Annotated in this window: 55 protein-coding genes and 2 pseudogenes; 35 read left to right on the forward strand and 22 right to left on the reverse strand. The window is 38.6% G+C overall.

All coding sequences use genetic code 11. The annotated features are described in order from the left end of the window. Positions 1 to 335 precede the first annotated feature (335 nt). On the reverse strand, positions 336 to 2267 hold the full coding sequence (locus tag HC179_RS10640; RefSeq protein WP_168864284.1) for a S8 family serine peptidase: 1932 nt from the start codon (positions 2265 to 2267) through the stop codon (positions 336 to 338). Between the two features lie 229 nt (positions 2268 to 2496). Then, a complete protein-coding gene (locus tag HC179_RS10645; protein ID WP_168864285.1) occupies positions 2497 to 3216 on the reverse strand; it encodes a DUF459 domain-containing protein in 720 nt (239 codons plus the stop codon). A 124-nt stretch (positions 3217 to 3340) separates the two neighbouring features. On the opposite strand from HC179_RS10645, the gene HC179_RS10650 reads away from it, so the two are divergent. After that, entirely contained in the window at positions 3341 to 3805 is a 465-nt protein-coding gene (locus HC179_RS10650; protein ID WP_168864286.1) for a DUF4306 domain-containing protein, read from the forward strand. Positions 3806 to 3846: 41 nt separating this feature from the next. Here HC179_RS10650 and HC179_RS10655 read toward each other — a convergent pair whose 3' ends face one another. Continuing rightward, on the reverse strand, positions 3847 to 5328 hold the full coding sequence (locus HC179_RS10655; protein ID WP_168864287.1) for an esterase/lipase family protein: 1482 nt from the start codon (positions 5326 to 5328) through the stop codon (positions 3847 to 3849). Positions 5329 to 5546: 218 nt separating this feature from the next. On the opposite strand from HC179_RS10655, the gene HC179_RS10660 reads away from it, so the two are divergent. From HC179_RS10660 to HC179_RS10670, 3 genes are read left to right on the forward strand one after another with little or no spacing between them, the layout of a single operon-like run. Further along, positions 5547 to 5837 (forward strand): hypothetical protein, encoded by a 291-nt coding sequence (locus HC179_RS10660; protein ID WP_168864288.1) that lies wholly within the window; start codon positions 5547 to 5549, stop codon positions 5835 to 5837. Between the two features lie 12 nt (positions 5838 to 5849). Then, positions 5850 to 6242 carry a DUF2085 domain-containing protein gene (locus tag HC179_RS10665; RefSeq protein WP_168864289.1) on the forward strand — a complete coding sequence of 131 codons (393 nt, stop codon included), beginning with the start codon at positions 5850 to 5852 and terminating at the stop codon, positions 6240 to 6242. A gap of 33 nt (positions 6243 to 6275) precedes the next feature. Continuing rightward, on the forward strand, positions 6276 to 6965 hold the full coding sequence (locus tag HC179_RS10670; protein WP_168864290.1) for a hypothetical protein: 690 nt from the start codon (positions 6276 to 6278) through the stop codon (positions 6963 to 6965). Between the two features lie 110 nt (positions 6966 to 7075). On the opposite strand, the gene HC179_RS10675 is transcribed toward HC179_RS10670, so the two are convergent. After that, complete coding sequence (locus tag HC179_RS10675; RefSeq protein WP_168864291.1) at positions 7076 to 7702, reverse strand: alpha/beta hydrolase; 627 nt, start codon at positions 7700 to 7702, stop codon at positions 7076 to 7078. A 180-nt stretch (positions 7703 to 7882) separates the two neighbouring features. Between HC179_RS10675 and HC179_RS10680 the strand changes: the two genes are divergently transcribed. The 3 genes from HC179_RS10680 to HC179_RS10690 all read left to right on the forward strand — a co-directional run bounded on the left by HC179_RS10680 (position 7883) and on the right by HC179_RS10690 (position 8990). Next, positions 7883 to 8062 (forward strand): hypothetical protein, encoded by a 180-nt coding sequence (locus HC179_RS10680; RefSeq protein WP_168864292.1) that lies wholly within the window; start codon positions 7883 to 7885, stop codon positions 8060 to 8062. A gap of 33 nt (positions 8063 to 8095) precedes the next feature. Continuing rightward, positions 8096 to 8551: a GNAT family N-acetyltransferase gene (locus tag HC179_RS10685; protein WP_168864293.1), complete on the forward strand. Its 456-nt coding sequence runs from the start codon at positions 8096 to 8098 to the stop codon at positions 8549 to 8551. A 118-nt stretch (positions 8552 to 8669) separates the two neighbouring features. Then, positions 8670 to 8990: a hypothetical protein gene (locus tag HC179_RS10690; RefSeq protein ID WP_168864294.1), complete on the forward strand. Its 321-nt coding sequence runs from the start codon at positions 8670 to 8672 to the stop codon at positions 8988 to 8990. Between the two features lie 291 nt (positions 8991 to 9281). Here the strand turns inward: HC179_RS10690 and HC179_RS10695 are convergent, their stop codons facing one another. Next, positions 9282 to 10616, reverse strand: a complete 1335-nt coding sequence (locus tag HC179_RS10695) for an alanine/glycine:cation symporter family protein (RefSeq protein WP_168864330.1) — start codon at positions 10614 to 10616, stop codon at positions 9282 to 9284. 57 nt (positions 10617 to 10673) lie between these two features. Beyond that, positions 10674 to 11303: a LysE family transporter gene (locus tag HC179_RS10700; RefSeq protein WP_168864295.1), complete on the reverse strand. Its 630-nt coding sequence runs from the start codon at positions 11301 to 11303 to the stop codon at positions 10674 to 10676. A gap of 128 nt (positions 11304 to 11431) precedes the next feature. Between HC179_RS10700 and HC179_RS10705 the strand changes: the two genes are divergently transcribed. Further along, positions 11432 to 12508, forward strand: coding sequence for a YqcI/YcgG family protein (locus HC179_RS10705; protein WP_205825292.1), 1077 nt, complete (start codon positions 11432 to 11434; stop codon positions 12506 to 12508). A 201-nt stretch (positions 12509 to 12709) separates the two neighbouring features. Further along, the gene (locus HC179_RS10710; protein WP_168864296.1) at positions 12710 to 13336 is read left to right on the forward strand and encodes a nitroreductase family protein; all 627 of its coding nucleotides are present in this window, start codon (positions 12710 to 12712) and stop codon (positions 13334 to 13336) included. A 62-nt stretch (positions 13337 to 13398) separates the two neighbouring features. Here the strand turns inward: HC179_RS10710 and HC179_RS10715 are convergent, their stop codons facing one another. The 3 genes from HC179_RS10715 to HC179_RS10725 form a co-directional block, all read right to left on the reverse strand. Then, a complete protein-coding gene (locus HC179_RS10715; protein ID WP_168864297.1) occupies positions 13399 to 14169 on the reverse strand; it encodes an alpha/beta hydrolase in 771 nt (256 codons plus the stop codon). Between the two features lie 131 nt (positions 14170 to 14300). After that, complete coding sequence (locus HC179_RS10720; protein WP_168864298.1) at positions 14301 to 14723, reverse strand: ferritin-like domain-containing protein; 423 nt, start codon at positions 14721 to 14723, stop codon at positions 14301 to 14303. Positions 14724 to 14835: 112 nt separating this feature from the next. Next, a complete protein-coding gene (locus HC179_RS10725; protein ID WP_481747968.1) occupies positions 14836 to 15801 on the reverse strand; it encodes an alpha/beta hydrolase in 966 nt (321 codons plus the stop codon). A gap of 103 nt (positions 15802 to 15904) precedes the next feature. Between HC179_RS10725 and HC179_RS10730 the strand changes: the two genes are divergently transcribed. Both HC179_RS10730 and HC179_RS10735 read left to right on the forward strand, forming a co-directional pair. Further along, complete coding sequence (locus tag HC179_RS10730) at positions 15905 to 16633, forward strand: nucleotidyltransferase domain-containing protein (RefSeq protein WP_168864299.1); 729 nt, start codon at positions 15905 to 15907, stop codon at positions 16631 to 16633. A 46-nt stretch (positions 16634 to 16679) separates the two neighbouring features. After that, positions 16680 to 17078 (forward strand): VOC family protein, encoded by a 399-nt coding sequence (locus tag HC179_RS10735; protein ID WP_168864300.1) that lies wholly within the window; start codon positions 16680 to 16682, stop codon positions 17076 to 17078. A 7-nt stretch (positions 17079 to 17085) separates the two neighbouring features. Here HC179_RS10735 and HC179_RS10740 read toward each other — a convergent pair whose 3' ends face one another. Continuing rightward, a complete protein-coding gene (locus tag HC179_RS10740) occupies positions 17086 to 17859 on the reverse strand; it encodes a class I SAM-dependent methyltransferase (RefSeq protein ID WP_168864301.1) in 774 nt (257 codons plus the stop codon). Further along, positions 17856 to 18392 (reverse strand): GNAT family N-acetyltransferase, encoded by a 537-nt coding sequence (locus tag HC179_RS10745; RefSeq protein ID WP_168864302.1) that lies wholly within the window; start codon positions 18390 to 18392, stop codon positions 17856 to 17858. The genes HC179_RS10740 and HC179_RS10745 overlap by 4 nt, the downstream gene beginning before the upstream one ends. A gap of 128 nt (positions 18393 to 18520) precedes the next feature. On the opposite strand from HC179_RS10745, the gene HC179_RS10750 reads away from it, so the two are divergent. Next, positions 18521 to 18892 (forward strand): VOC family protein, encoded by a 372-nt coding sequence (locus HC179_RS10750; protein ID WP_168864303.1) that lies wholly within the window; start codon positions 18521 to 18523, stop codon positions 18890 to 18892. A gap of 52 nt (positions 18893 to 18944) precedes the next feature. Here HC179_RS10750 and HC179_RS10755 read toward each other — a convergent pair whose 3' ends face one another. Together HC179_RS10755 and HC179_RS10760 are read right to left on the reverse strand one after the other, a co-directional pair. Then, positions 18945 to 19127, reverse strand: a complete 183-nt coding sequence (locus tag HC179_RS10755) for a hypothetical protein (RefSeq protein WP_168864304.1) — start codon at positions 19125 to 19127, stop codon at positions 18945 to 18947. A gap of 39 nt (positions 19128 to 19166) precedes the next feature. Further along, complete coding sequence (locus tag HC179_RS10760; RefSeq protein ID WP_168864305.1) at positions 19167 to 19502, reverse strand: hypothetical protein; 336 nt, start codon at positions 19500 to 19502, stop codon at positions 19167 to 19169. 154 nt (positions 19503 to 19656) lie between these two features. On the opposite strand from HC179_RS10760, the gene HC179_RS10765 reads away from it, so the two are divergent. Both HC179_RS10765 and HC179_RS10770 read left to right on the forward strand, forming a co-directional pair. Then, complete coding sequence (locus HC179_RS10765; protein ID WP_168864306.1) at positions 19657 to 20211, forward strand: DUF2157 domain-containing protein; 555 nt, start codon at positions 19657 to 19659, stop codon at positions 20209 to 20211. Positions 20212 to 20350: 139 nt separating this feature from the next. Beyond that, positions 20351 to 20866 carry a phosphotransferase family protein gene (locus tag HC179_RS10770; protein ID WP_240948510.1) on the forward strand — a complete coding sequence of 172 codons (516 nt, stop codon included), beginning with the start codon at positions 20351 to 20353 and terminating at the stop codon, positions 20864 to 20866. Positions 20867 to 20948: 82 nt separating this feature from the next. Here the strand turns inward: HC179_RS10770 and HC179_RS10775 are convergent, their stop codons facing one another. After that, a complete protein-coding gene (locus HC179_RS10775) occupies positions 20949 to 21164 on the reverse strand; it encodes a hypothetical protein (protein ID WP_168864307.1) in 216 nt (71 codons plus the stop codon). A 143-nt stretch (positions 21165 to 21307) separates the two neighbouring features. Between HC179_RS10775 and HC179_RS10780 the strand changes: the two genes are divergently transcribed. After that, positions 21308 to 21637 (forward strand): YnfA family protein, encoded by a 330-nt coding sequence (locus HC179_RS10780; RefSeq protein WP_481747969.1) that lies wholly within the window; start codon positions 21308 to 21310, stop codon positions 21635 to 21637. A gap of 409 nt (positions 21638 to 22046) precedes the next feature. On the opposite strand, the gene HC179_RS21200 is transcribed toward HC179_RS10780, so the two are convergent. Both HC179_RS21200 and HC179_RS10785 read right to left on the reverse strand, forming a co-directional pair. Further along, positions 22047 to 22181, reverse strand: coding sequence for a hypothetical protein (locus tag HC179_RS21200; protein WP_277350531.1), 135 nt, complete (start codon positions 22179 to 22181; stop codon positions 22047 to 22049). 55 nt (positions 22182 to 22236) lie between these two features. Next, positions 22237 to 23157: a hydroxymethylglutaryl-CoA lyase gene (locus HC179_RS10785; RefSeq protein WP_168864310.1), complete on the reverse strand. Its 921-nt coding sequence runs from the start codon at positions 23155 to 23157 to the stop codon at positions 22237 to 22239. 148 nt (positions 23158 to 23305) lie between these two features. Between HC179_RS10785 and HC179_RS10790 the strand changes: the two genes are divergently transcribed. From HC179_RS10790 to HC179_RS10840, 11 genes and pseudogenes are all read left to right on the forward strand, one after another. Beyond that, positions 23306 to 24490 (forward strand): acetyl-CoA C-acetyltransferase, encoded by a 1185-nt coding sequence (locus tag HC179_RS10790; protein ID WP_168864312.1) that lies wholly within the window; start codon positions 23306 to 23308, stop codon positions 24488 to 24490. 20 nt (positions 24491 to 24510) lie between these two features. After that, the gene (locus HC179_RS10795; protein ID WP_010194325.1) at positions 24511 to 25200 is read left to right on the forward strand and encodes a CoA transferase subunit A; all 690 of its coding nucleotides are present in this window, start codon (positions 24511 to 24513) and stop codon (positions 25198 to 25200) included. A gap of 18 nt (positions 25201 to 25218) precedes the next feature. Then, complete coding sequence (locus tag HC179_RS10800) at positions 25219 to 25881, forward strand: CoA transferase subunit B (RefSeq protein WP_168864313.1); 663 nt, start codon at positions 25219 to 25221, stop codon at positions 25879 to 25881. A 1122-nt stretch (positions 25882 to 27003) separates the two neighbouring features. Next, the gene (locus tag HC179_RS10805; protein WP_240948511.1) at positions 27004 to 27774 is read left to right on the forward strand and encodes an alpha/beta hydrolase; all 771 of its coding nucleotides are present in this window, start codon (positions 27004 to 27006) and stop codon (positions 27772 to 27774) included. Positions 27775 to 28402: 628 nt separating this feature from the next. Next, a complete protein-coding gene (locus tag HC179_RS10810) occupies positions 28403 to 28996 on the forward strand; it encodes a YdcF family protein (RefSeq protein WP_168864315.1) in 594 nt (197 codons plus the stop codon). Beyond that, a complete protein-coding gene (locus HC179_RS10815) occupies positions 28993 to 29688 on the forward strand; it encodes a Type 1 glutamine amidotransferase-like domain-containing protein (protein WP_168864316.1) in 696 nt (231 codons plus the stop codon). Before HC179_RS10810 ends, HC179_RS10815 begins: the two co-directional genes overlap by 4 nt. 15 nt (positions 29689 to 29703) lie before the next feature. Further along, positions 29704 to 30513, forward strand: a complete 810-nt coding sequence (locus HC179_RS10820) for a PP2C family serine/threonine-protein phosphatase (RefSeq protein WP_346775137.1) — start codon at positions 29704 to 29706, stop codon at positions 30511 to 30513. A 26-nt stretch (positions 30514 to 30539) separates the two neighbouring features. Then, positions 30540 to 31013: an NUDIX domain-containing protein gene (locus HC179_RS10825; RefSeq protein ID WP_168864317.1), complete on the forward strand. Its 474-nt coding sequence runs from the start codon at positions 30540 to 30542 to the stop codon at positions 31011 to 31013. Next, positions 31013 to 31738, forward strand: a pseudogene (locus tag HC179_RS10830) (alpha/beta fold hydrolase); the annotation flags it as partial. The gene HC179_RS10825 and the pseudogene HC179_RS10830, both read left to right, overlap by 1 nt. 54 nt (positions 31739 to 31792) lie before the next feature. Next, positions 31793 to 32113: pseudogene (locus HC179_RS21355) on the forward strand (YunG family protein); the annotation flags it as partial. A 77-nt stretch (positions 32114 to 32190) separates the two neighbouring features. After that, a complete protein-coding gene (locus tag HC179_RS10840; protein WP_346775138.1) occupies positions 32191 to 35433 on the forward strand; it encodes a hypothetical protein in 3243 nt (1080 codons plus the stop codon). Between the two features lie 122 nt (positions 35434 to 35555). Here the strand turns inward: HC179_RS10840 and HC179_RS10845 are convergent, their stop codons facing one another. Then, positions 35556 to 35864, reverse strand: coding sequence for a hypothetical protein (locus tag HC179_RS10845; RefSeq protein WP_168864318.1), 309 nt, complete (start codon positions 35862 to 35864; stop codon positions 35556 to 35558). A gap of 252 nt (positions 35865 to 36116) precedes the next feature. Next, positions 36117 to 36827 carry a vanadium-dependent haloperoxidase gene (locus HC179_RS10850; RefSeq protein WP_168864319.1) on the reverse strand — a complete coding sequence of 237 codons (711 nt, stop codon included), beginning with the start codon at positions 36825 to 36827 and terminating at the stop codon, positions 36117 to 36119. A 141-nt stretch (positions 36828 to 36968) separates the two neighbouring features. On the opposite strand from HC179_RS10850, the gene HC179_RS10855 reads away from it, so the two are divergent. After that, entirely contained in the window at positions 36969 to 38264 is a 1296-nt protein-coding gene (locus HC179_RS10855) for an MFS transporter (RefSeq protein WP_240948512.1), read from the forward strand. 31 nt (positions 38265 to 38295) lie between these two features. Here the strand turns inward: HC179_RS10855 and HC179_RS10860 are convergent, their stop codons facing one another. Continuing rightward, positions 38296 to 38598, reverse strand: coding sequence for a hypothetical protein (locus tag HC179_RS10860; RefSeq protein ID WP_168864321.1), 303 nt, complete (start codon positions 38596 to 38598; stop codon positions 38296 to 38298). A gap of 186 nt (positions 38599 to 38784) precedes the next feature. On the opposite strand from HC179_RS10860, the gene HC179_RS10865 reads away from it, so the two are divergent. The 7 genes from HC179_RS10865 (at position 38785) to HC179_RS10895 (ending at position 49128) form a co-directional block, all read left to right on the forward strand. Continuing rightward, positions 38785 to 39312 (forward strand): C40 family peptidase, encoded by a 528-nt coding sequence (locus HC179_RS10865; RefSeq protein ID WP_168864322.1) that lies wholly within the window; start codon positions 38785 to 38787, stop codon positions 39310 to 39312. Between the two features lie 149 nt (positions 39313 to 39461). Further along, entirely contained in the window at positions 39462 to 43688 is a 4227-nt protein-coding gene (locus HC179_RS10870; RefSeq protein WP_168864323.1) for a tetratricopeptide repeat protein, read from the forward strand. A gap of 97 nt (positions 43689 to 43785) precedes the next feature. Then, entirely contained in the window at positions 43786 to 44325 is a 540-nt protein-coding gene (locus tag HC179_RS10875) for a dihydrofolate reductase family protein (RefSeq protein ID WP_205825293.1), read from the forward strand. A 659-nt stretch (positions 44326 to 44984) separates the two neighbouring features. Then, a complete protein-coding gene (locus HC179_RS10880) occupies positions 44985 to 46127 on the forward strand; it encodes an SMP-30/gluconolactonase/LRE family protein (protein ID WP_168864324.1) in 1143 nt (380 codons plus the stop codon). A 15-nt stretch (positions 46128 to 46142) separates the two neighbouring features. Continuing rightward, complete coding sequence (locus HC179_RS10885; RefSeq protein WP_168864325.1) at positions 46143 to 46673, forward strand: NUDIX hydrolase; 531 nt, start codon at positions 46143 to 46145, stop codon at positions 46671 to 46673. Continuing rightward, positions 46670 to 47203, forward strand: coding sequence for a histidine phosphatase family protein (locus HC179_RS10890; RefSeq protein ID WP_168864326.1), 534 nt, complete (start codon positions 46670 to 46672; stop codon positions 47201 to 47203). The genes HC179_RS10885 and HC179_RS10890 overlap by 4 nt, the downstream gene beginning before the upstream one ends. 203 nt (positions 47204 to 47406) lie before the next feature. Further along, positions 47407 to 49128: a WG repeat-containing protein gene (locus tag HC179_RS10895; protein WP_168864327.1), complete on the forward strand. Its 1722-nt coding sequence runs from the start codon at positions 47407 to 47409 to the stop codon at positions 49126 to 49128. Positions 49129 to 49182: 54 nt separating this feature from the next. Here the strand turns inward: HC179_RS10895 and HC179_RS10900 are convergent, their stop codons facing one another. Then, complete coding sequence (locus tag HC179_RS10900; RefSeq protein WP_168864328.1) at positions 49183 to 50418, reverse strand: ATP-binding protein; 1236 nt, start codon at positions 50416 to 50418, stop codon at positions 49183 to 49185. A gap of 176 nt (positions 50419 to 50594) precedes the next feature. Beyond that, on the reverse strand, positions 50595 to 52052 hold the full coding sequence (gene katA / locus HC179_RS10905; protein WP_205825294.1) for a catalase KatA: 1458 nt from the start codon (positions 52050 to 52052) through the stop codon (positions 50595 to 50597). 200 nt (positions 52053 to 52252) lie between these two features. On the opposite strand from katA, the gene HC179_RS10910 reads away from it, so the two are divergent. After that, positions 52253 to 52507, forward strand: coding sequence for a YqkE family protein (locus HC179_RS10910; RefSeq protein ID WP_346775139.1), 255 nt, complete (start codon positions 52253 to 52255; stop codon positions 52505 to 52507). Positions 52508 to 52567: 60 nt separating this feature from the next. On the opposite strand, the gene HC179_RS10915 is transcribed toward HC179_RS10910, so the two are convergent. Beyond that, positions 52568 to 52882: a hypothetical protein gene (locus tag HC179_RS10915; RefSeq protein WP_168864329.1), complete on the reverse strand. Its 315-nt coding sequence runs from the start codon at positions 52880 to 52882 to the stop codon at positions 52568 to 52570. Between the last annotated feature and the right edge of the window lie 439 nt (positions 52883 to 53321).

A 53321-nucleotide genomic window follows, 5' to 3' on the forward strand; every position in this document is an offset into this window, starting at 1 on the left:
TGATTTTTAATTGATCCTTTAAGTAGAGGCGTGCAAGCGAAGTGGAACACGTAGCGCGGAAGAAAAAATACGCCAATCCAGTACAGATTAATGTCTATTTTATTGACAGAACTCCATCTTCGGTCAACTTCACAAAAACTTCGGACAATTACCATGATTTAAGCTTATACTTCAGCTAAAGCGGACACTTTCAGGGTACATAAGGACAAAACAACTAAATCCAAAGAGCAGCTATGCAATTAAGCCAATCCAACCTTCCCCTAAAATCAACGAAAAAACCACCGCAACCGAAAGTCCTCAAACTCCCGATCACGGTGGTCTACCCTAAATCAAAATTAGTTTACAATCGCCAATGAAAACGCCTGAGGTCCTTGAGGTACATTATATGCTTGAACCTCTACCGTATATGTCCCACTTTGTGGAGCATTGATAAACACGTTTTCGACGTTATTACGGCCGTCCCAATTATTATTGTAAGGAGCCGTAAAGTCGTTTCCTACATACTGAGTTCCGTTTGGAGCAGTGATTACCAAGTCAAGGTCATTCACAAGCGTTACAGATGCAGATGTGCTTGCAGGAGCATCAGACCAAACTAGAGAAATCTTAAGTGGCTTGCCTGCAGTTGCTGTGAAAGAATATGTTGCCTTCTGGCTAGTTGACAGAGAGCTTGTTTCGTTTACGAATGCAGTATTTAATGACTTATCCAATGTTACACGGCCCCAACCTTGGTTGCCGTTAGGGAAGCCAAGACCCACATCCGTTGCACCAGCGATCAAAGCAGCCTTTAATAGGGATGGCTTAGGTGTGATACCTCTGTTTTTGATAAAATGCTCACGTAATTGTGCCACGTTTCCAGCAACAATCGGTGTTGCCATGGAAGTTCCGCCCATGTACGCGTATTTGCTGTCATGATTTGCCCAGAAGGAAGAATCCGGTGCAAGAGAAGAACGTGCTGATAAGATAAATGTTCCAGGAGCCATTACGTCCGGCTTAATACGACCGTCACGAGTCGGTCCACGGGATGAGAACTGTGCAACATGGTTAATATTGTCCGCATAAGATCCAAAGCTAGGACGCAAGTTTTCAGTTGCTCCAACTGTGATGGCATTTTTCGCAGTACCAGGTGCACTGATAGTCCCGCTATTTGGTCCCTCATTTCCTGCCGCGAAAAGAACCGCCATATCATTTTTACGAACATAGTCATCGACATTTCTGGAATCTGTCGTATAAGCACCGTTTACCGCAGCACCCCATGAGTTCGTATGAATTCGAGCCCCGGCAGTGTACGCTTGACTGAATAAAGTGCTCAGGTTGGATGGAAGCCCGCCCAATCCACCGCTGCTATCCATGATGGATTGAAATACTAGATTTGCTTGTGGTGCCATTCCTTTATTGCTTGTTCCGTTTCCAAGAACAGATCCAGCAACGTGCGTCCCGTGACCGTTTGGATCGTCTGAATTATTTGTTCTCCCTAATGCATATAAAGCGGTAATTTTTCCGCGGAAAGCTTCGTGCATGGAGCTGTCGTTCCGACCAGTATCAAGGCCTGTATCGGCAACCGCGACTGTTTGTCCTTGTCCATATAATCCGTAGCTGCTCTGTGCTACATCCGCTTTGACGATGCCTCTAGCTACATCATTCATCACCTTATATTCCGGCTTAGGAGAGATGTAAAGAACATTATTGTTAGTGGCATATTCTACAACTTCATCTATGCCTTTGAAATTCATCTCTTTGTTATTATGCTTTGCGTCAAGTGCTACAGCTTTTACTAAAGCAGAAGCGCCTTTTGTAAATAAAAGTGGATCTACCTTATAAAGAGGCAAATACGGCTCTACTGATTCTAAGTGAGCAATGCCGTTTGTTGCCTTCGCAACATCACCTTTGTATTCCACGATGTAAGCATAGTCCGGTATGTAATCTACAATAGTTGCACCAGTAGATTCCAACTCTTTTCTCGTTTCTTCTAAAATAGGACCATCAAACTGCACAATGTAGAGGCTATTGTCTTTTGGCACGACCTCTAGCTTCTTTTGTAGACCTTTTGGGATTTTAACATTTTCTGTATCTGCTAGAAAAGAAGCTTCACCAATCTTTCCGTTTTTAGCAACTGCTTTCTGTTCTGTGATCTGGCTAACTCCTTTGAAATCTAGTTCAAAGTTGCTTGCTCCTCCAGTTGATGGACTGCTTAGCGCAACAGTTGATAGAATGGTTGCTGCTGATAAAACGGATAAAAACACTTTCTTAGATTGTTTCTTTTTCTTCATCCTCATGCTCATCTCCTCTCAATTGGTAACACAAGAATAATTTAGCATATTAAAGGAAGAATTTATATTGGGAAAATTCAGAATAAAAGACTGAAATAATAGCAGAAATAAGCATTTATTTTCCCAATGGAAAAGATTTGTAGATTTACTTTCATAAGTTGATAATCTAATAAGTGCTAAGTGGTATGAACACAAATTAAAAAACGCTCAAAACTGAGCGTTTTCACTGTTAAAAATCATATTCATCAATAATCTTCTTAGTAATTAGATCATAACCCTTTTCATTAGGATGCAAGGAATCACTGAAATATTTCTTTGACTTTTCCTTGAAAAGATCATTGGTCGAAATGAATTTTATGCGTTCATAGTCATTCACCAACCCTTGACTATTTGTGTTCCACTCATCAATGATACTTTCGTGCTTAGCAGAATCTGGATAGGAATTGTATAGCCCGAGAAATAATATCGGAACGTCTTGATTTTCTTGACGGATTGTCTTGAGGATTTCTTGTATATTCTTCTCATATTCCATAGCGCCTTCTTTTATTTCTTCCTTATTGATTCCTTTTAAGTCGCCGCCATTGCTTTGAATGAGATCATTGGTGCCAATAAAGAGAATGATATAATCAGCGTTGCGAATATCCTTCTGAATGTTAGTAAGTTTCACTTGCTTTACAACACCGTCTGCCTCTTGACCAGGAATACCGTAGTTTTTTACTTTAACGTTTGCGTCTTTCTCTTCCTGGATGAGCTTCTCTAAATTATCCACATATCCTTCACCGGACTTGTCACCGACACCATACGTCAATGAGTCACCTAGAGTGAGCATAGTTTTTGGTGAATGATCAGGTTGATTAGTTTCTTCATTTTTTTGGTAGCCACTATAAAAACCCGCCCCAATAAGGGCAACCACAATTAAGGCGGCAGCATAGATGATTGTTTTCTTCATAGGTGAACCTCCTCAATGTTGTAGAAGTTCCCTGTAATAAAAATAATTAAACAGGCTGTTCAAAACTTTTTCATTATCAGATTCGTTTATTTTAATAGAAAATTGTTTTAAGGAGGGAGATTAAATGAGTTACAAAAGAACCATTCCATTCGGCTTGGCCATCATATTTTTCTGCATCGCCACTTTCGCTTCTTGGTATGAAGGGAGCGAGTTGGTAGATAATTCGTTCGAATGGAAACATACGGCAGTTATTACATCCTGGTTAAATGATGGGGAAGTAGAGAGGGGGAATATATCTCAACTAGATTACTACGTTTACTCTATTAAATTCAAACCGATTTTTCCAGTTATCATGATGCTAAGTTTTATTTATATGGTCTTTGAAATTAGTCGGAAATTTCTGCAGCCTGGAATAAAACTGAACATATTTATGAGTATTCTTGGCGTTATTTTACTAACTGGAGCAGGATTGATATCCGGGTCTCCAACTTCTGGAGCAAATGTTTTTATGATGTCACAAGTATTGGTCGGAACTTTACTTATTGCTCTAGCAGTCTTCCTTCAATTTAGAAAAGTACAAATAGACTAATGTAAAAAGTGCTCTCCCAACAAGGAAGAGCACTTTTTAAATCAATATCTATTACCGTTCTTATCTACATAAACCGATTTCACAATTGTTCGTTCAAATTGATTTCCGTCTTTTGTGGTACCTTTGACATCAAGTGTAATAGTGTAGACACCTTCCTCTTTAAAGTCCACGTCTACCTTCCCTTTATTGGCAACCTTCATCCCGAAGTCTGCTTTCGCCTTACCATCTTTATTAATTTTCACATCTACATTCATATTTTTTACTTTTTGCCCTTTATTTTTCAGTTCAAATGTGGCATCCTCCAAAACAACCTCTTCATTAAGGTCTGTGTGGAAGCCAACGGTCATTAAGTAGGCAGCTTTATCTTTCTTCGCTTTTACGGTCCACTGTCCTTGTTCAGGGGAGGGGATTTGGAACGTATGGTGGTGTCCGCCTTTAAAAATTTCCTGATCGATGGAATGGGCAAAATTCGTATATACCTTTCCGGACGGACTAATCACTTCAATATCTTTAGTTTGTTTGTCGCTCAGCCAATCTAGGTCAATTTTTTGTACATTTTCCTCCACTGTAAAAGTTTGTTTCACTTCTTTTTGGAACTGACCGCCACGATGAAGTGCACTTATGTTGATTGGCTCCTGTTCCATTGGTTCAACAGTTGCAGCTGCCTCGGCAAGTGCAAAGCCGGCTGTCTGAGTAGTTGTAAGGTAAGGACGGAAGTATTGGAATGTACCACCTTCACGGACTGTTGTATGGTTCCAATTGCTTACTTTGACTTGCGTGCTATAGGTTAAACGGGAGTTATTGACGGTAACCGCACCATCATTAGAACCATAGGAACTTAAGTATAATCCACCCCAATAAAGAGCAGATCCGAACCCGCCCCAACTAGTTCCTGCTAAGGTATAAATTTTATTACGGTTTCTATTTGCATGATTATCCATTTGAGGTCGGTAGCTGTTCATATAACCGGTTTGAAGCGAGTAGGTTGCATCATTTTTACTACCAAGAATACTTGCAAGCCAGCTTGCCCAGCCACTGTAAGCAAGGTCTGCCAGCTGCGATCCATAATGAGGGGTGGATAGCGTGATGAGATTAGAAACATAAGGATGCGCTCCATAGTGAACAAGGGCGTTTTGAGAATCGATCCCCCCTTTACTATGCGCAACTATCACTATCTTCTTTTGGTTGAAATGATTGGATATATCACGGATTCGATTATTGATGATGGCACCATTGTCCCACATGTTCTTATCGGGATGAACATCGATGAACGCTGTTTCATATCCGTTATTCAAGGCTGTTTGATACATATTATTGTTTTCCCACCAAGTCTTTGATGAGCTGTTAATTCCGTGAACAAATACAAGAACCGGTTTGTTCGGATCGACATTACTTGGTGTATCCCCAACATACCACTGACCTGGCACACCACCAGGATTGTCTTTCCCACCAATGGTGCCGGCATTCACCGATACTGGTACAACTAGCAAAGCTACTAACAATAACATCACCAACCTTCTCATTTCAACACTCCTTTTGAATAAATTAGGAGATATCTCCCCATCTATTCTATCTGAAAAGGGAACGCTTTCAGAATAGATTTTAACAAAATGAGCGGAAGGACTTGGAGTATAAACTAAATTAATAGGAAAAAAGATACATATTCGACAGAAAGAAGCAGGATTTTTAGAATAATGAAAGAATTGTATGGAGTGGAGTTCAACTAATAACATAAAGAGGGTTGCAGATGATTTTTATTTTATGGGCTTTATTAAGCATAACTACAATTGGTAGTATTTATGGCATTGTAGTTGCGAGTTCAAAAGCAGAGCTGGTTGCAAGTATCATTTTTCTTGTACTAAGTATAATCGGACTGTTTGCGAGCATTCATTACTATATGAAAAGAAGCGATAAGAAAAAGAGAAGCGACGGAGGGTGTGATTGTTACTATTGTGATATTCCACTTCCAAGGTCTTCAGGAAAATCAAGTGGATTGGATTGCACAGACTGTGACTGCAATCCATTTAATTAAGGGGAATGAAAGATGAATCAATATATTCATGCAGTTATCACTTTGCGTTTTTTTCCCTGTCATAAAAGAAAAGAACGTTCACTTGTCATAGGGGGCAGGCAATTCCCTATGTGCTACAGATGTATGACAATATTGCTAGGGTACCTTGCTGTGATTCCATTATTATTGCTAGCGACAGACGTCTCATTTTTTAAGATGGTTCTATTCGGTATTTTACTGAACATTCCCATGGTTGTGGATGGCTACTCACAGCTCCGGGGCTGGAGAGTTAGCAACAATTTCCTTCGATCAATAACGGGGTTAATCAGTGGCATTGGTATGTCATGCATCATTGTAGCAGGTTCTACTCAATTTCATCGAGCGATTAAAGGTTTTGCTAATCTTATAGATTCTTGGATGATTTAGTGTAGGAAGTTTTTTAGAAATGGGGAAATGAAGATGAAAACAGTAGGGCGAGCTTTAGTTTACTTACTAGGATGTTTAGTGGTTCTAATTTTAAGTTTTTTCCTATTCAGCTTAATAGGTTATTTTCAATACTTGGTTTTTGTACCTGATGATTATATGTTATGGGTATTTAAATACCCGGCCTCTAGATTTATCATTATTATTGTCCTCTATTTATTTCTTGTATTCTTTTATTTTTATTATAGGAAATTTAGGGAGAAAACTCCGGTCACTAGAAAGCGAAGAGTTTTGTGGATCAGCTTCATTGTAATTAATATTATTGGATTTTATATTATCTTTTCTTCGGTCACCGTAATAACAGATCAGAAAATCATTGACCATTCATTCCTGCATCCACAAGGGAAGGAGTATGACTTTCATGATGTGGTCAAAATAGATGCTGGTGTCCGTGGTGATAGGTATTACTTTCCCTTCACACACAATAAAGGGGATTTTTATTACAAGATTGAACTAACTGATGGAAAAATAATAGATTTAAATGACGAAGCTGGCGGTTATGAAAATGAAGATGAACATCCGACTTTTGTTCTGAATAAACTTGATGCCCGTTTAATAGACATGGGGATAACTAAAGAATCAAGCATGGAGAATTACCAATACACCACAGAAAGTTTGGATAGGATGTATACAGATAAAATAAAAAGCATATTGGAACGAAAATAAGGCATTGCGCTTAGCAATGCCTATGCATGTTTGGAATTCACTAATACTCTTTGATAGATTTCATTATCTTCGAATATCTAGCAAGGTACAAGAAACAGATCTGGGTACAGTTATTTTGAAAATTGAATAACTCTGTTTATTACCTCTTTAATCATATCGATGGAACCTAATACATCATCTTTATTCTCAAGACTATGATCCCCGTTTTCTATCAAAAGTGTTCTTAATGCTGGATTAGACTTTAGGTTTGCGTATCGCTCTTCCCTGTAGCAGAAATCATTATCCCCAATAATACAAAGGGCATTATTTTCATTCTGTAACATAGCTTGGTATACATCATCTTTATGAAGCAATGGAGTGAGCCATATTAAATGTGCATGTTTGTAATCTGGATATTCCATCAGTCTGGACAATGCTATAGTACCAATTGATTTTCCTATCATTACACATTGATCATAGTCTTTATGCTTCAGGGTTTCCTCTAAAGTAAGTAGAACATTAGCAGTAAATCCATCTGCATCAAAAGGGTTAAGTTCCTCTTCATTAAACCGATAATTGACCTGAAGGATATCATACCCTTTGTTGAAGTAGTGTCCTGCAGAATAATGCAACAATGGTCCTTGAGAAGTGTAACCTGCTCCTGGTAATATGATGGCCACTTTTGTAGAGGTTTCTTTTTGTTTCATAAAATTAGTAGGATATCCTTTGACTTCTGATTTATGATTTTCTACTATCATCGTTTCACCCCAGAAATAAGTTTGAGAGAATTATATCATGTACATTATTGAATTAGGTAAAAATTGTATCAAGTTCCTTTTTTTATAGTCTGTTTTTTGGAATTTAATGCTAAAATAAATCATTAGAATTAGTAAAAGGAGAAGGTGGAATGCGGTAACAATTATAAAGGAGGAGAGATAATGTTTAATGGAATTATTCTTGCGATATTAGTAGTTTTGTTTTCTGTTCTTTTCGGTACCATGGGGATAGAAATCATGCTTTACACTTTTCTTATAGCCTCTATGTGTTTTAACATTTATATAGTTGTACAACTAAAAAAAGTTAGAAATGAAGTGAAAAAATTCAACTCCATGAAATAAGTTTGGAAACAAAGAAAAGAGGAGAGAAACTAAATGAAAATTAAAATTGATGATGTTACACACCCAGCTGTCATTGCTTTTGTTGAGGAGCATATGAGAAATTTAAATCTGCTCTCTCCACCAGAAAGCAACCATTATTTGGACTTAGATGCTTTGAGAAAACAAGATGTTACTTTTTGGAGTGTGTGGGAAGGTGAAGAAGTTATTGGATGTGGAGCTTTGAAGGAATTGGATGCAGTGAGTGGTGAGGTTAAATCCATGCGTACGTCTTCGAGTCACTTGAGAAAGGGGATCGGAGGACAGATTCTTCAATCCATTATTGATAAGGCCAATGAACGTGGGTATCAGAATTTATATCTTGAAACAGGTTCAATGGATGCCTTTTATCCCGCACAAAAACTATATAAAAGTTTTGGTTTTGACTTTTGTGAGCCGTTTGCTGATTACGTAGAGGATCCTAATTGTGTTTTTATGAGAAGGAAATTATAAAATATAGAAAAAAAGGAAGGTTTTGTTAAGTGTATTAGCGAATTTATTATAGCAACAAAATTTAAGTAGTTAGGTGGAATTCGCTATTAGTATTGCAATGGTAGATGTTAAAGTCAAAATGAATGGTCATGATTTAAATGACAGGGAAGTTAAAATCCTTGAAGTTTTCTTACTTAATTTAGCTGCTCAATCAAATGCTAGTTCAACTAAGATGGGAATGGCATTGAATCCTCTCGAAAAATTGGAAAATGACGAGATTTTGCATTACCGTTTTGCTTGGCAAACTTCCATTTCTGAGGAATTGTATGGGGAATTCAAAGAAGGACTGGAGCGAAGATTCTCAGGGGCTTTTAAAATGTGTGATCTTCCAGTGGGTGAGTTGTTATTTAAGGAAAACGCATATATTGAGAGTAGAGTACGTAAAACAGAAACGGTTTAAGAATTTTGTCTGTTTTCTAGGTATGCTGCATCATTCTACCTAGAAAAACTGAAAAAGTCCGAGAGACGACAAAATCCCAACTAAAGCAAAAAGAAGATAGTTGGTTGGATGAAGAGTTCCCGTTTGGCCCTAAACATAAAGCAAACAATTATTTTCGTTGGTTCCATGTCTTTGAAGATGAATTTAATCATCGAGGGCAAATTAGATTAATCTTGAGTCATATGAAAAGGACTAAAGACTAAACCAGTAAAAGGTGCTCATTCCTTCCCGGTGGCACCTTTTAATCTAAAGCTACTTCACAAACTCCTCAAGATACTCATCCTTTGCCTTCTTAACCACTCCGCTCAAAAACACAATCCCAATTATATTCGGTACCACAATGAAGAACAGCAGCAAGTCCAACAGTTCCCAGACAAACTTCAATCCACCAACTGCCCCGACCACTATGGCGGCAAGGTAGACAAACCTCATAACATAACGCATTTTGCGACCAAATAATAATTCAGCCTGACTTTCCCCGTAAAATATAATCACCCCAACGGTAGCTAACACAAAGAAAACAAGAAATACAGAGATGGATAGGGAGCTAAGCCAATCTGGCAACGTGGTTTTCATTGCATAAGACACCATTGACGCAGCTTTTTTCACGCCTACTTCTTTCCACACATCTGTTATCAACACTGTAAGCCCGGTGAGCGTACAAATGACCAAGGTATCAATAATTACCGCAATCATCCCCCAGAATGATTGTCTTACTGGCTGGTCCGTATCAGCAGAAGCGTAGGCGATTGCAGATGTCCCCATACCGGCCTCGCTGGTGTAAAGTCCACGCGCTAGACCCCATCGCATGGTTTGAACGACAGTTGCTCCTGCAAACACACCAACAGCTGAGGTCGGAGTAAATGCATCCTGAACAATTAATGAAAAAACTCCTGGAAGCTTGCCGATATTCATGCATATAATGGTGAGCGTCAACCCGACATATGTAAGAACAAATATTGGCAGTAATCTTGAACTGATTTTTCCGATTCGATCAATGCCGCCAAAAACGATAAAAGCGGTGACAATAGCCAGAATAACCCCAACTATTAGTAATGAAAAATTATATTCATTTTCCAATTGTACACTCACACTATTGGACTGAACCATGACACTTGGTACCACCTCAAGCATCAATCCAAACGCATAAAACCAGCCAAGTTTGTCCCAACGCAATCCTTTGGAAAGATAGTAAAAAGGACCGCCAACCCATTTTCCGTCTTTATTTTTTTCACGGTATGTAATTCCTAATACAAGCTCTGCAAAAATGGTGGACATACCAATGAATGCTACAATCCACATCCAAAACAAAGCTCCTGGACCTCCAAAAGCGATGGCAACCGGAACGCCGACAATATTGGTTGCACCAGCTGTGGCGCTCAATGCAGAAGTAAAAGCGGCAAACGGACTAATTCCTCCCGCTGAACCCGCTGTTTTTTTTCCTATTTGACCTAATGTCATCTTTACAATGTGAGGAAAGTAACGAAAAGGGAGAAAGCCAAGTCTGACCGTTAAAAAGAGCCCAGCAATCACAAATAAAATAATCATTGGGAAACCCCAGATAAATTCAGTGAACGTTGATAGCATGTGCTTCAAGTTAATTCCCCCCTCTACACTATCTTTTTCAAAAGGGAGGAATCTATTCTACAATATGAGGTTTAGAAATTTTGATAAGAATGGGTAGGCGGAGGCAGTTAGAAAAATTCCAGCACCCAGATTAACGGTTTTAAGAATTTTTTCTTTGATGAACGCTCGAGCAAAATGGACGGTAAAGGCGATATTTAGATTCCAAAGGAATATTCCGAGTAACAAGGAGAGGCAACCTACCAAAGCAAAGAGCCAGCTCTTCTCAGAGAGGGATTGGATGGAAGAACCGAAAATTCCAAACCAGAATACAAAGTTAATGGGATTAAAAGCAGCAATGCTAAATCCGACAATGAACGAATTTCTCTGCGTGGGTTGTCCAAGTTCAAGAATTCTCCTTTTGGCAAATGATTCATGGATAGTGGTAATACCAAGGTATAGTAATAAGCCTCCTCCTATCCCATACATGCATAACTCTACCCATTCAATTTGGAGATAGGGAGCCAAGCCAATTAAGATGATCAATAAAAAAATGATATCAGCAGTCATACCACCTAACCCTACAAGCCATGATGCATAAAATCCAGATGAAATTCCTCTTTTAATCATCTCTAAATTTATTGGCCCAACTGGAGCGGCCAAGCTAATTCCAAGTACCATAAAGTGCAGGACTGTCCAAATAATATCCATGTGAATTACTCCTAACTACAAGACTTGTCCATAAATTTATATGTAAAAGAAAAGCTGTTTCATGCATAGATGGAGAGATTTGTTCGTATTTATAATTAGTACTTTGTTTAACTAAAGGGGGAGAATGGATGCAGCAATTAGATTTGGAGGCAATATATCCACTAAAGAATATTCCTCCATGGGGAAGGCACGTCTTCTCTGAATTTTCGAAGGATATGTTGTCGGAGACTCGTCCGTTTCCATGTGTATTCGGAGTAGAAGGGTTTAAACAAGGTTCACTCCGTTTTACGTTTATTGAAAGTCCAACTTGTCCCAATGCAATGGAGAACTTGGCTGGTGCATTGAAACTATATTTGGAAGAAGCGAGGGGACTTGGAAAAAACACCTCGTTTGTTGCTTTCTTTAAGCCAGAAGAGGAAAAAACGTTGGAACAGTATGAAAAACAATTTTGGGGCATTCTTCAGCGTCTCCATCAGTTGGATGAAAAGGAATGGCCGCAAAATATCCCTGCAGATCCAGATCATCATTTATGGGAATTTTCCTTTCATGATGAACCTATATTCGTTGTATGTAACACTCCTGTACATGAAAAACGGGCAAGTAGGAAAGCTGCAACGTTTATGATCACTTTCCAGCCAAGATGGGTGTTTGACGGTATAAGTGGAGAAACCCAAATTGGAAAGCTGTTTCAAAAAACGGTCAGGGATCGTTTGGAAGTGTATGATAGTGTGCCTGCTCACCCTTCCCTTAACTGGTACGGTAAAACGGAAACAAGAGAATGGAGGCAGTACTTCTTAATGGATGACAATAATATGGAAACCTCAAAATGTCCGTTTCACGCGTCTTTGGAGAAAGAGAAAAGAGATACTGAAAAAATTGCTTATTCTTTTTCCTCAGATTTTAAAGAATTTCGTGTAGAACGTGGGGTAGGTGGCAGCCTTGAAAAAGTAACGATGGAACTGTTACCAATCAAGGGAACAGGATATGTGGAAGTTCAGAAAGATGAGCCTTTCAAAGCACATCCTACTCATACCCATCCAACAAACGAGATTTTACATATACTGGATGGTAGTGTTTCAATAGAGGTTGGTGGGGACCTCGTTACTTGTCAAAAGGGAGATCGGATTTACTTACCAAAAGACACGGTACACGGTTCCTTAGCAGGAATTGATGGGTGCTTATATGTCATTGCGGTTTTGAAATAATGTTTTAACTCCATTCTCTATTATTGGAATGGAGTTTTTCTGTTGTACGGGGAAGAATATATATAAGTGGTCATTCCATAACTTTCAAATAGTAGCTGAAACTTCCATTTATCTCGAAAGTATATATTTTGACATTGAGATATTCGTGTGTTAAAAATAATTAGTAAATAAATTTCAACAAAAAGAAGGAGAGAGTTCTTCATGAATAACACAACTACTAAATCAGCCATACAAACGATGAAAGAACGTCATTCCGTACGCAAATATACTCAATATGATATGCCACAAAAGGATCTTCAAGATATATTAGAGGCAACCATTACGGCACCATCTTCATGGAACCTACAGCATTGGAAATTCCTTGTCATTCAATCGGAAGGTCAGAAAGAAAAACTATTACCAATTGCCTATAATCAACAGCAAGTAGTGGATAGCTCTGTCACTATTGCAGTTTTAGGTGATCTGGAAGCTAATCAAAATGCGGAGAAAGTATATGGAGAAGTGGTGAAGAAAGGTTTCATGACTCCAGAAGTAAAAGAAATCTTAACAAATCAAATTCATGGAGCATATACAAATGATCAGTTTGCGCGTGATGAAGCGGTTATGAACGGTGCTCTTGCTTCAATGCAATTGATGCTAGCTGCCAAAGAAAAAGGATATGATACCGTACCAATGGGCGGATTCGATAAAGTAGCATTCAGAAAAGAATTTAAAATCCCAGAGCGCTACGTCCCTGTCATGTTAATATCTGTTGGAAAAGCGGCTGCAGAAGCACACGGTACATTGCGATTCCCACTTGATGAAGTTGTAACATATGAAACTTTTTAAGTAGTATATATAAAAAGGACTCACTTTTATAAGCGGTGAGTCCTTTTAGCATAAAGCATCATTTACTTATATAAAAATTCAAACATGACTGGAAGCCTCTCGCGCCAAGCCGCTTCGTTATGAATCGCATCCTCTACAACATCAAAGCGCACGTTCTCGATTTTCTCAGCCAACAAATCATACACACTTTGACTGGAGTCGATGTAAATTTGATGATTGATAAATGAAGTATCTTCCTTTGTACCAACATCCAAATAAAATCGTTCAACTTTACTTAAATCACGTTCTTTTATGTATGCTTCCATTTCAGGTTGATTAATCCAATAGGCAGAAGACAGGGAAGCAATCTTCTTATAAATATGAGGGTATTTACATGCAGCGTAAGTGGAAATTAGACCACCCATTGAACTACCAGCCATCGCAGTCTCTTCCGGAAGTGTTCGATATTTTTCATCAATCAAAGGCTTTAATTCAAACGTTAGATAATCAATATATTCTTTACCTTTACCACCTGTAAGGTTCTCATCATTGAAAAGCCTCTGTCCAAGCTCTTTATTTTCCCATGGCGCATATTCGTTAAACCGCTCATACCCTTCATGATTGCAATCAATACCTACCACAATAATTTCAAGGTCGGACTGTTGTTCTAAATAGTCCTTTATTCCCCAGCTCACTCCAAAGCTTGCTTCACTATCAATGAACAAGTTTTGTCCATCGTGCATATACAAAACAGGATATCGCTTGTCCGATGTTTCATACCCATCAGGTAAGAGGACACTTACTCTTCGTTCAGATTGGAAAGGGGTGATATTAACATTAAAATATTCAAGCATGTTGTTACGCTCCTCCGTATTTATATTACTTTTATTATAGTAGTAAATAGAAAAGGAAGGTAGAAAAACTTAGAGAAAACTTACTTACATAAGAAAAGGACAGTGACATTCACACCGTCCTCGTTCCATACTTATTTTAAATGTTTCCTCAATAATTCAATATGCTGCTTATGCTCGTTCAATATAGATTGAACGATATTCCTGCTCTCCAAATCCAAATCACCCTTTACAAATTCGGCCATCATATCGGATCCGAATTCCTCGCCATGTATGGCACCTTCAATAATAGCACGAGAATCCTTCGGGTAGCCTTTTACCTGTTGAACTCTTTCCTGAAAAGCTCCGACAAGGCCAACATCATCGACCGCCTCGCCTCCCAAGTTCTGAATTCTTTCTGCTACAAAAATAGCATGCATCTTATGGTTCTGCTGAATTGTTTGCAAATCCTTCTTTATCGCTTCATCTTGTGTATTTTTAATATAATGTTCATACGCATGAATGCCCATAAATTCCCCTTCAAGAAAAGCATTCAATTCCTTAATTTGCTCATCCATTCCTTTCACTCCTTCCAAATTGTCGCTATCTTTATGATTCAATTAACAATAGGAAATTATTCTGTGGAACGAAAAAGGAACAACCATTGATATGATTGCTCCTTAGGAATTACTATTCGATTCCAAACCCGATTTCGTCCAAAAATTCATCAATCGCCTTTTCGTACTCCTCGCGATTTTCAGAGTAACTCATCGCATGCATCCCGTTTCTCGCAACATACAGTTGCTTTTTCCCTTTCTTCTTTTCGAAAAGTTGCTGGGTCATCATAATGGGAATAAAATCGTCTGGTTCACTGTGGATGAACAGGACTGGATTTTCGATGTTTTCTATAACATTGATTGGTGAGACATCACGGATGGAGTACTTATCTCTTATGCGTAAAAAAGTGTTGGCAATTGGCATAACAAGCTGTTTCGGAATCTTGAAATCCGCTTTTAATCGATAGGTCAATTGCTCCTCCAAATCAGAAAACGGACAGTCCGCTATATAAAAATCAGCACCATCCTCAATGGCTCCTGCATACATCAAAAGCGTGGCAGCACCCATTGATTCCCCGTGTATCCCGATGATTGCGTCACTTCCCGCTTGTTCGCGAACCCAGTCCACGACGGCTTTTAAATCGTGCTTTTCATAAAATCCATAGCTTGTTGTCTTACCACCGGATTTCCCATGTCTTCGGTGATCATATAAAACGACATTCCAGCCTCTTTCCAGAAAGATATTCATGTATTTAATGGAATTGAGGGTGTTCTGCGTCACACCATGACTGAAAATCATATATCGTGTAGACCCTGATACGTCAAACGTTTCCCCGTAAATATTGTAGCCAAGGGGGGAGGCGATAGTAAGTTCTCGTTTTGGCAATTTGGTATAAAGGTCTTCTTTATAGTGTCCGAGCAGTGTTTCCCGTTGTAAAATTTCTTCATTTGTTTTTTTACGAATGTACATTACTTTATTGGTAAAAAAAATGCCGACAAATAGAATATAGGAAAGTAAAATACCCATAACAATTAAAATGCGTTTTAGCTGTTTCACCGAAAAACCTCCAAAAAGGATATATATACCATAGTTTATCATTTGGATTAGCCTGAAGGGAAATGGGAGGAGTGAGAGTGGGAAAATTTTCTTAAAATTAATCATTTGTTTATGATATGCTTTTGAGAAAAGAGGTGTATAAGAGATGCAAGTAAATCAATTTCAACGATTATCTTCCTTTCAAGCTGCAGAGAAAATCATAGATAAATTTTTTCCTGATTGTGAAGGAGCCATACTCGCTGGCAGTGTGGTGCGTGGTCAGGAAAACCCAACATCAGATTTGGATATTGTGGTCTTTGATCAAAAGTTACCTGCTTCTTATAGAGAATCTTTTGTTGAGTTTGGATGGCCGATTGAATTATTCTGCCATAATCTAAAGTCCTATCAAGCCTTTTTTAAAAGTGATTGTGAAAGGGCAAGACCATGTTTGCCAAGAATGATTTCAGAGGGGGTCGTTCTCAAGGATAAGGGTATTTTAGATGGAATAAAAAAAGAAGCGGAAACACTTTTACATGCTGGTCCAGAAAAATGGGATATAGCAACAATTAAGTTGAAACAATATTTTCTTACCGATGTACTTGATGATTTTATTGGATCTTCGAATCGATCTGAGTCAATATTTATTGCTGGGACCCTTGCGGACCTCGCAGCGGAGTTTACCTTGAGAACCAATAAAAGGTGGATTGGTACCTCTAAATGGATTAGTCGTTCTCTTGCTGAATATGATGAGAACTTCGCAGAGGCATTTACGCAAGCATTCGATTTATTTTATAGTAAGAATGATAAAAGCAAGGCAATCCATATTGTGGAGAGTATATTGGAACCGTATGGTGGTAGGTTGTTTGAGGGTTTTTCACTAGGTAAGAATCAATAAGTGATATACTAGCACTAAAACTTTTTAGAAAGGGTGTGGAACCAAGATGAAAATATCGGACCTACATCATGTCAGCCTAGCGGTGAAAGACATTGTAGAGGCAAAACACTTTTATGGAACACTTCTTGGGTTTCCTGAGCTAAAACGACCAGATTTTGATTTTCCTGGAGCATGGTATGAGGTGGGTACCGCGCAACTTCATTTGATTGAAAATAAACAGGCAGAAACGTTGAGACACGAAAAAAATATCGACAGTAGAGATGGACATTTTGCCGTCAGGGTGGAGGATTATAAACAAACGGTGGAATTTCTTCAAAGTAAAGGCATTGAAATAGTGGAAAAACCTAAGAGCAAAAGTGGTTTTGCCCAAATCTTTTGTATGGATCCCTCGAATAATTTAATTGAATTCAACGTGGATCAGAAGGACTTAAATGGAAGGGAGTAGTCACTGTTTAACTACTCCCTTTCTTTTGGCAAACATAGACCATTTGTGGACTATTAGCGGTTAATGAACTTTTATTCCAGTCTCCGTATTCATGCAATACCTTAAATCCATGTTCATTTAAAAGCCGGCGCATCTCCAATGGGAACACATAACGTAATGAAATTTTATCTTTCTCTATCGAATCTAAATTTGTGTCCTTAAAAAACTTTCGTTCCGTCTCACAGTGAAGGATTTGTGTCAGAGGATTATAAGTTTCTTTGTGATACTCGCTCACCTGCATACCATTGGAATGCTTAAAGTGCTCTTCATACACATCCACCTTTGATAACTCATCCAGATTCGGATTTCTTGTATCAAAAATAAATATCCCTCCATCTTCTAGTTGTCGGTGGACGGATTGAAAGAGGGCATCTTGTACCTCATTGGTCAAGAAATGTTGAAAGGAGTTGCCACTCATGAACATTAACTTAGTAGATTGTTTAAGAGATAACTCTGTGCAGTCCTGTAAGAACCATTGAATGGTCAAATTCTTACCATTAGCTTTGGTTTTAGCACGTTCCAGCATCCCTTTATGAATATCCACACCAAACATTTCATATCCCTTTTCAGCCAGTGGAATAGTCAATCTTCCTGTACCACACGCCAATTCAATAATAGGACCACTCTCCGGTACCCATTCTAGAATTAGTGGCAAATCTACTAAATAGTCTTCATGTATTCGATCATACTCGATGGCGTCTGCATATTTCTCTAAGTTATCTCTGAAAATACTATTCATCATGCCACCTTTTTGTTTCTTAAAACTGTAATAAACCCATCTAAAATCTCATGACTTATAAAAAAGCCCTTTCGTTTATAAAACTCAAGTGCCTGCTCATTTCCATTGGATACAAAGATAAAATAATCTTCCACTTCATTGAAACTCTGTAGCCAATCCATCGACATGGAAAACAGTTTTGAACCAATTCCGTATCGGCGGTATTTGTCCTTTATGTAGAATTGAGACAAGCATCCAACATAAGTTTTCCTTACGGATTTCATGTCAAAAAAAGTGGCAAACTCAGACGAATAGACCTCTTTTGGAGAAATGTTTGAATAAACATAGCCAATCACTTCATCTTGATCTTTAACAACCACCACATAATTGTGTTGAGCTTTTTCTACAGACGGAATTAATCGCGTTTCATATGACATGTCGTCAAAACGCTCTGGTGTAATATGCGCCAATGATTTCTGGTATATCATTAACTCATTACAAATCTCTTTACAAGTTTCTAACCTATCAATTGGTAATATTTCATATGTAAAATTCACTATTATCACCCCTTTAACATTATAGTATAAAAAAGTGAAAATTCTCTACTTTCTCTATCTATGTTGTGGCTATAATAAGAGAGAGAAAACTTTATTCGGCTAGGGATACCTATCCAGAGGGAGGAAGCATGAAACTAGGAGCATTTTCAGTCAGCTTAACAGTTAAAGACATACATAAATCAAAAGAATTTTATGAGTGTCTAGGATTTGAAGTATTTGGTGGTGAGATCAGCCAAAACTGGTTGATTATGAAAAATGAAGATTGTATTATCGGCCTTTTCCAAGGGATGTTTGAGAAAAATATTTTGACATTCAATCCAGGCTGGAATCAAAATGCAGATAACATGGATGCATTTACGGATGTCAGAGACCTTCAAAAGAGTCTCAAGGAAAAAGGAATCAAAATTCTTACAGAGGCAGACGAATCCAGTGAAGGCCCAGCTAGTTTCACCATAGAAGATCCAGACGGCAATCCTATCCTAATTGATCAACATAGATAAAAAAAGTCGACTTGAATAGGGAAGATATCCCTCATCAAGTCGATTTTTTATTTTAACGATTAAAAATTTCATCCCAGCTATTTACCATGTTCCAAGAAAATTTAGGCAGCAATTCAAAAATATTTTGGTCGGTTAATACAGCCGCAACCATAATGGTTGTGAAAAATAAGCCTGTCATTAAAGTTAGTAATACGTATGTTTCCATAGACTTTTTGAGCTCGGTTTTCTGATTCAATGTCTTTCCTCTTTTCAGTGATTTAGTTTTAATTAGTATCTAAATCACTGAATCGGTTAGATAACTCCCCTGAAAAAAGTAAGGAGTAAGGAATAGGTGAGGATTTGCTAAGTTATTGCTACTTATTGAATGCTTGTATGGAAATTGATGAAATTCAATTAATTTGGAGGGTGATGATTGAAAAGTAGAGTCCTTCTTCTTTTTCTGCCAGCCATTAGTACCAGGAACCTGAACTGCCGGTTCAATCTGCATATCATTATGAGCTGTTATGGCATCACTGGATAATGGAAAAGAGTGTGCAACTTCTCCATACGCCAAATAAGGAAAGGAAAGAAATAAGATAGCTATAATTATGTAAAGGCGCTTTTCCATCATGATCTCATTCCTTGACGGGGTTTTTAAGAAACATTTTACTCCCATAAATTACAGAAGGCAATATCATAAAGACTGTAATGGGAAAAAATAAAATATGTAATTTTATGTTAAAGTTGTTATAGATTAATAGAAATTGAATAAAAGGGGAGTTTGGATGGTAGATGGTGTTCTTACATTAAAGTTTCTTGTTAGTTTGATTGTATTTGGAGTATTACTAATCGGAGCGGTTATGCTAGTACTTCGCAAAAGCAGGTTCGGACCACTCTTTGTTGCTTTGGTGGTGGTTGTAGGAGGATACTTCCTGTATGACCAGATAAGGTCGACTACTTCAGATGCTTCGGTACTTGCGGAATATCGTGAAGATAGTGAAATCAGGCATTTGAAAATTAGTAAAATTACATTTGACTCAGGCTTATATACATACAAAGAAAGCATATTACTCGAAGATGAGAAAACAATCCGAGATATTTTGGAAGATTTGTCGGGTCTTAATTTAAAAAGGGAAGTCAATAAGGAACAAGGTGGAGCGGAGTATGTGCTTGATTTGCTGGTATCGAACCCTAACGATAACATCATTGAAACAGGCACCATTCACATTACAGTTGGAACAGAGTATATAAACGATTACAAAATTGTCAGCGAGAAGGACCATCTAAAGACAATTAAAGAGCTGGAGGTAAGAGAGGACTTGGAATGGGAGAAGGAATAAATGAGTTTATTCCTTCTCTTGCGTTTTTTTGTTACGTGTAAAGGAGGTAGCAATTGCAGCAGATTAAAATATTATAGACCGATATTTAGTTATGGGGGATAATATTATGTCCATATGATAGAAAAGGGGATGTGTTTAATTGAATAAAGTTATGGAGCATGAAATTCCTTTCATGAGAGAAGCAAACAGGGTACAACAGCTTACCAAGGGGTTTTCCAACGATCAGAAATTCGTAATTGATGATAAGTACCTTATTCGTCTTTTTCCTTTAGACGATGTTAATCATAGAAAAAGAGAATTAGAAACAATTAATATGTTATCCTCACTCTCTGATTTTGTGCCAAAAGCCATTGAAATTGGTGTACAGGAAGCACTGGGGTTAGCTTATATGGTATTAACATATCTGCCAGGTAAGGATGGGGAAGAGGCGTTAGGTAGTTTGACAGAAAGAGAGCAGTATCATGTTGGGTTTCAAGCGGGGAAAGAGCTAAAAAAATTGCATGAGTATCCTGCTCCTGAAGGAACCGAACCGTGGAACATACATAAAAAAAGAAAAAGTGATAGATACATAGAAGAATTAAAGCTACTAGAAGATATAGACACCGTGGTTATTAGTAGACTTATACCCTTCGGTCAAATAGACGGGTTCTATTAGACAGTTTGCCATATATGGAGGTGCTTTTGTTAAATAGAATGGAAAAAGGGGTTCTTCAATGAAGAACCCCTCCTGAAAGATCCTATTTCTTCTTCTTTTTCGATAAGTCCACAAAACCTTTTTTTACTACTTTTTCTAAAGCAACATGAATATTAATATGTCGATCATCAACAGGATTTACACTGAGAACTTTCCCTTTGCGCCCCTTTATCTTCAATTCCTCATCCACGTTCGGCAACTCTTTCCGATACTGACTTAATACTACATTCTTATTTTCCATAAAGTAAACGAAATACATAGAAAACTCACCTGTTTCATTTTAGAATGGGTTATAGGAGCTTGCTCTTATAACACTTTTTACAAATTATGTTTGGATACATAGTTTTAGACCATATTTGGAGGTATGGTTGGTAGAATTGAAATGATTATTAGGGAGTGTATATATTGGTCCATGCGTTTGTACTGTTTATCATGGCTGGAATAGCGGAAATTGGTGGGGGCTATTTGATATGGCTGTGGCTTAGGGAAGGGAAATCTGCGTATTTGGGATTTGCTGGAGGTATCGCCTTGGCGTTATATGGTGTGTTGGCAACGTTTCAAAGCTTTCCTTCATTTGGCAGGGTTTATGCTGCTTATGGTGGTGTATTTATCATACTTTCGGTACTTTGGGGATGGGGAGTTGATAGAAAGACTCCGGATTTCTTCGATTGGATTGGAGCAGGTATCTGCTTGGTCGGGGTTTCGGTCATGTTATTTGCACCTAGAAGCTAATGGTGGGAATGAGGACAAAGTTAGGATGAATTAAGAGATGCCGGGGTTCATAGAAGTTCAATGAGGACAAAGTTAGTATGAATACTGAGTTGCCGGGGATCATAGGAGTTCAATGAGGACAATGTTAGTATGAATACTGAGTTGCCGGGGTTCATAGGAGTTCAATGAGGACAATGTTAGCCTAAATTAAGAGTTGCCGGTGTTCATAGGAGTTCAATGAGGACAATGTTAGCCTAAATTAGGAGATGCCGGGGTTCATAGAAGGTGAATGAGGACAATGTTAGCCTGAATACAGAGATGCCGGTATTCATAGGAAGCCAATGTAGACAAAGTTAGCATGAAACTCAAGGAACTGGCATTCAAATGCCAAAAAAGAAAGAAACTGCACCACTGCAGTTTCTATCAAAAACTATTGCTCCGAATTCTGACGCTTCGTCGGATGGCTTGCGCGTTCCACTTCTTCAGCAGAAACAACTTGCTTTACGCTCTGAGCGTTAGGCTGTCCCTTTTGACTGGGACCATTATGGTTATTATGCTTAGACATAGAGATCTCTCCCTTCCTTATTCTCCCTAATTAATGTGGGTAAGAAAGTAATGATTTATACACCAGGAGGGACAGCCGTTCCATTTGCTTGTACAAGTTTATAATATTGGCTTTCATATTGTTTATCCAGATGAGGCAGGAGGTTCTCCAATGCTCTAACAACCCGTTTCAAATTGATACCTGTTTCAATGCCCATTTGTTCGAGCATATAGACAACGTCCTCTGTTGCAACATTACCAGATGCACCAGGTGCAAACGGACAACCCCCAAGGCCGCCTGCTGATGTGTCAAATCTATCTACGCCAGCTTGAAGTGCAGCAAAAATATTAGCCAAAGCCATACCGCGGGTGTTATGAAAATGGGCGGTTAACATTACGTCAGCTAGTTCCTTTTTCAAAACTGAGAAAAGCTGAAAGGATTCCTTTGGATTCGCCATCCCAATAGTATCTGCAACACTTAATTCATCCACACCAAAAGTAACAAAGCGCTTACATAATGCAAGGACATCCTCCATTGCTACCTTCCCTTCATAAGGACAATAAAATGAAGTTGAAATACACGCACGTACAAAGTATCCTTGGTCTTTTAATTCTTTTACTAAAGGTTCCAATTCGACCAAGCTTTCCTCGGTAGTTTTATTAATATTCTTCTTATTAAATGTATCGCTCACTCCAACGAACACAGCAGCATTTTTACAAGAGGTGCTACGTAACCTTTCAATGCCCTTCTGATTTGGCACTAACACAAAATTACGAGAGTCCCTGTCATTGCAATTTTCAATGATAGTAGCTGCATCTGCCATTTGTGGTACCCATCTTGGTGAGACAAAAGAGGTAAGCTCCATCTCTGGAATACCAGCTTTCTTCAGTTCACTTATAAATTCAATTTTCGCATCCGTTGGTAAAAATGTTTTCAAATTTTGTAACCCATCACGTGGACCGACTTCGATAATGGTTGCTTTGGACGGCAATTTCATCGTTGTTTCCCCCTTCACGAATAATTTCTCCCATCCTTAATTTTAGGGAATGTAGAGGGGGAAAAGCAAGAATAATAGAAATTTTATAAAATAAAGAAGGATTTTCGACATGAATCTAGAAATTAATCAGTCGAGAGGAGAGGAAAATATGTCGAATAAAGAAGTAGTCATTGTAAGCGCTGTCAGAACAGCGATTGGAAGTTTTGGTGGGGCATTTAAAGATGTTTCCGCTCCACAGTTAGGGTCCGTTGTAATTAAAGAAGCGCTCGCAAAAGCCGGGCTTGCACCAGATAGTGTAGATGAGGTAATCATGGGAAATGTACTGCAGGCTGGGCTTGGTCAGAACCCTGCAAGACAAGCAGCAATGGCGGCTGGCCTTCCACAAGAAGTGTCCTCCATGACAATCAATAAAGTTTGTGGATCAGGACTGAAAGCAGTTCACCTTGCCACACAAGCAATCCTTGCTGGAGATGCAGACATTGTCGTTGCCGGTGGGATGGAAAATATGTCTCAGGCACCGTACTTGTTAAAAGGCGCACGTGACGGGTTTCGCATGGGAGACCAAAAGGTAGTGGACAGCATGGTAGCGGATGGGCTAACTTGTGTTTTCAATGACTACCATATGGGTGTCACTGCCGAAAATCTGTGTGATAAATACGAGTTAACTAGAGAAGAACAAGATGAATTTGCTGCAAACAGTCAACAAAAAGCAGTCCAGGCAATCGAAGACGGCAAGTTCAAAGACGAAATCGTCCCGGTGGAAGTGAAGAAGAAAAAAGAAATTCTGACGATAGATACAGACGAATATCCTAGAAAAGGAACCACAGCTGAAAAGCTTGGCGGGCTGCGACCTGCTTTTAAAAAGGATGGGTCCGTAACAGCTGGTAATGCATCAGGAATAAATGACGGAGCTGCGGCTGTAGTGGTAATGAGTAAGGAGAAGGCGGATGAGCTTGGTATCAAACCGCTAGTTAAGATCGTGGCAAATGCAAGCAGTGGGGTAGATCCTAGTATCATGGGAATCGGACCTGTTACAGCCGTGAAAAAAGCGATGGAAAAAGGCGGACAGTCCATGGAAGATATGGACCTGGTGGAAGCAAACGAAGCTTTCGCAGCACAGGCACTTGCGGTCGGCAGGGAATTGCAGTTCAATCCTGAAAAGCTGAATGTTAATGGCGGTGCAATCGCACTTGGTCACCCGATTGGTGCGAGTGGAACTAGAATCTTAGTAACACTTATCCATGAAATGAAACGCCGTGAAGCGAAAAAAGGACTTGCAACACTATGTATCGGCGGCGGACAAGGTGTCGCGACAATTATAGAAAACATATAAAGAGAGAGGTGCAACTTAAGATGAAACCAATTTATACATCCTTTACAGAAGCGGTAAAAGACATTCATGATGGGGCAACCATAATGGTCGGTGGTTTCGGTTTGTGCGGGATCCCGGAGAACTTAATTCTTGCACTTGTGGAAACAGGGGTAAAAGATTTAACGGTCATTTCCAATAACTGCGGTGTTGACGAATGGGGTCTTGGACTTCTATTGAAAAACAAACAAATCAAGAAAATGATTGGCTCGTATGTTGGCGAAAATAAAGAATTTGAACGTCAAGTATTGTCTGGCGAGCTAGAAGTAGAGTTAACACCACAAGGTACACTTGCGGAGAAAATTAGGGCAGGCGGAGCTGGAATACCTGCATTCTACACACCAGCGGGAGTTGGAACACCCATTGCAGAAGGCAAGGAAGTCCGTGAATTCAACGGAAAAGAATACTTGCTTGAAGAAGCATACAGTGCGGATTTCAGTTTGGTCAGAGCAACCAAGGCGGATAAAATGGGGAACCTCATTTACAACAAAACAGCTCGCAACTTTAATCCAATGATAGCTGCAGCAGGGAAAGTGACGATTGCTGAAGTGGAAGAGCTTGTAGAGATTGGTGACTTGGATCCAAACTTGATTCAGACACCAAGCATCTATGTTCAACGACTAATCGTAGGTCAGCAAGAAAAGAAAATTGAACGTGTTACCACAAGAGACTAGCAAGGAGGGGAACAAACGATGACAACTATAAATAACCGCGAAAAAATAGCAAAAAGAGCAGAAAAAGAGATCGAGAACGGCTACTATGTGAACCTTGGAATCGGAATGCCCACTCTTGTGGCGAATTACATATCCGATAACAAACAGGTAGTCCTACAATCAGAAAACGGCCTATTAGGCATTGGGCCATACCCGACAAAAGAGAATGTGGATGCAGACCTAATTAATGCCGGAAAAGAAACCGTAACGGCTATCCCTGGAGCAGCCTACTTTGACAGCGCTGAATCATTCGCGATGATTCGTGGCGGTCATGTAAATATCGCAATTTTAGGTGGCATGGAAGTTAGCGAAAACGGTGACCTTGCCAACTGGATGATCCCAGGAAAAATGATCAAAGGCATGGGTGGCGCGATGGACCTTGTGCATGGTGCCGAGCGTATCATTGTTATTATGGACCACGTAAATAAAGTTGGAGAAGCAAAAATCTTGAAGGAATGCACCCTGCCTTTGACGGGTAAAGGTGTGGTGGACAGAATCATCACAGACCGTGCTGTAATGGATGTTACAGAGCAGGGCTTAAAGCTTGTGGAAGTGGCAAGCGGCTTTACTGTGGAGGATATCCAGAACTCAACGGAACCAACGCTGATTGTGGATGAACATGTGAAACTTGAGGCTTTTTAAATTTATAACATAAACAGGAGGGAGCGCATATCCTCCTGTTTTTTTGATCTATCTCTTTACCTCCTGACGTAAAGGACAACTATGGCCAAAATTATTAGTCCGCCTATAAAGAATGGGCCTACACCCGAACTATAAACAACATAAACCCGGACGTGACGGACAACATTAACAACAATGAATAGCAATAGGAATATTGTTAAAAGGATGATTAATTGGTTATGTTGATTCTTGTACAATCCATTCAGCCCCTTGGTTGAAGCTTGGGAAAGATTAGGAAGGAATATCTCCTTATAAAACACTATGATAACTTGATCTTGTATTATTCAAAAAGTTATATTCAGGTCTTTTATCCTATAAAATGACTTAGATTTTTACATCCTAACTTATAATCATGCTAAGAGCGATGTTAGTACATTAAAAATAAATGTTTGTGAATTAAAGAGTGATATTGATACATTAAAAGTTGAGTTTAATCAATATAAAGATGAATGTCGTCTTGATGTGAAGATGATTGACCTACGATTTAACGCTACAAGCGAAAAAACTGATTCAATTAAATTTGATACTGATCTTCTTATTGAGAAAAACGCCAAATTAGATTTTAGGGCCAATAGGTTAGCGAAAAATACAGAAGTTTAAAGTTTCCTCAAGATAAGCTTATATCCAACCCCCTAATTCCTACGCCACTAGGATGTAAATCTCCTTAAGTACAAATACCCAAGAAAAAGCACTGAAAAATGTAACGGGTTCCGTTACCTATTGAAACTATAGAAAAACCTATAAATTGCCCATCAGTTTTTAAGAAGATTTGATAGGCAATTTTTGTTTATTCAAAAGTTTTCCAGTCAGATATAAGGGGGGCAGTTGAATCTGTAACAAATTGCAAAATATCAATAGGCAATTGTATGGCGGCAAATACACCTGCAATCTATAACGCAAATTCAAATACAAGCATTTGTTATGTGAATTGCATAACTAATTTAACAAAAGTTTAGTGGAATTTTATGCTAAAATTAAACAAAATTCAATGTAAGCGTTATTCCGTTAAAGGGAGTTTAATGGAGTAATGAAAATTTTGGTAGATATAAAATTTAGAAAATGATAGCGAAAGGCGGAATAGTCTTGTTAGATATTTTCCCCATATATATATCTTCATTCGAGCAAGAAAGACTAATTAGAGTATATCTACCTGAAAATTACAACAAGGAAAATAAGAGTTACCCCGTGTTGTATATGCACGATGGGCAAAATGTTTTTCAAGATAATGATGCAATTGGTGGCAAATCTTTAGAACTTGAAAGCTACTTGGATGAAAATGGATTGGAAGTTATCGTTGTCGGAATAGACCAAAATAGCGATGAGCGAATAAATGAATATTGTCCTTGGATAAATGGAGAATATAGCAAGAAAATATTAGGTCAGGCTAGTTCAGCTGGTGGAAAAGGTATACAGTATGTAGACTTTATAGTGAATGAGCTAAAGCCAATCATAGACAATAAATACCGTACGTTAAAAGATAGTACTGCAATGGCAGGAATTTCCTTGGGAGGACTTATTTCCACTTACGCTATGTGCCGTTATCCTCAAGTATTCAAAAGGATAGCTGTTTTGTCTTCAGCTTTTTACCGTAACCAGGAGGAAATTGTAAAGTTACTACAAGATACAGATTTGTCATTGATTGAAATGTTTTATTTAGACTGCGGAACGAAGGAAGCAGGTAAAGAAGATGTTATAAATAATGAATTTTTAGCATCAAACAAAGCTGTTTTTTCAATATTGAGAGAGAAAATACCCAATGCGAAAATTGAGATAATTAAGGATGCGGAACATAACTATTATTTCTTCAAGAGGAGAGTTCCTGAAATTGTTTCTTATTTACTGTCAGTAAAATAGATAAGAGCACTTTAAAGTATCCCTAGGATATTCAAACAAAACTATAAATAATTAAATTTAACATCTTTTTCAACTAAATAGGAACTTTTCTGTAAAAAAGAAGGTTTGAATTATGATGTATTTGAGTTATAAGAGAGGGTGGGTAAATGTATTGGAAATTAAGAATACCTCTGCTATTGAGGGTTATAGGTGTTATTTCTGGATTTGTTCAATAGTTCCCATACCCTTTTTCTTGTTAATATTTCCAACTTATTTAGCAGTGCTGTGTTTATCGGTCTAATTGGTATCATTTTTACTATTTTAGAAAAATCAAATGTGAATGACAAAAAATCTCACTTTATAATCGGTGTTGCAATAATTATCTTCGGTATTATTTTGACTTCCTAATGTCATAGTAGTTTATTGTACAATCTAGGAGCTATTGTTGAATAATCGTCTATCAAAATATACTATTACTAACTCAGTTCATTTTTGAGCTGGGTTATTTTTGTATGTTAGAACAAATTTAATTTTCTAAATACACATATATTAAAACTAAAGGTTTGGTATTTTATGTTAATATATACAGTGAGGATTTTCAATAAAAAGTGAGCTTAAAACTCTAAAATAGAACAAGGAGTTTATTCAGATGGTTAACCCGTTTGATTCAATTACTGAATTTATTTTTGTGGAAACTGCAGTTTCCCTAGCAGACGTAATATTGGTGCCAGGTGCCAATCATCCTCCATTAATGGAGAAGGCTGCTGACTTATATAAACAAGGATTGGCTCCTTATGTACTTCCATCTGGCGGATATAAAGCACACGTTGGAATGACTGAGTGGGAGTATTTACGAAACCTTGCCATGGAAAATGGAATACCTGAAGAGGCAATTTTAAAAGAAGACAAGGCACAACATACATTAGAAAATGCTCGTTTTTCGTTAGAAGTTCTTCATAGTAACAATATAGTTCCGAGAAAAGTGATTGTGGTTTGTAAAGCAGGTCATGCTCGACGTTCATTATTATGCTATCAAGCTGTATTCCCAAAAGATTGTGAGTTTCTCATTTCACCGTGTGTTGATAGATATGGAATAACAAAGGATAACTGGTTTTTAACAGAAGTAGGTATAAAACGTGTAATGGATGAAGTTAAGAAGATTGGTACATATTTCAGTGAAATCCTTCCTAGTTGGAACAATAACATACACCAATTAAAAGAGAAAGGAGGTAATAAAACATGAAACAGTTAATCGCCCTCGGTGGAGGAGGTTTTTCCATGGAACCGGAGAACCCATTGTTAGATCGCTATATTCTTCAACAATCAGGTAAACCTACACCTAAAATATGCTTTATTCCCACTGCGAGCGGTGACGCGGATAATTATATTGCTAGGTTTTATCAGTTCTTTGAGAGGCAAGAATGTGAACCATCCCATCTTTCTCTATTTAACCCGCCTACGAGAGATTTTGAAACTTTTTTATTAGAAAAAGATATCATATATGTCGGAGGTGGTAACACTCGAAACCTATTAATACTTTGGAGAGCATGGGGGCTAGACGTCATTCTGAAAAGGGCCTATGACAAAGGTGTCTTACTTGCCGGTATTAGTGCAGGGTCCATATGTTGGTTTCAAGAAGGTGTGACTGACTCCTTTGGTGATGTTTTGGAACCTATTCAGTGCTTAGGTTTCCTGGAAGGTAGCAATTGTCCTCATTATGATGGGGAAGTAAAAAGGAAACCATCTTATCAAGAATTGGTGGGAAGTAATAAAATTATCCCAGGTATTGCAACCGATGATGGTGTTGCCCTTCATTATGTGAATAATAAGCTGGAGCATATTGTTAGCTCAAGGCCAAGTGCAAAAGCATACAAAGTTTATTTCGAGAAAAAACTTATTGAAGAAGAGCTTCCAACAAAGTATTTAGGGAGTTAAGAGAGGAATGCACCGGTGGTAAATAAACTAAGTTGGGTAGGAAGCAAAAAACATTTTGTAGACGAAATCAGTGTAATGACAGTCGGAGAAAAGGTTGTTCTCGGTCGTTTTGGCGGGACTTCCACTGCAGGACAATTTAAAAATGAGGATGGTTGTTTAATCTGGTGTGATGATAAACAAGATTGGGAGTTTGTGATGTTGCTAGATGCCCATTTTACAGCAGAAAGTGCCGAGTTGGTCACTTCAACAATTGAGAAAAACGAATCAAGGTTTTTAGACATTTTTACATTATCTGTAGTTAGTTTGTTTGCAAGTTTGAATAGCTTGGTTTTGGATATTTTTCAAAGTAAAAGTTTTATCCAGGATTGTGAGAATGTTCAGGGGGAGACAGCCTGTTTACTTGTTTTCCGAAAAGACAACTATTTGTGGTGGTTCTCTATAGGAGACTGCTTATTGCTACTGCATCACCCTGAACTTGAGCGGTTAGGCGAATATCAACAGAATCATCGCAGCTTTTTTGAATGGGTCGGTAAAGAAAGTACATTCAACAAGAAAGTTCCTTGCTATAGCACGGGTGTGAAGGAAATGAGAACTGGCGATAACCACATATTCATGACGACTGATGGATTAGTGGAATGTCCGAATACTTCATATAACAATGCAAAAGATATCTACCTTATGTTTCAGAATGTCGATACTTGTGAGGTAGGAGTTAGGAATCTACTAGAAGATATTCAATCAAAAAATGTACGGGATAGTACAACGATTGTTTCCTGGGTGATACAAAAAAATGAAGAGGCAACCATTCCAAGTGATTTAAAGTAAACCTAAAAAAGGTAGGTACTACATACATGTCTTTTCATATGAGAGTAAGAGCTGGCGCATTAATCATACAGGACGACTCAATATTATTAATTGAATTCCATGATCAAAATGGGTTGCATTATAATTTACCCGCTGGAGGTACGGAGCCGGGCGAAACGGTAAAGGAAGCTGTAAAAAGAGAAGCAAAAGAGGAAGCGTCCATAGATGTGGAAGTGGGTTCTTTAGCATTTGTTTATGAATATGCCCCTCATATAAATAACGGCAAGTACGGTGAAACGCATTCCTTAGGGTTAATGTTTGAATGTAACATAAAAGAAGGCTGTATTCCAAGAATGCCGGCGAAACCAGATCCTAATCAGACAGGTGTGAAATGGATTCCTTTAACCGAATTGGATAAAGTGATTCTATATCCGAATATTAGGGAACACATTCTTAAATATGTAAAGAATAAACGCAATCTTGAAATCATAGAAGAGCATCATTTGGAGGATTACCTTTAATGAATGAAGAAGAATTCATCAGACCTGTAAACGGTTTTTATCTGGATTGTAAAATATACGGGGAATCAAGTGAATTTCCAACTGTAATCATGGATGCTGGATATGGAGACTATTCAAAAGCGTGGGAATCAATCTATCCTGAAATATCGAAATTAACTCAGGTCATTCTATATGATAGAGCTGGACTTGGAAAAAGTGAAAGAAGCTCTAATCCGAGGACCAGCCTTTTTATGGTAGAGGAATTAAGAGAGGTCTTAAAGAGTAAGAAGGTCTTGCCGCCCTATATTCTTGTGGGTTATTCATACGGTGGTGTAAACATGCGTTTATTCAATAATTTGTACCCACAAGAAGTGGCTGGTTTAGTGTTGATAGACTCTACTCCAGAAGAATACCCGGAAAGATTTCTCCCCACGATGACTGAAGAATTCAAAGAGGCCTATAAAAACCAGTTCACTCGTGAAGGGAACTTCCATGAGTTTATGGATAGTTTACAACAACTTCAGAAAAGTAATAGAGTTTCAAATACACCCACTATTGTTTTGTCGGCAGGGAAAAAAGATCATTATTCCAAAGAATCCCAAGCCTTATGGAACAGGATGCAAGAGGAGGTTCTAAAATTCACAACAAACGGTCAATTCATAATTGCTGAAAATAGTGCTCATTATATTCAGAACGATGAACCGCAGCTGGTAATAAACATAATTGTAAGATTTATCGAATCCTTAACAAACATTAATCATTCCAATAATAGGATAATGATTAATGAGAAAAATCTAATAGATGTCCTTTTTGAATCTTGGTCTATAACCACAAGTTCGAAATGGAGTCCTGAGAATCCTGCTAAAGGACAATGTGGAGTAACCTCATTAGTAGTTCAAGACTTTTTGGGAGGGGAAATTGTTAAGACTTTGATGCCTAATGGTTGGCATTTCTATAACAAGGTAAATGGTATTCGTTATGACTATACATCCTCTCAATTTGATAAAGGAGTTAATTACTCCGATACTCCTTCCAACAGATCAGAAGCATTTCAGAATACAAACCTGGATCAATATCATACGTTAAAGAAAAATGTGTTGTCGTACGAGATAAAAAGATAAAGTGTTTAGGAGATTATTAATATGACTATGTACGAAAAAGACAAAACCAATCCCCTTGCAGAAGTGGGTGAATGGTTATGATGGAAAAGAAAAGAATGTGGCTGTGGTCAATTTTGATAGTGTTTTTATTTATAGGCTTTTGTTCTCCAGTAATAGGATGGCTGCTTAAGCCTTCTACACCACTTGATGTTTTGATTGTCGATAAAACGGTTCCGGATGATTCATACAGGGAACATTTAGGACTGACGTGGTTACTCAACCAGCAAAAAATACAGAAAACGGACGGAAGTAATTATAAACTGCATTCAGATTACGTCGGGTATGACCCTGTAAGCGATGTGGCTAATAATGTTAGAGCATATCCTGAAAATAAGGTGCATGATGTAATCTATATAGCAGATGGATACGGTGTTTATCAAGAGGATATTACAACAGGTAATGCACAAGGGCAACGTTCCGAACTTATATACGGGGGCATGACATCGGAGGATGTGGACTATATAAGAGAAGCTGTATTTTCACATGGTACTACCTTAATTGGAGAGTTTAATACATTTGGAAGTCCTACGCCTCAAGAGGTAAAAGAGTCATTTTACCAACTGTATAATTTAGAGTGGACAGGCTGGATAGGGAGATTCTTTACAGAGCTTGAAGGGTCGGAAGTTCCCATCTGGGCAAAAAAGAATTATCTTGAGCAGTACGGGAAAGAGTGGGATTTTAGTGGTAAAGGGATGGTATTCGTTCACGATAGCGATAAGCTCTTAATCTTGACAGAGGAAGATATGGAAAAACAACATGTCATGTTTGAATTTACGCAAAATGGCAAAGAACACTTTAATCTTCAGGATAGAGCAGCCTATCACTATTGGTTTGATATTATCGTACCCAAAGAAGATAATGAGGTGCTTGCATCCTTCTCCCTTTCTTTGACAAACGAGGCAGAAGAAAAATTAATAGAAAATGGGATTCCTGTCAAATTTCCAGCCGTCATACATCATGTAAACCCTACTCATGAAAGCTACTATTTCTCAGGTGATTTCGCTGACCAGGCAGAACTCCCATCCCTTTATCAGGCAAAAGGATATACGGCGCTGAAGAAATGGCAGTCAAGGAATAAAGATGATCTGAAATCCTTTTATTGGAGAGTGTATCATCCCATGATGAGTGAAATTATGAAGCAGCAGAAAAATAAGAGCACTGTAAAAAAGGAATTAACTGCTAATCTTGTAGGTGAATCTTATATTCCAGGCAGAGCAGGCAGTGATTATTTACAAATACAAAAAGACGGGAAATGGGAAGATTTTCTGATAAAAGGGGTTAACATGGGAATAGCAAAACCAGGTACATGGCCTGGTGAAACAGCTATCTCAAAGCAAGAGTACTACCGTTGGTTTGAGCAGATTGGCGACATGAATGCTAATGCTATACGTATTTACACGATTCATCCGCCGCACTTTTATGAGGCTTTGGCTGAATACAATCGTATGGCAGAGAAACCCATCTATTTATTTCATGGCATTTGGATTAATGAAGAGGTTTTCCTTGAATCAAAAGATGCTTTTGCGGAGGAAAACGTCAAAGATTTTAAAGAAGAAATCCAACGAACCGTTGATTTAATTCATGGAGATGCAGTGCTTGAAGAGCGTCCAGGTCATGCTCATGGAAATTACACGGCAGACGTTTCACCCTATGTGCTCGGGTGGGTCCTCGGGGTAGAGTGGGATCCGCAAGTAGTACTGAATACGAATAGGAAACATTCAGGTATCTCTGAGTTTAATGGAAAATACCTTTTCACACAAGGCGCTCAGCCATTTGAAGTGTGGCTTGCAGAAATGATGGAGTATACGATTGACTACGAACAGGAGACCTATCAATGGCAGCGACCAATGAGTTTTACAAACTGGGTGACTACCGATTTGCTTGATCACCCTTCTGAACCTTCAGAAGAAGAGGATCTTGTAAGTGTCAATCCTAATTTGATTTTTTCCCAAGAAGAGTTTGAAGCAGGTATGTTCGCTTCCTACCACATCTATCCTTATTACCCGGACTTCCTTAATTTTGAAAAACGGTATGTGGAATATATTGATCATCGGGGAGAGAAAAACAATTACGCAGGGTATTTACAGCATATGAAAGAAGCACACAGCATGCCGCTATTAGTTGCTGAGTTTGGCATCCCATCTTCAAGAGGGAATACTCATAATAATATATACGGTTGGAACCAGGGTGGTCATACCGAAAAAGAACAAGGAGAGATTCTAGCGCATCTCTATGAAGATATTGTGGAAGAAAAAATGGCAGGTGGATTAATCTTTTCATGGCATGACGAATGGTTCAAACGGACTTGGAATACGATGGATTTTGATAACCCGGACCAGCGACCTTACTGGAAAAACGTCCAGACAAATGAGCAGATGTTCGGAATGTTGACATTTGAACCCGGCGAAACACAAAAGATAATAATTGACGGAGATGAAGACGACTGGAGAGCTTTAAATCAAAAATTAGTGTACAGCCCTTCTTCCATCATAAAAGAGATGCAAGTAACGCATGATGAAGGATTTGTGTATGTAAAGCTGAAGGCGGATAAATTTAAAGAACATGAGCTGTCATTATTGTTTAATGTAATGAATAACCAGGGTCAGTCAAAGGTGGTACCTGGGTCTGATTATATAACGGAAGGCATAGATTTCCTTCTTCAAGTTGAGAATGGAAAAAAAGCTAGAATGCTTGTAGATAGTTATTATGACAGTTTCTACTATATGTATGGCCATAAGCTAGGTATGGTAGAGAAGCAGCAGTATGCAGACCAAAAAGATAATGGCCTTTTCCATCCGATCAGGTTAACTTTAAACAAAGAATTAACGTATAAAGATGATAAAGGCGAGGAACAGGTTGTCCCGTTTGACAGCTATGAAACTGGTATATTACGTTCTGGTACTTCTAATCCCAACAAAGAAAACTTTGACTCTTTAACAGATTATTATTTAAATGAGGAGGAAGGCTTGTTAGAAGTTCGTATTCCATGGGCACTGCTCAATGTAAAGGATCCAAGTCAACGAGAAGTGATGGGGGATATGTGGACAGATGATGGATTGAATAGCAGTGCATGGGTTGATGGAATCCGAATAGGTGCAATTGCCGTGTCAAATTCTGATGGAAAAGTTGTAGACAGTTTTCCAAAAACAGTAAATGGAAAGAGCAGGAAGGAAGATTTCTTCTTATATGCATGGAATCCATGGGAAATACCAACTTATCATGAACGCTTGAAACAATCTTACTATAGAATTCAGAAACTTTTTTCTGAAATGGAAGAATAGGTTACACATATACCATGCAATAAATAGGAGTGGAGGAGGAAGTATGCCTCCACTTCTTTCATTTCTAGTTATCTATGAAACTAGATTACATAAATAGACAAAAAAAGTGAAACAACTAGTGATCACCTTTCAAGGTAGATAGCAACCATTGGGGCTGCGATGGCTAAAACAGAAAGAATAATGAAAAATACCTTTCGTCCTTTTGGAGTGGAAAAGTATAATTGAACGAGAAGAAAATAAGTGAAGCTTGAAACTAGTAAAAAAATTGCAAACTCGTACAGCTGTTTGTCTTTCATTACTGCCTTTTCAGTTTGATAGAATCCCAAGTTTGGATCTATAGTTAATGGGTTAGTAACGGCCATGATAATCATCCCTAAAAAGATTACTACGCCCAATAAATTCATTAAGCGCTTCATTGTGAGTTTTGCCATGAAGTTTGCTCCTTGTAGAGTGTGTTTTTAGAGGGAAAAGTGAAAAAAGACAATTTTGGCCTGAAACTACAACTCAAAGTGTCTTCATAAGGCGGATGTGGACATTATAGATTAGAATTTTAAGCTCAAAGTGTCTTCATTAGGACAATGAAGACACTTTTGCACTTAAGTTAAAGTTAAAAGTGTTTTCATAATAATTCTATACGATGAAAAGGACAAAAAAGTTTCATAAAAACGAAAATATCAACTACCTTACTGTTTCACATTCTGAACCTTCAACACTTCCACTACCATCCTACCGATTTGCTTCCCAAGCCGTAATCCTTCATCGTTATCTACTTTAAAGTGAACGCCTGCATACAAGCGAGACTGAGCGGAAGCATCTGTTGTAGCTTTAATCCGGGCTTGTTCCTGCGGGAAATAATAGGTCATTATTTCTTGAGCTGCTCCAGCTATGCTAGCGTGTGCAGACGGATAGGCTGGAAATCGTGGTGTATCAATAATTTTTCTGATGTTTCTCCCATATTGATTGGGACGGGCAACATCCCATAAATATTTTAAATACCAGCAAACTACAAAAACGTCATTCATGGTTGCATGGAAAAATCCTTGCATGCGGGCACAATTTGGGGAGCCCATCGGATACTGCTCAGCAAAATCATACAGCATGGTTGAAAATCTTTCTGCAATCTCACCGGTAGCCCAATATTTTGCGCTTTGAATTTGTTGAGGAGTTAGGGTACTCATGGTTTGTTCGACAATTTGTAGTTCATTGTTCCAGTCTATAGATAAAGGATCTTTTATTTGCCAAGTAATTTCTTTTCCGAAAGGGTCTAGGAATCTATTGGCCCCCTCTCGCCTGATGAAAAACATCGGCCAAAAGCCGGCGTTTGGATTTCCAACTGGGGGAGTTTGCTCTCCTTGATATGGATATTGAGACCATCGCCTGTATTCTGTGCGCATTGTTTCAACTCCTTAGAAAGTTCTTCTAAGAATTTCTTTATGATTGTTGGATGAAATATATGTTAAAAAACAATAAGTTCTTATGATGGAAGCATGCTAAAATAGGAAGAAATGTCTTAATTGAACAAAGGGGAGAGAAAATTGAAAGATTATAAATTAACTTCGGAAGAGATCGTCGCTTCCCCTGAAAAATTACAACCATTATATCGACGAACACTTTTTATTGTCGTTCTATCACAAGTGTTTGGAGGGGCAGGTCTGGCAGCAGGTATCACAGTTGGAGCCTTGTTGGCTCAAGATATGCTTGGTACCAATGCATATTCTGGTGTTCCTGTTGCTTTATTGACACTTGGCTCAGCTGGAGCGGCTTATTTGATTGGGCGTGTTTCACAGCGGTTTGGACGAAGGGTTGGCCTGGCAGGCGGCTTTTTAACCGGAGGAATTAGTGCTCTAGGTGTGGTGCTTTCAGCTGTTACCGACAATGTGTGGTTGCTGTTTTTCTCCCTACTATTCTATGGGGCAGGTACAGCATCTAATCTTCAAGCAAGATATGCCGGAACAGACCTGGCATCTGCCAAACAACGAGGGAAAGCAATTAGTATTGCACTTGTTTCGACTACATTTGGGGCAGTAGCGGGGCCTAATTTAGTTGGTGTAATGGGAGATTTTGCAGTTTCCATAGGTGTCCCGTCATTAGCGGGGCCATTTATTTTAGGAGCAGCAGCATTTATTTTAGCTGGATTGATATTACTTGTTTTCATGAAACCTGACCCTTTACTGGTTTCTAAAGCATTGGAAAATGAAAAACGTTTGGATGCGGAGAACCTCCCCTTAATTGGTCCCAAAAAGAATAACCGAGGAATCATCGTCGGTGGCTCAGTAATGGTGTTGACTCAGATGGTGATGGTGGCAATCATGACGATGACACCCATCCATATGGGGCATCATGGACACGGCTTAGATGCTATTGGTCTTGTAATCGGGATTCATATTGGTGCCATGTATCTGCCTTCATTAGTTACCGGGGTTCTGGTTGATAAGGTCGGACGTACCACTATGGCTTCAGCAGCTGGTGTAACATTGCTCCTAGCGGGAATCGTTGCGGCGACTGCACCAGGTGATAGTTTATACGTACTGATTTTGGCATTGGCACTACTTGGACTAGGTTGGAACTTCGGCTTGATAAGCGGCACGGCAACAATCGTGGATGCCACAACGCCTATAACACGCGCAAAGGTCCAAGGTTCCATGGATGTACTGGTTGCATTATCCGGGGCTACAGGTGGAATCATGTCAGGTATGATAGTAGCACAAACTAGTTATGCCATGCTTTCTATAGGTGGTGGTCTCTTATCTCTTTTATTATTACCTTTGATTATCTGGGCAAGTAGAGATAACGTAGCTCTCAAACAGGAGAAAAATAAAAAAACGGCGTAAGCAGCAATCGTCTGCAAACGCCGTTTTTTCATTATTTTCCTTTTGTCTTTGCTATTTCCTCAGACACAACAAAAGCTAAGTCATCATTCCCAAACATAGCTAATACCCCTAAAACCGTATCATTTGAAATATCCCCGGCCTCTTCTTTGGAAACTGTCAATTCCAAAGCTTGAGCAAGTGCGGGGTTATTTGCTTGATCAGGGTATGCTTTTGTATAAAGAGTAAATGGGTCTAATTCATGGTTAATACACCATTGTGCAAAAACCAGTATCATCATATTCTCTTCTTTTTGGTAGTTTTGTATGATTGCTTGTTCCAAATCTTTTTTATCCAATATTTTCAAACTCCTTTAATTCTAGTATTCTCATTATAATCTAACTCGTCATTTGAACCAACTCGTTCTTTTTAGAGAAATAATTTGAAAAATTAGTAAAAAAGTTATGCTCTTTGTTATATAATAAGTAGATACATATAGGGAGATTTTACCTGATTTTATAGTTAGTGGGGTGGAATGATGAAAATGGCAGTAGGTGATTTACTTTTCGTCAAAGGAAATTGCAATTTTAGTCCTTTTATCCGTTTTTTTCTAAAATCCGAATACACCCATGTAACCATAGCAGTGGATGAAGAGCAAATTTGTGAAGTTGATTTGTATCGTAAAATGGAGATCATGAAAAATCCGTACAAAGAATACGACTTATATAGATTAAAAGTGAATTTGACGGATGACCAACAAGAAGAGCTGCTTCATTTTCTTCATAAAAAGCTATCTACCTCTAAAGGGTATGATTGGTGGCGGCTTATTTCATTATTTGTGAAACGTTATTTTCGTTGGAATATCATTATTCATGAACAGGATCGTTATATCTGTTCCGAAATCATTGATAAGGCTTTTCAACATATTGGGATAGATCTTGTGGAGGATTTGGTGACAGGTGATGTAACGCCGATAGATATAATGAGGTCAAAACGGATTAAGTATATCACTTCCATATATAGAGTCAAAGATTCCTTGGCAGAAAAAGGAAGTGTAAATAAAAGCGGATGAGATTAGTGGGAAGGTTGCCTAAATTGGGCAACCCTTTTCTTTGCATAACAGTTCTTTTCACCTATAAAAAATAGATGGTAAAGAGTTGGGTATCGTCGTATATTTAATCTAGTTATGTGAAAATTTCGAATGGGATCTGAGGAGAACTTATGATGAAAACCAAGCAGTTGGCACAATTAATGGAAGAGACTAATTATCAAGCTGCACTCCAACTTTTTATAAGTACTTTTACTGAATATACGAAAAAGCCAAGATTATCAGCATTCCGCGAGGTTCTAGCGCTGACGGATGAGGATCTGCGGCCGATTTTACAGGTGATGGACCTTGCTCTGATGGATGATGTTTCTGGAACGCTGATAAGAGCAAATTATCGAAAAAAGAAAACAGTAACATCCACGATATGGTATTGTGAGGAACTTATTGATGTTGGAGAATTTATCAATGCAGAGGAATTGTTATTACCTTTATTACAAGAAGACCTAACCAAAAAAGAAGAAGAGAAAATTGTCTATAACCTTGCTATTGCCTGTATCCGTATGCACCGTTATCAAGCTGCATATGAATATTTGAAGAAATGTGAAGAATTGACTTCCAATTCTATGAAAACACGCTGGGGTTACTACTATCTCCAGAAAGGTGAGTGGGAGGAAGGTGTAAAGCATCTCCTTGAAGGGCTAAAGGATAAGAAAGACGGTGCGTATGCATATGGAATGTTAATCAGGCATTATATGCTTCAGGGCAATTGGGCGGAAGCGAAAGGGTATATCGACCTTGCAACGGAAAAATATCCGGATTTTCCAAGGCTGAAAATGGAAAAATTGCGGTATCTTTATAAAATGAAAGAGTGGTCCGAGCTGAGGGTGGCAGTTAAGGAGCTTCAGGATGCTACTCCTTTTCATAGCTATCAGACGGTTAACAGTTTGTGGGTGGCAGAGAGCTTGTACCATCAACATGATATTTCTGCTTTGCGAGATTTTCTTCAAAAGAATGATACGATAGCTACCCAATCCCATTTTAGACATCTACCAGAAACAGTGAAAAGTGAATCCAAACTAATCAAGTATTACAAACCGACCCTTCAAAAAAGCAACTACTGTGTCCCAGCAAGTCTTGAGATGGTGTTTAGCATGTATAATCAACACGTTTCACAAGAGGAAGTGGCTGAGTCCATCTTTACTGTTTCAGGTTCTAGTATCTCTAAAGCTATTACCTTCTTAGAGAAGAGGGGATTTGATTGTAGATACTTTTATAGCAATGTGGAGCTCATCAAACAGATGTTACACTCAGGCATATCAGTCATAATGAGCTTGGAGTATCCTACATCTTCCCATGTACAGGTCGTGGTTGGATATGATGATAATCTACAGTGCCTGATCATTCAGGATCCGAACTTGCCAGATGTTGTCTATGTGGAATATGAAAAGTTTCAGGAAGAATTCAGCAATAGCCACGCGTTGGCAATTGCAGTCGTTCCATCACAAATGGCAGCTTCTCTCCATTTTTTAGATGAAAAAGAACATGAAATTGCTGCTAGGACACAAGTGCTCGGAGAAAATTGTTATGAAGACTTTTCCGAAGAGGACAAATCCTTTATTCGTGAAAACATAACAAACATAATTGTTGCTGCAAGTTTTTTGAAATTTCTGTCAAAACAAAACGAGGAAGAATTGCTGTCACAAGCTGCAGAAGCTGTTGAACAGTCCAATTTTGAAAGAGAATATAAATATCTTATTATCGCGATGGCATATGTTCGCTTAAAAAAATGGGGGAAGGCAGAGGAATACCTTTCAAATGTAAAACCTCATTATTACCAATCTGCCTACTGGTATTTAAAAGGAAGAATCCATTACGAGAAAAACGAACATGAAGAGGCAACACAATGCTTCCGAAAAGGTATCACTTTCGAAGCGGATGACTTTGTTCTGTGGTCCTACCTGGCGCTTTCCACTTCCTTTCAAGGCTTGGATGAACAGGCTCTTACTTACTCGACGATTGCAATGGATATTAATGATTTGGATACATTCACCAGAATTAACCATGGAATGATTCTGTTTGATAATAAGTTTTATACAGAGGCTAGAGAACAATTCAGTTCTGTCTTGAAGGAAGTAAAGTCGCATGGTCATGCTTGGTTTGAAAGAGCAAGATGTGACAAGGAACTAGAACGTTACCGTCATGCAGAAAGGGGATTCAAGACAGCGATTTCTCTCGATCCGGAAATAGCCGTACCATATCGCGATCTTGCCCAGTTGTACGAATTTGTCTATATGCAACCGGAGAAAGTGGAACCTCTTTTACAAAATGGAATAAAAGAAACCGATGAAGCGATTCTTCTACTTCTTGAGCTTGGTGACTTCTATGAGCGCCAGAAAGAGTATGAGAATGCAAGAGTTCTATACTTACGAGCAACAGAGAAGTACCCGGAGGATCCTTCTGGATGGGTAAATCTTGGTCATTTATTAAAAGAAGAAGAGAAATTCAGTGACGCCTACGCATGGCTAAATGAAAATTATGACAGATTTCAAGATGACAGTGAGTACTTGGTGAATGCAGGAAAATATATGTGGGAAGCTGCACTGGCAATGGATGCGCCACAAGGACATTTAGAACAGGCATTGTCACTCTTGGAAAAAGGTATTGATTGCGCGCCTACAAACGTGGAAGATGCATTGGAACTCTATGTCAATCTGATTGAAGAGACTCCTTATATTACTAGAGGAATCACCTTCCTGCAAAACAAACACGAAGAAGATGTGGAAAATTATCTCTATCCTTCATATATGGGTTGTCTTTATGAGAGTAGCGGGTTGTGGTATCAAGCGAAGGAATGTTATGAATTGGGTCTTTCAAAAGCTTACAAACTACTTCCTCTATACCGTCTTGGGGAAATTTTGGTTAAGCTAGGGGAAGATAAGCAAGCAAGAAAATGTTACAAAATGGTCCTTGAACTTGATTCGACTCACGTTCAGGCCCACCTTAATATTGCCGATATCTGTCATCGACTAAACCATAAGGTACAAGAGCTTTTTCATATCCGTAAGGCGTTTGCTCTAAACCCGTATGCGGTAAATATTGAGTATTTCGCCTCTCTTTTAAAGGAAAATGAACTATTGGAACTAAAAGAGAAATTAGGTAGTCTTCTAAATGAAAGAAATGCTTCTTTTGTTTATGACAGCCTTGGTTATGTATATGGAGTGTTGGGAGATTATAGGGCAGAAGAGGAGTATGTCTCAAAAGCCCTTGCTCTCGAACCAGAGGAGATCCCACTTCTTATGCATCGAATACAAATCACCTTGCGAAAGAAGAAATTTGCAGAAGCCAAGAAAGAAATTCTACCATTACTATGTAAGGACATGGAAAACCGCAACTTGTATGAGCTGTTTGTAGATATACATGTCAGTGCAGGTTCTATGCTAACTTTGGAAAAAGTCATAAATCGACTTAAACTTCCTGACCACGATAAGAGTAAAGTCAGCATGTACACAGCAGCGGCCTTTGACAAAGTGCTCATGGCGAGAAGGGAAAACGAAGAGTACGATTTGTCCGAACGAAATTGGTTCAAAAAGCTGAAGAATTTTGGCAAAGCGAGTGTGGACTTTGGTGTCCTGATCAGCCTTTACGAAAACGCGCTCAAGCATGATAGAGAAAATGTCACAGCGGTTTTCTGGCTGGCAGATGTTTACCTGCAACTTGATATGAAAACGGACGCCATCAAGTCCTACGAAAAATTCCTAAAATACCATTGGGAACCTGATGTAGCCTACCAGCTAACCTCTACGATACTGGAGTTACTTGATGAAGAAGCGCCAGCGAAAAAACATCAACAATATTTAGTGCAAGCGAAAGAGCTGGTGGAAAGATGTCTGGCAGAAGAAGAAGCTTCTAGGTATCTGTCGCAGTATGGTTATGTACTCAAGCTTCTCGGTGATATTGAGAAAGCAGAATCAACTTATCAACAAGTTATTGAACTTGAATCCGAGGATCCGGCTGCTTACTATCAATTGGCTCTCCTTTACAGAGAAACCAACCGCGTTATAGAAGCGAAGGAAACAATATGGAGAGCATTACAACTTGCTCCGGACGATACGCAGATTATGAATGAAGCTAGTATAGCCTTAAGATTAAATGGTGAATTTCATGCAGCATTAGAAATGGTAGATAAGGCATTAGAAATTGATTCTGAAGACGCTATGCTACTATATAATCGGGCATGTTATTTGTCTCTTTTAGGTAGATTCGAGGAGTCAGCTGCTCATTTGGCTGAATTATTCGAAGCAGATGAAGATGGGATTTTTATTGAAATGTCGTTGGATGATGAAGATCTGGAACCATTGAAAGAAGCAGGAATGTTCCCTTTGGAAGTGTCAGAACAATAGTTTAGAGCATACAGGGGCAATGCACATGGTGCTTGTTCCTGTTTTGTTTACATGCTACTATCATTAAAATAAATGTAGTTATTTGATAGGAGGAAGCATGATGGTGCATTCAAGAAAAATAATTGTATACATCGCACAAAGTGTGGACGGGTATATAGCAAAAAAAGACGATGATATCGGCTGGCTTTCCATGGTGGAAACCCCTGGTGAAGATTATGGGTATGTGGCTTTTGTAGAAAGTGTGGACACAGTTATCATGGGTAGAAGAACGTATGAGAAAGTATTGTCTTTTGGCGTTGAATTTCCCCACAAAGAACGAAAAACATATGTTCTTTCTAATTCTAAAAAGGGATCAGATAACAATGTTGAATACTACTCGGGTGATGTCAAAGAATTGATTGATAACATTCGTTCAACAGGTGGAGGACATATATTTGTTGATGGAGGAGCGGAAGTAATTAAAGAGTTCGTCAGACAAGATTTAATTGACGAGTATGTCATATCAACAATACCAATCCTAATCGGGAATGGCATTAGATTATTTAAAGAAACCGAACAAGAAAATAAGCTGAAGCTTTTGGAGAGTAAGTCATTTCCTTCAGGACTAGTTCAGAATCGATACTCAGTAATAAGATAAGGGACGAAGATAGGCAGGTGTAACTCTATTTGGAGTGCACCTGCTTTTTTTGTGGGAAACAAGGAGCTTCTACCGTTAATGCGTCAGCTTCGACCATAAAACTGCGACTTTCTACATTTCCCGGATGACCTTCTACATTTCCAAAGCAACCATCTACCTTAAATCTCTAACCTTCTACAATTTATGCTTAGAGGATAAAACTCCTTGGAACTAGGATGTGTAGGTGAAACGCTATCCGAAGAGTGCACCTGCTTTTCTGAAAAAAAGAGCTTCTACCGTTAATGCGTCGGCTTCGACCATAAAACTGCGACTTTCTACATTTCCCGGATGACCTTCTACATTTCCCAAGCAACCTTCTACCTTAAAACTCTAACCTTCTACAATTTATGCTTAGAGGATAAAACTCCTTGGAACTAGGATGTGTAGGTGAAACGCTATCGAAGAGTGCACCTGCTTTTCTGAAAAAAAGAGCTTCTTCCGTTAATGCGTCAGCTTCGACCGTAAAACTGCGACCTTCTACATTTCCCAGATGACCTTCTACATTTCCCAAGCAACCATCTACCTTAAATCTCTAACCTTCTACAATTTTGGATAGACGGTTGTAAACTTGTGGGAGATAATAAGTAATATATGGTAGTTATTGGAGGTATAGGGGAATTATGAAACTCACCATCATCAAAGTTCTTGCATTACTTTGTACTGTATTAATCTTGTATCTATTATTGTGGCCTGTCTCGATTGACCCTGTTTCATGGGAATCTCCTAAATCCATGGGATACATCGGTGCTTACGAAAAAAATAATAAATTAGAGGGAATGGAATTTCTTTCAATTGGAAAATATGAAGAGCCGGAACATATCGTATATCGTGAAGGATGGTTGTACGCCGCCACAAAAACTGGTGCAATCATTCGTGTACGGGAGGATGGCACAGAATTACAGGAAATAGTAAATACGAAAGGCAGACCTTTAGGCTTTGACTTTGATAGAGAAGGGTCAATCATCGTTGCTGATCCACTTTATGGTAAACAGGGAGGGCTACTGAAAATTAGCAATTATGAAGAAGGTGATACAGAAATTGAACTTTTAACAGACACCGCTGAAGAAACCCCTTTAGGATTTATTGACGCAGTAGTAGTTTCTAATAGTGGAATTATTTATTTTACTGATGCTTCTCAAAGAACAAAAGCGAAAGAAATCGGTGATGTTGGACGGGCTGGAGAAATAGATATTCTCGAAAATAGCAGTACAGGAAGAGTCTTGGAGTATAATCCATCGACGAAAAAAACTAGAGTTCTAATGAAAGATATTAGTTTTGCAAACGGATTAGCATTAAGTATGGACGAAAAAAGTCTCCTAATAAATGAAACGGGAAGATACCGCATCTGGAAATTAAATCTTGAATCAGATCAAACATTAAGCACGAAGGATAAAAGTGAATTTTTAGAAGTTCTAATAGATAACCTACCTGGACTACCGGATAATATGATGCGTGGAAATGACGGCAGAATCTGGATTGGATTAATCATGTCGAGAAATGATTTTCTAGAATTCAGTTCTGATAAGCCCATATTAAGGAAAATGGCAATGCGTCTTCCAGCTAAGATGTTGCCTAAAGGGGCAGGATACTCGCACGTTATCGCAATTAACGAATTAGGGGAAGTAGTAGAAGATATGCAAAGTGATTCCATTCCATATACGAATATCACAGGAGTAACGGAGACAGTGGATGCCCTGTATTTCCACCAACTTAATGAAATGAATGCCATCGGGTTATTAAAAAAAGTAGATATAGAATTTTAAAAGAAGGTGTTAAATATGTATTTTAATAAATTCATAGGGATAGAGAAAGTAGAAAACAAACATGTAAAAATTAGGGAAGCGGTCAGGGCTATTGTCATTCGGGATGGCCATATTTTGATGCTTCACTCAAACAAAGGTGATTTCAAATTTCCTGGTGGGGGTATCGAAGTTGGAGAAACCCATAGTGAAGCACTTATCCGAGAAGTGTTAGAGGAAACGGGTTATGTGGATACGGTTGTAGGAGAAAAATTTGGAGTGTATATGGAAAGAAGAGAGGACGTTTTCAATCAAGGTATTCATTTTGAAATGAAGTCCCATTATTACCTATGTAAATGCATGGGAGAAGCCGGTGCTCAACAGTTAGAGGGGTATGAGATAGATCAGGGTTTTACCGCTAAATGGATTACCATAGAAGAGGCTATATCACAAAACGAACGTGCACAAAAACTAAGTGGGTATAACGGATGGATTGAGCGGGAGACATACGTCTTACATAAAATTTTGCAGCTTACCAATAAAATACTAGAAAGGGTGATACAACAATGATTTACGTCATCAGGCACGGTCAGACAGATTTTAATAAAGAGGGAAGAATGCAAGGTAGAAAGGGGCTTCCTTTAAACGAAGTAGGTTTGCGTCAGGCGAACGTGTTAAAAGAAAAATTAAAAGATGTTGAGTTTCATTATGTGTTTTCCTCCCCACAAAAAAGGGCTATTCAAACAGCTGAAATTATTTCTGGATATGAACCGAAAATTGACGAACGGCTGGATGTATTTGATCTTGGTGAAGCAGATGGGTTGAAAAAAGAACAGGTGATTTTTAAAGGGGCGATTCCTGATCCAACCAAGTATGTAGGAGTGGAGGGGATGGACCAATTTGCTGGCAGGGTAATTGGTTTTTTAAAGAGCCTTGAGGAAGAGAAGATAGATGAAATGAACATTCTTATAGCAGGTCATAGATGTACTACTGGGGTAATCGGGGCTTATTTAGAAGGAGCTCTCGGAAAAGATAGTGTTTTAAAATATTCGTCGGATAATGGAGATTACAAAGTTTATAATAACAGGTATCTATCTTGATCTTTCCATAGTTGCAGTAAAATCATTTTCGCACGAACTCCTGCAGTTTTGGCATCAACTCCCTTCATTTCCGCACGAATTTCCCAAAACACCTGATTTTTTCAAGCAAAGAATCCCTTTTTCGTTCGACCGTTCAAGTTAGGCCTTCACCTATCACCACATAACCCCATAAGATATCAAAAACTAATGGGGTGACCACATATATGTTCGGAAGAATAATGAAACCACGTTTGTTTCCTGCATCGATAAGAACGGTTGAAGGTACAAAGTGGGGATATATAGATGAGAAGGGCATGTTTGTACTAAAGCCCACCTTTGAAGATGCCGGGGAGTTCCAGCAAAATGGATTAGCGATTGTACGTAAGGGTGGGGCAGGGGTTATTACACAAACCGGTAAATTTGTGATTCGCCCCAACTACAGCTCCATTTTTCCTTTTACAGAGGGCCGTGCCATAGCTATGTTAAATGAAGGTGGTTCAGTTGTCTTAAATGAAAAAGGTAAAGTATTGACGCAAAAAGCCTATTCGTTTATTAGTCCCTATCAAGGGGGCCGTGCGGTTTTCCAAGATTCTAAGGATGGGGGTCGCACACTTTATGGATACTTAGATTTGAACGGTAATGTAGCAATTCCTGCTCAATACCAGTATGCCTTTGATATGAGTAGCGGAAAAGCACTCGTACAGGTGAAAGATAGCTTATATGCCTTGCTAAATTCCACCGGTACTCTACTTCAAAGGTATCCGTACGAACAGATGAATGGATTAAGTGAAGGGCTTCTTTCCTTTAAAAAAACATATCAGGATAAAGCAGGATATGTAGATGAGTCAGGGAACGTCATCATAAAACCACAATTTGGTATGGCTTTACCTTTTCAGGGGGGGAGGGCTGTTGTCAATGCGTCCAATGATTATAAAAATAGATTCGGTTTAATTGATAAGAGCGGGAACTATATCATTCCTCCAAGATATAACGATATAAACCAACTTGGTGGGAACAGGGCAGCTATCGGAAGAGCCATTAACCTTGAGGAACCATTTGTAGGTTCGACATATGCAATAGCCGATACGGTGAGCGGACAGATAATGACTGATTTTCAATATGATTCAGTGAACAACTACAAAGGGGAATATAGCTCTGTGACGCGAGGGCTTAAAAGTTTCTTTATTAACAAAAGCGGTAGACAGGCAAAAGACCTTCCTGTAATAGATGGCATTGGAACGCTTTCTATTGAAGGGCAGCTGGTGAGAGCATTTGTTGATCAGAGGTTGTCCTACTATGATAAAGCCGGCAATCTCGTTTATGCTCAAAATTCCGTCATTCCGGTAAATAGTAATGTTTCAATTCGCGAGGAAAAATACCGGCCAAACAAGGACTATCTCGTGTATTATCCCCAGATTCAAGGAATGAAAAATAAAGAAGCAGAGAAAAAAGTCAACGAAGTATTACGCACACAATCTCAAATTATTCCTATTCCGCTGGATAAACAACTGGATTATAATTACACAGGTGATTTTTCTGTGCAATTTTATAAAAAGAATTTACTAATACTAGAGCTTAATGGCTACAACTATCCTTTTGGAGCTGCACATGGCATGCCGACACAAATTATGGTGCCAATAGATATCAGCACAGGTAAAATATACGAGTTGAAAGACTTGTTCAAATCAAACAGTGATTATATAAAAGTGTTAAGTGATTTGGTTGCAGAACAAATACAGGAAAACCCAGATAACTACTTTCCAGATTCCTTTAAAGGGATTCAACCTGATCAGCCATTCTATGTTTCTAGTGATGCCTTGTTCCTTTATTTTACACCATATGAGATAGCCCCATATGCAGCTGGATTCCCTACATTTGAAATTCCATTCAAACAAATCAATAACATCATTGACAAAAAAGGCGCGTTTTGGCGATCATTTCATTAATAGTTTGGACATAAAGAAAAAGGTAGCTTCTTCAGCAAGAAGTCTACCTTTATTCTATGTAGGAATGGTAATGATAAAGGTGGTGCCTTTTCCTTTTATACTTTGCACATTTATGGTCCCTTTAACTTTATTGATTGTACTGTACACCATCAACATTCCAAGGCCAGTACCTTCTTCTTTTGTTGAAAAATACGGCTTACCTAACCGGTTTATTTCATCGGAAGTCATGCCAATTCCTGAATCCCTTATTGTAATGATGATGTCATTCTTTACTTCCGTAAATGCGATCGAAAGGATACCACCATTAGGCTTCATCGCCTCTATACTGTTTTTGAAAAGGTTGATGAAACATTGTTGCAATTGGTTGCGGTCATAGGACGTTTTCAATGTGTTGTGAAATGAATATTGAACTTCGACCTGATGCATGGCAGCATATGGAATGATAAGATTTCTCGTATACTCAGCTTCTTCTTGTAGATTAGAATAGACCATATTTTCCGATTGTGGTTTTGCAAAAGATAGGTAGTCACTCACAATTTTTTCTGCGCGTTTTAATTCTTGCAAGGAGAGATCTAAGTATCTTTTTTCTTCGACACCAATTGTCTGTGATTTACCCAGTAATTGAAGAAAACCGCTCGTAACCGTTAATGGGTTCCTAATCTCATGAGAAACACTTGCCGACAGTTCACTTACCACATTTAGTCGTTCGGCACTGATATAGCGCTCGCGATTTCGAATATTTAGAATGATTTTTTCTATTAGAATGACGATAATTCCCATTAACGCTGCATGCGTTGTGACTGCATATATACTAAGCATGATAAATTCGCTATTTAATTTTTCGAAATACAAACTTAGTAGAATAAGGTAGATTCCCATAAACACTGTTATTATACCAGCTGAAAATATCAATCTATTCTTTGGTTTAAATGTCAAAAACATTTTGCTTAGAAAAGGAACGAATAAAAATATAATTGTAGAGGTAAGGAAAGAGTTTAGAGTTCCTTCTCCTCCGATATAAAAACGGTATAAATTTAAGACTATGTAAAGTGGAAATACAAATTTATGACCAGAATATAATGCAATAATGAAAAAAGGGATATAGCGTAAATCAAAAATGAACCCTAATTGTAAATGAATAGGGTAGGACATACATAGCACCATGGAAATAGTGGCAAATAAACTGAACATCCATCTATTAAAAGAATGATGTTTGTCTTCAAAAAATACTAAATAGATGATAATAGGTAATATCAGAAAAAGAAAATTCAATAATAATGTTTCAATCAAGAGGTTAAACGTCCCTTCTGTTGCAACTTCTATTCCCATTAATAATAGCAGAAACATTTAGATTTTGGTGCTAATAAAAGTAACTATGTGTAAATATTTCTAACAAAAAGGAACAGGCACCAAATTTTGGTGCCTGCTTGACAGAAGTGAGAATAAAAGAGAAATGAAAATTAAAATTAGCGGACTTCTTGTGGAACTTGCAAACCAAGGCCCTTAGCAACTAACTTCCCGTATTCTGGATCCGCTTTGTAAAAATGGTTGATTTGACGAAGCTTGATTTCGTCACTTTCCACAGGTGTCATTGCACCTACAATATTTTTTATTAAGCGGGTGCGTTCTTCCACACTTAGCAAACGATATAAATCACCTGCTTGAGTATAATGATCATTTTGATCATAGGCAACGCTATCAGCTAAACCTGAAACAGGGTAAGCAGCTTGCTTGTTTTCAGGAGTCTCCTTTGGCCCGTTATAGCTATTTGGCTCATAGTAGGCGGAACCCCCACCATTGTTGTCAAACCTCATCTGGCCATCGCGTTGATAGTTGTGAACTTCATTTCGTGCTCGGTTAATGGGTAGCGCCTGGTGATTCGCTCCAACTCGGTAGCGATGAGCATCATGATAGGCAAAAAGGCGCCCTTGCAGCATTTTGTCTGGAGAAACATCAATTCCAGGTACAAGTGTTCCTGGAGAGAACGTTGCCTGCTCCACCTCAGCAAAATAGTTTTCCGGATTTCGATCCAGTACCATCCTCCCAACTTCCATCAAAGGATAATCTTTTTGGGACCATACTTTTGTCACATCAAAAGGATCATAGCGATAAGAATCTGCATCCTCCATAGGCATAATCTGTACGTAAACCTTCCATGCAGGGTAATCACCTTTTTCGATGGCATTAAATAAATCCTCTGTATGATAATCAGGGTTCTCACCTGCAATCTTCGTTCCAATCTCTTCAGTCAAGTTTTTAATACCTTGTTCTGTTTTAAAATGATATTTAATCCAAACACCTTCGCCTTCCTCGTTTACCCATTTGAAGGTGTGGCTACCGAAGCCATGCATATGACGGTATGTAGCCGGTATTCCACGGTCAGACATCAAGATGGTCACTTGATGAAGGGATTCAGGAGATAAGGACCAGAAATCCCAAACGGCATTAGGATTTTTTCGATGCGTTTGAGGGTGGCGCTTTTGTGTATGAATAAAGTCTGGAAACTTGATGGCATCTCTTATGAAAAACACTGGTGTGTTGTTTCCGACAAGATCATAGTTCCCGTCTTCTGTATAAAATTTTACGGCAAATCCACGTGGATCACGAACGGAATCAGCAGAACCGTTTTCACCCGCTACCGTGGAAAAACGGACAAAAAGTGGCGTGCGTTTTCCTACTTCGGAAAGGAATTTTGCCTTCGTGTATTTAGTAACATCATTCGTTACTTCGAAGTATCCGTGTGCACCAGCACCTTTAGCGTGTACTACACGCTCGGGGACACGTTCTCGGTTGAAATGGGCGAGCTTTTCTAAAAGATGTACATCTTGTATGAGGGTAGGTCCCCTTGAACCCGCAGTCATGGAATTCTGGTTATCTCCCACAGGAGCCCCCCAGCTAGTTGTGAGTCTATTATTAGTTGTCAAAATCCTTCACCTCAATATAAAAAATATTTTATTACACGCTTAATGATAACAGTTATTAGAGGAAAATCAATACTTTTTTATAATTATTATAAAGTAATAATATATATCTATAAGTAAACGGTATATTAAACTTGTCTGTTTATGGTTGATTTGTAATTTGCTATACTACTAGAAAACGTGATGATAGGAGTTGACTTGACGTGAAGAAAAAGCATAAATGTAATACAAAGTCTTTGACGAATAAAAAGGAAGAGAAGGTATCATTGAAAGATCAATTAGAAGGGGATGTTTATTCGAAATTAAAATCCATGAAGGACCAACTTCTACAAACAGAACAAAAACAAAAAATGGAAGAAGCTGAAAGGAAAAAAGAAGAAAAGCGATTAAGGGAGAAGAATAAATCGTTTGAAGAACTGTTCGAAGAAAGTAATCAAAATTGGAAGGAATTCAAGTAAGGTTGGCTTGGTGAATAGAAAAGGGAGAATGGTCCGTCTAGATAACCATTCTCTTTTTTGTTAGGAGAGAAAAAAAGCCATGGCGAAGTAGACAGCTAAACATAACAGAGATCCTAGCAAAAATGGCCCGATATGTAATGTTGGCTTCTGTTGTTGTGGGGTGTAACGACCAGCCATGGAATCAAAAACAGCTGCTTCTGAATTTTTAGTGAAAATGTCTCCTGAGGAACTAGTGAAGAAGGCTATAAAGACAAAAGCAAGAGAGCCGAAGAACATGGTGCTTAAGAGGTTAAAGTCAAAATAGGTGGAGATTCCCAGTAAGATACCAATTTCTGCTGCAAGCACAATGATTAAAGTGATAAGATATTTGACCATTATGTTTCCTCCTTGATACATAGATAAATTAATCTACGTATAAAAATGGAATAAGTTTCAAAAAATTTGATTAGAATATCCGCCAAACACCGCTGTTAATTTCCGCAAATGGCTTCACTATCCCGGGGCAACCTTGAGCCTCCTCACAACGCTTCAGGGGTCTCAACATTGCAGCTACTTTATCGCAGGAGTCTTCGCCATTTGCTTCAATCAACAGCTATGAGCCTTCAGAAATTTACCATTGTTCTAAAACAAAAAGAGGCTGGGACAAAACTAAAAAACCTTAATAAAAGACGAACAATATAGTTATCATAGGTATCGACTCTAAATACCGCTGTTGATTTCCACAAATGGCTTCGCTTTCCTAGGGGCGGTGCTTGAGCCTCCTCGCTCCGCTGCGGGGTCTCAAGCTACCGCTATCTCCCTCAGGAGTCTTCGC

The sequence above is a fragment of the Bacillus sp. RO1 genome (assembly GCF_012524115.1).
GTDB lineage: Bacteria > Bacillota > Bacilli > Bacillales > Bacillaceae_I > Sutcliffiella_A.

Bases quoted from the DNA above. Each gene is read 5' to 3' on its own strand.
- HC179_RS10890 (WP_168864326.1), top strand. From the start codon at position 46,670: ATGATTTACGTCATCAGGCACGGTCAGACAGATTTTAATAAAGAGGGA.
- HC179_RS21200 (WP_277350531.1), bottom strand. From the start codon at position 22,181: ATGTCTAAGCATAATAACCATAATGGTCCCAGTCAAAAGGGACAGCCT.
- HC179_RS10665 (WP_168864289.1), top strand. From the start codon at position 5,850: ATGAATCAATATATTCATGCAGTTATCACTTTGCGTTTTTTTCCCTGT.
- HC179_RS10695 (WP_168864330.1), bottom strand. From the start codon at position 10,616: ATGCTATCAACGTTCACTGAATTTATCTGGGGTTTCCCAATGATTATT.
- HC179_RS10650 (WP_168864286.1), top strand. From the start codon at position 3,341: ATGAGTTACAAAAGAACCATTCCATTCGGCTTGGCCATCATATTTTTC.
- HC179_RS10740 (WP_168864301.1), bottom strand. From the start codon at position 17,859: ATGATGAATAGTATTTTCAGAGATAACTTAGAGAAATATGCAGACGCC.
- HC179_RS10785 (WP_168864310.1), bottom strand. From the start codon at position 23,157: ATGAAATTGCCGTCCAAAGCAACCATTATCGAAGTCGGTCCACGTGAT.
- HC179_RS10690 (WP_168864294.1), top strand. From the start codon at position 8,670: ATGAATGGTCATGATTTAAATGACAGGGAAGTTAAAATCCTTGAAGTT.
- HC179_RS10895 (WP_168864327.1), top strand. From the start codon at position 47,407: ATGTTCGGAAGAATAATGAAACCACGTTTGTTTCCTGCATCGATAAGA.
- HC179_RS10885 (WP_168864325.1), top strand. From the start codon at position 46,143: ATGTATTTTAATAAATTCATAGGGATAGAGAAAGTAGAAAACAAACAT.
- HC179_RS10795 (WP_010194325.1), top strand. From the start codon at position 24,511: ATGAAACCAATTTATACATCCTTTACAGAAGCGGTAAAAGACATTCAT.
- HC179_RS10720 (WP_168864298.1), bottom strand. From the start codon at position 14,723: ATGGATGAGCAAATTAAGGAATTGAATGCTTTTCTTGAAGGGGAATTT.
- HC179_RS10875 (WP_205825293.1), top strand. From the start codon at position 43,786: ATGATGGTGCATTCAAGAAAAATAATTGTATACATCGCACAAAGTGTG.
- HC179_RS10670 (WP_168864290.1), top strand. From the start codon at position 6,276: ATGAAAACAGTAGGGCGAGCTTTAGTTTACTTACTAGGATGTTTAGTG.
- HC179_RS10680 (WP_168864292.1), top strand. From the start codon at position 7,883: ATGTTTAATGGAATTATTCTTGCGATATTAGTAGTTTTGTTTTCTGTT.
- HC179_RS10845 (WP_168864318.1), bottom strand. From the start codon at position 35,864: ATGGCAAAACTCACAATGAAGCGCTTAATGAATTTATTGGGCGTAGTA.
- HC179_RS10685 (WP_168864293.1), top strand. From the start codon at position 8,096: ATGAAAATTAAAATTGATGATGTTACACACCCAGCTGTCATTGCTTTT.
- HC179_RS10675 (WP_168864291.1), bottom strand. From the start codon at position 7,702: ATGATAGTAGAAAATCATAAATCAGAAGTCAAAGGATATCCTACTAAT.
- HC179_RS10880 (WP_168864324.1), top strand. From the start codon at position 44,985: ATGAAACTCACCATCATCAAAGTTCTTGCATTACTTTGTACTGTATTA.
- HC179_RS10645 (WP_168864285.1), bottom strand. From the start codon at position 3,216: ATGAAGAAAACAATCATCTATGCTGCCGCCTTAATTGTGGTTGCCCTT.
- HC179_RS10815 (WP_168864316.1), top strand. From the start codon at position 28,993: ATGAAACAGTTAATCGCCCTCGGTGGAGGAGGTTTTTCCATGGAACCG.
- HC179_RS10760 (WP_168864305.1), bottom strand. From the start codon at position 19,502: ATGATGGAAAAGCGCCTTTACATAATTATAGCTATCTTATTTCTTTCC.
- HC179_RS10790 (WP_168864312.1), top strand. From the start codon at position 23,306: ATGTCGAATAAAGAAGTAGTCATTGTAAGCGCTGTCAGAACAGCGATT.
- HC179_RS10850 (WP_168864319.1), bottom strand. From the start codon at position 36,827: ATGCGCACAGAATACAGGCGATGGTCTCAATATCCATATCAAGGAGAG.
- HC179_RS10655 (WP_168864287.1), bottom strand. From the start codon at position 5,328: ATGAGAAGGTTGGTGATGTTATTGTTAGTAGCTTTGCTAGTTGTACCA.
- HC179_RS10700 (WP_168864295.1), bottom strand. From the start codon at position 11,303: ATGGATATTATTTGGACAGTCCTGCACTTTATGGTACTTGGAATTAGC.
- HC179_RS10870 (WP_168864323.1), top strand. From the start codon at position 39,462: ATGATGAAAACCAAGCAGTTGGCACAATTAATGGAAGAGACTAATTAT.
- HC179_RS10765 (WP_168864306.1), top strand. From the start codon at position 19,657: ATGGTAGATGGTGTTCTTACATTAAAGTTTCTTGTTAGTTTGATTGTA.
- HC179_RS10800 (WP_168864313.1), top strand. From the start codon at position 25,219: ATGACAACTATAAATAACCGCGAAAAAATAGCAAAAAGAGCAGAAAAA.
- HC179_RS10710 (WP_168864296.1), top strand. From the start codon at position 12,710: ATGAATAACACAACTACTAAATCAGCCATACAAACGATGAAAGAACGT.
- HC179_RS10840 (WP_346775138.1), top strand. From the start codon at position 32,191: ATGATGGAAAAGAAAAGAATGTGGCTGTGGTCAATTTTGATAGTGTTT.
- HC179_RS10775 (WP_168864307.1), bottom strand. From the start codon at position 21,164: ATGTATTTCGTTTACTTTATGGAAAATAAGAATGTAGTATTAAGTCAG.
- HC179_RS10810 (WP_168864315.1), top strand. From the start codon at position 28,403: ATGGTTAACCCGTTTGATTCAATTACTGAATTTATTTTTGTGGAAACT.
- HC179_RS10750 (WP_168864303.1), top strand. From the start codon at position 18,521: ATGAAACTAGGAGCATTTTCAGTCAGCTTAACAGTTAAAGACATACAT.
- HC179_RS10705 (WP_205825292.1), top strand. From the start codon at position 11,432: ATGCAGCAATTAGATTTGGAGGCAATATATCCACTAAAGAATATTCCT.
- HC179_RS10730 (WP_168864299.1), top strand. From the start codon at position 15,905: ATGCAAGTAAATCAATTTCAACGATTATCTTCCTTTCAAGCTGCAGAG.
- HC179_RS10915 (WP_168864329.1), bottom strand. From the start codon at position 52,882: ATGGTCAAATATCTTATCACTTTAATCATTGTGCTTGCAGCAGAAATT.
- HC179_RS10640 (WP_168864284.1), bottom strand. From the start codon at position 2,267: ATGAAGAAAAAGAAACAATCTAAGAAAGTGTTTTTATCCGTTTTATCA.
- HC179_RS10865 (WP_168864322.1), top strand. From the start codon at position 38,785: ATGGCAGTAGGTGATTTACTTTTCGTCAAAGGAAATTGCAATTTTAGT.
- HC179_RS10715 (WP_168864297.1), bottom strand. From the start codon at position 14,169: ATGCTTGAATATTTTAATGTTAATATCACCCCTTTCCAATCTGAACGA.
- HC179_RS10735 (WP_168864300.1), top strand. From the start codon at position 16,680: ATGAAAATATCGGACCTACATCATGTCAGCCTAGCGGTGAAAGACATT.
- HC179_RS10825 (WP_168864317.1), top strand. From the start codon at position 30,540: ATGTCTTTTCATATGAGAGTAAGAGCTGGCGCATTAATCATACAGGAC.
- HC179_RS10725 (WP_481747968.1), bottom strand. From the start codon at position 15,801: ATGATAAACTATGGTATATATATCCTTTTTGGAGGTTTTTCGGTGAAA.